This is a genomic window from Pseudomonas sp. MWU16-30322 (assembly GCF_020515535.1).
In the GTDB taxonomy this organism is placed as follows: Bacteria; Pseudomonadota; Gammaproteobacteria; order Pseudomonadales; family Pseudomonadaceae; genus Aquipseudomonas; species Aquipseudomonas fluorescens_H.
On sequence record NZ_JAIWYL010000003.1, the window covers coordinates 575,521 to 617,224 of the forward strand.

General features: G+C 61.4%; 36 protein-coding genes (1 of these 36 cut by a window edge). 13 read left to right on the forward strand and 23 right to left on the reverse strand.

The genetic code is table 11. From position 1 onward, the window contains the following. A protein-coding gene (locus LCH64_RS08385; protein WP_226499953.1) for an autotransporter outer membrane beta-barrel domain-containing protein crosses the window boundary here: on the forward strand, positions 1 to 1,689 show its 3' portion. 714 nt of this gene lie to the left of the window's left edge; only the last 1,689 of its 2,403 coding nucleotides appear in the window; its start codon lies beyond the left edge, outside the window; its stop codon occupies positions 1,687 to 1,689. Between the two features lie 169 nt (positions 1,690 to 1,858). Here LCH64_RS08385 and LCH64_RS08390 read toward each other — a convergent pair whose 3' ends face one another. The 4 genes from LCH64_RS08390 to LCH64_RS08405 form a co-directional block, all read right to left on the reverse strand. Further along, entirely contained in the window at positions 1,859 to 3,529 is a 1,671-nt protein-coding gene (locus LCH64_RS08390) for a POTRA domain-containing protein (RefSeq protein ID WP_226499954.1), read from the reverse strand. Between the two features lie 134 nt (positions 3,530 to 3,663). After that, positions 3,664 to 5,229, reverse strand: a complete 1,566-nt coding sequence (locus LCH64_RS08395; protein ID WP_226499955.1) for a collagen-like triple helix repeat-containing protein — start codon at positions 5,227 to 5,229, stop codon at positions 3,664 to 3,666. A 304-nt stretch (positions 5,230 to 5,533) separates the two neighbouring features. Then, positions 5,534 to 6,388: a MaoC family dehydratase gene (locus LCH64_RS08400; RefSeq protein ID WP_226499956.1), complete on the reverse strand. Its 855-nt coding sequence runs from the start codon at positions 6,386 to 6,388 to the stop codon at positions 5,534 to 5,536. 2 nt (positions 6,389 to 6,390) lie between these two features. After that, on the reverse strand, positions 6,391 to 7,743 hold the full coding sequence (locus LCH64_RS08405) for a 3-oxoacyl-ACP reductase (protein WP_226499957.1): 1,353 nt from the start codon (positions 7,741 to 7,743) through the stop codon (positions 6,391 to 6,393). A gap of 283 nt (positions 7,744 to 8,026) precedes the next feature. Between LCH64_RS08405 and LCH64_RS08410 the strand changes: the two genes are divergently transcribed. The 3 genes from LCH64_RS08410 to LCH64_RS08420 all read left to right on the forward strand — a co-directional run bounded on the left by LCH64_RS08410 (position 8,027) and on the right by LCH64_RS08420 (position 11,957). Next, complete coding sequence (locus LCH64_RS08410) at positions 8,027 to 9,304, forward strand: acetyl-CoA C-acetyltransferase (RefSeq protein ID WP_226499958.1); 1,278 nt, start codon at positions 8,027 to 8,029, stop codon at positions 9,302 to 9,304. A gap of 323 nt (positions 9,305 to 9,627) precedes the next feature. Next, positions 9,628 to 10,524 (forward strand): PA4780 family RIO1-like protein kinase, encoded by an 897-nt coding sequence (locus tag LCH64_RS08415; RefSeq protein ID WP_003221347.1) that lies wholly within the window; start codon positions 9,628 to 9,630, stop codon positions 10,522 to 10,524. A 230-nt stretch (positions 10,525 to 10,754) separates the two neighbouring features. Continuing rightward, entirely contained in the window at positions 10,755 to 11,957 is a 1,203-nt protein-coding gene (locus LCH64_RS08420) for an MFS transporter (protein WP_226499959.1), read from the forward strand. Here the strand turns inward: LCH64_RS08420 and cueR are convergent. The 3 genes from cueR to LCH64_RS08435 form a co-directional block, all read right to left on the reverse strand. After that, positions 11,911 to 12,324, reverse strand: coding sequence for a Cu(I)-responsive transcriptional regulator (gene cueR, locus LCH64_RS08425; protein WP_007962968.1), 414 nt, complete (start codon positions 12,322 to 12,324; stop codon positions 11,911 to 11,913). The genes LCH64_RS08420 and cueR overlap by 47 nt on opposite strands. Further along, a complete protein-coding gene (locus LCH64_RS08430; RefSeq protein ID WP_226499960.1) occupies positions 12,321 to 14,714 on the reverse strand; it encodes a heavy metal translocating P-type ATPase in 2,394 nt (797 codons plus the stop codon). The genes cueR and LCH64_RS08430 overlap by 4 nt, the downstream gene beginning before the upstream one ends. Before the next feature lie 194 nt (positions 14,715 to 14,908). Beyond that, complete coding sequence (locus tag LCH64_RS08435) at positions 14,909 to 15,292, reverse strand: hypothetical protein (protein ID WP_226499961.1); 384 nt, start codon at positions 15,290 to 15,292, stop codon at positions 14,909 to 14,911. Between the two features lie 148 nt (positions 15,293 to 15,440). Here LCH64_RS08435 and LCH64_RS08440 point away from each other — a divergent pair, with 148 nt between their 5' ends. Together LCH64_RS08440 and LCH64_RS08445 are read left to right on the forward strand one after the other, a co-directional pair. Further along, entirely contained in the window at positions 15,441 to 15,641 is a 201-nt protein-coding gene (locus LCH64_RS08440; protein ID WP_226499962.1) for a cation transporter, read from the forward strand. A gap of 235 nt (positions 15,642 to 15,876) precedes the next feature. Continuing rightward, on the forward strand, positions 15,877 to 17,079 hold the full coding sequence (locus tag LCH64_RS08445) for a multidrug effflux MFS transporter (protein WP_103484569.1): 1,203 nt from the start codon (positions 15,877 to 15,879) through the stop codon (positions 17,077 to 17,079). A 4-nt stretch (positions 17,080 to 17,083) separates the two neighbouring features. Here the strand turns inward: LCH64_RS08445 and LCH64_RS08450 are convergent, their stop codons facing one another. The 3 genes from LCH64_RS08450 to LCH64_RS08460 all read right to left on the reverse strand — a co-directional run bounded on the left by LCH64_RS08450 (position 17,084) and on the right by LCH64_RS08460 (position 18,751). Further along, positions 17,084 to 17,257: a hypothetical protein gene (locus tag LCH64_RS08450; RefSeq protein WP_003221361.1), complete on the reverse strand. Its 174-nt coding sequence runs from the start codon at positions 17,255 to 17,257 to the stop codon at positions 17,084 to 17,086. Between the two features lie 154 nt (positions 17,258 to 17,411). After that, a complete protein-coding gene (locus tag LCH64_RS08455) occupies positions 17,412 to 18,425 on the reverse strand; it encodes a zinc-binding alcohol dehydrogenase family protein (RefSeq protein ID WP_226499963.1) in 1,014 nt (337 codons plus the stop codon). 32 nt (positions 18,426 to 18,457) lie between these two features. Further along, positions 18,458 to 18,751, reverse strand: a complete 294-nt coding sequence (locus tag LCH64_RS08460; RefSeq protein ID WP_226499964.1) for a putative quinol monooxygenase — start codon at positions 18,749 to 18,751, stop codon at positions 18,458 to 18,460. Between the two features lie 118 nt (positions 18,752 to 18,869). Here LCH64_RS08460 and LCH64_RS08465 point away from each other — a divergent pair, with 118 nt between their 5' ends. The 3 genes from LCH64_RS08465 to LCH64_RS08475 all read left to right on the forward strand — a co-directional run bounded on the left by LCH64_RS08465 (position 18,870) and on the right by LCH64_RS08475 (position 22,359). Then, the gene (locus tag LCH64_RS08465) at positions 18,870 to 19,799 is read left to right on the forward strand and encodes a LysR family transcriptional regulator (RefSeq protein ID WP_007962958.1); all 930 of its coding nucleotides are present in this window, start codon (positions 18,870 to 18,872) and stop codon (positions 19,797 to 19,799) included. Positions 19,800 to 20,115: 316 nt separating this feature from the next. Then, positions 20,116 to 20,847 carry a helix-turn-helix transcriptional regulator gene (locus tag LCH64_RS08470; protein WP_226499965.1) on the forward strand — a complete coding sequence of 244 codons (732 nt, stop codon included), beginning with the start codon at positions 20,116 to 20,118 and terminating at the stop codon, positions 20,845 to 20,847. Between the two features lie 129 nt (positions 20,848 to 20,976). Then, positions 20,977 to 22,359 (forward strand): MFS transporter, encoded by a 1,383-nt coding sequence (locus LCH64_RS08475; RefSeq protein WP_226499966.1) that lies wholly within the window; start codon positions 20,977 to 20,979, stop codon positions 22,357 to 22,359. Between the two features lie 118 nt (positions 22,360 to 22,477). Here LCH64_RS08475 and LCH64_RS08480 read toward each other — a convergent pair whose 3' ends face one another. The 3 genes from LCH64_RS08480 to LCH64_RS08490 all read right to left on the reverse strand — a co-directional run bounded on the left by LCH64_RS08480 (position 22,478) and on the right by LCH64_RS08490 (position 25,696). Continuing rightward, positions 22,478 to 23,431: an adenosine deaminase gene (locus tag LCH64_RS08480; protein WP_103484564.1), complete on the reverse strand. Its 954-nt coding sequence runs from the start codon at positions 23,429 to 23,431 to the stop codon at positions 22,478 to 22,480. Positions 23,432 to 23,513: 82 nt separating this feature from the next. Further along, on the reverse strand, positions 23,514 to 24,479 hold the full coding sequence (locus tag LCH64_RS08485) for a 2-oxoglutarate and iron-dependent oxygenase domain-containing protein (RefSeq protein WP_226499967.1): 966 nt from the start codon (positions 24,477 to 24,479) through the stop codon (positions 23,514 to 23,516). A gap of 143 nt (positions 24,480 to 24,622) precedes the next feature. Further along, on the reverse strand, positions 24,623 to 25,696 hold the full coding sequence (locus tag LCH64_RS08490; RefSeq protein ID WP_226499968.1) for a BMP family ABC transporter substrate-binding protein: 1,074 nt from the start codon (positions 25,694 to 25,696) through the stop codon (positions 24,623 to 24,625). A gap of 288 nt (positions 25,697 to 25,984) precedes the next feature. Here LCH64_RS08490 and LCH64_RS08495 point away from each other — a divergent pair, with 288 nt between their 5' ends. Then, positions 25,985 to 27,076 (forward strand): calcium:proton antiporter, encoded by a 1,092-nt coding sequence (locus tag LCH64_RS08495; protein ID WP_003221376.1) that lies wholly within the window; start codon positions 25,985 to 25,987, stop codon positions 27,074 to 27,076. Positions 27,077 to 27,200: 124 nt separating this feature from the next. Here the strand turns inward: LCH64_RS08495 and LCH64_RS08500 are convergent, their stop codons facing one another. The 3 genes from LCH64_RS08500 to LCH64_RS08510 form a co-directional block, all read right to left on the reverse strand. Then, positions 27,201 to 28,559 carry an 8-oxoguanine deaminase gene (locus LCH64_RS08500; RefSeq protein WP_226499969.1) on the reverse strand — a complete coding sequence of 453 codons (1,359 nt, stop codon included), beginning with the start codon at positions 28,557 to 28,559 and terminating at the stop codon, positions 27,201 to 27,203. Positions 28,560 to 28,818: 259 nt separating this feature from the next. Continuing rightward, a complete protein-coding gene (locus tag LCH64_RS08505; protein ID WP_003221379.1) occupies positions 28,819 to 29,505 on the reverse strand; it encodes an SDR family oxidoreductase in 687 nt (228 codons plus the stop codon). Positions 29,506 to 29,530: 25 nt separating this feature from the next. Next, on the reverse strand, positions 29,531 to 29,881 hold the full coding sequence (locus LCH64_RS08510) for a MerR family transcriptional regulator (protein WP_103484559.1): 351 nt from the start codon (positions 29,879 to 29,881) through the stop codon (positions 29,531 to 29,533). Between the two features lie 82 nt (positions 29,882 to 29,963). Here LCH64_RS08510 and LCH64_RS08515 point away from each other — a divergent pair, with 82 nt between their 5' ends. Continuing rightward, positions 29,964 to 30,389 (forward strand): hypothetical protein, encoded by a 426-nt coding sequence (locus LCH64_RS08515; RefSeq protein ID WP_226499970.1) that lies wholly within the window; start codon positions 29,964 to 29,966, stop codon positions 30,387 to 30,389. Between the two features lie 78 nt (positions 30,390 to 30,467). Here the strand turns inward: LCH64_RS08515 and LCH64_RS08520 are convergent, their stop codons facing one another. The 7 genes from LCH64_RS08520 to LCH64_RS08550 all read right to left on the reverse strand — a co-directional run bounded on the left by LCH64_RS08520 (position 30,468) and on the right by LCH64_RS08550 (position 38,434). Continuing rightward, positions 30,468 to 31,394: an ABC transporter permease gene (locus tag LCH64_RS08520; RefSeq protein ID WP_226499971.1), complete on the reverse strand. Its 927-nt coding sequence runs from the start codon at positions 31,392 to 31,394 to the stop codon at positions 30,468 to 30,470. After that, positions 31,394 to 32,500: an ABC transporter permease gene (locus tag LCH64_RS08525; RefSeq protein WP_226499972.1), complete on the reverse strand. Its 1,107-nt coding sequence runs from the start codon at positions 32,498 to 32,500 to the stop codon at positions 31,394 to 31,396. The genes LCH64_RS08520 and LCH64_RS08525 overlap by 1 nt, the downstream gene beginning before the upstream one ends. A 15-nt stretch (positions 32,501 to 32,515) precedes the next feature. After that, on the reverse strand, positions 32,516 to 34,063 hold the full coding sequence (locus LCH64_RS08530) for an ABC transporter ATP-binding protein (protein ID WP_226499973.1): 1,548 nt from the start codon (positions 34,061 to 34,063) through the stop codon (positions 32,516 to 32,518). Positions 34,064 to 34,668: 605 nt separating this feature from the next. Continuing rightward, a complete protein-coding gene (locus LCH64_RS08535) occupies positions 34,669 to 35,250 on the reverse strand; it encodes a YigZ family protein (protein WP_226499974.1) in 582 nt (193 codons plus the stop codon). 7 nt (positions 35,251 to 35,257) lie between these two features. Beyond that, a complete protein-coding gene (locus LCH64_RS08540) occupies positions 35,258 to 35,908 on the reverse strand; it encodes a TetR/AcrR family transcriptional regulator (RefSeq protein ID WP_226499975.1) in 651 nt (216 codons plus the stop codon). Positions 35,909 to 35,995: 87 nt separating this feature from the next. Next, complete coding sequence (locus tag LCH64_RS08545; RefSeq protein ID WP_226499976.1) at positions 35,996 to 37,384, reverse strand: nucleobase:cation symporter-2 family protein; 1,389 nt, start codon at positions 37,382 to 37,384, stop codon at positions 35,996 to 35,998. 129 nt (positions 37,385 to 37,513) lie between these two features. After that, positions 37,514 to 38,434, reverse strand: coding sequence for a LysR family transcriptional regulator (locus LCH64_RS08550; RefSeq protein ID WP_007968115.1), 921 nt, complete (start codon positions 38,432 to 38,434; stop codon positions 37,514 to 37,516). Positions 38,435 to 38,572: 138 nt separating this feature from the next. Here LCH64_RS08550 and LCH64_RS08555 point away from each other — a divergent pair, with 138 nt between their 5' ends. Then, positions 38,573 to 39,922 (forward strand): aspartate aminotransferase family protein, encoded by a 1,350-nt coding sequence (locus LCH64_RS08555; protein ID WP_003221395.1) that lies wholly within the window; start codon positions 38,573 to 38,575, stop codon positions 39,920 to 39,922. Positions 39,923 to 39,998: 76 nt separating this feature from the next. Beyond that, positions 39,999 to 41,492: a CoA-acylating methylmalonate-semialdehyde dehydrogenase gene (locus LCH64_RS08560; protein WP_003221397.1), complete on the forward strand. Its 1,494-nt coding sequence runs from the start codon at positions 39,999 to 40,001 to the stop codon at positions 41,490 to 41,492. The last annotated feature ends 212 nt before the right edge of the window (positions 41,493 to 41,704 follow it).

The following is a 41,704-nucleotide window of genomic DNA, read 5'->3' on the forward strand; positions in this document are numbered from 1 at the left end:
ATCTCCGGCGAGGATATCGGTGTGCATGTCAGCGACCAGGCCAGTGGCGCCCTGCCTTTCGGCATCTATCAAATGAACGGGTTGATCGAGGGGGGCAAGGCGGCGATCCAGGTCGATGACGGCGCGAGCTATTTCTTTTTCTATGGCGGCGCCGTGAAGGGTGATCTGCTCGGGTTGTCCGGGGTCAAGGTTGACGGCGATGCGACTTTCGACGGCTCAACCATCCGCTCCGGCTACGTCACCATCGAAGAGGGCACGCTGACCCTGATGAAGCCTCACACCACCTTCATCGGCGATTTCGATATGGAAGAGTCCAACTCGGTGCTGGAGATGTACCTGGGCAACGACACCAATCCGGCGCTGCCGGTGCTGAAAGTCACCGGCACCACCGATATCGCGCCCGGCGCGCAATTGCGCCTGCTGGCTCGCTCCAGTGATTTTCGCGTAACCCCCGGCGGTACCCGCTACACCCTGATCAGCTCGGGCAATCTGGTCGGTGGCAACAACCTGAGCGTGACATCGAGCTCCGCGCTGCTGGACGTCAAGAGCTTTGGCGTGGTCGGCAACGACATCACCAGTGTGGTGACGACCAAGTCGAGCGAGGAACTGGCCGAGAACACCCTGGCGGTCGGCGGCAGTGGTAATGCGGCGACGAAGGTGGGGCATGTGTCGGCGCTGCTGGCACGCCTCGACGAGCAGGATCCGGTATTCCAGGCCTTCGCCAATGCCGGCACCGATGTCGAGCTGGCGCGACTGGGTGAATCCCTCAACCCGGATGTCAGCCGCGGTGTACTTCACGCGGCCACCAACAGCCAGACGCTGGTCTCGAGCGTGATCAGTGATCGCTCCAGTCGCGCGCGCTCAGCCACCGGAACCCCAGAAAAAGGCGTGTGGTTGCAAGCCCTGAGCAGCGATGCCAATCAGGACGAGCGTCGCGGTGTCGCCGGTTATGACGCCGACAGCCACGGGATCGCGGTCGGTGCCGATGGCCAGTTGAATGCCGACACCACGCTGGGTCTGGCCTACAGCTACCTCGATACCGATGTGAAGTCCGATCTGGGCAACAAGACCCAAGTCACTGGTCATGCGCTGACGTTGTACAGCAACTGGGTGCATGACAACTGGTTCGTCGACTCGTCGCTGATGTACGGCTGGAACGACAACGAATCCAAACGTTACATCGCCGGCACTCGGGCCAAGGCGGATTACGACAGTGACGTATTTGGCGTGAGCGCATTGGCCGGTTACAGCCTGCGGCTGATGCCTGATGTGGTGCTGGAACCCCAGGTCGGCGCACGCTATGCCAATGTGGGCATGGATGCGTATCGGGAGAAGGGCAGCTCGGCGTCGCTGAATGTCGGCAGCCAGCGTTACGAAGTCGGTGAGATGGGCGTCGGTGCACGTCTGGCTGCAGCGTTCGACGTTGGCAGCGGTAGCCTGGAGCCGGAAGCCAAGCTAATGGCCTGGCATGACTTCATCGGTGACAAGGTCAGCACCACTTCGGCCTTCGTGCTGGGTGGTGAGTCGTCCGTCAGCCGCGGTACCACACCGGTGCGTGACAGTTATGAACTGGGCCTGGGCGCCAACTACCGGATGGGCGCGTGGAGCGTCGGCGGTTCTTACAACTATCTGACTTCGAGCGGTTTCGACTCCGACAGCTTTACTGCGAAGGTGCGTTACGCGTTCTGATCCACTTCGCGTAAAACCTGTGGGAGCGAGCCTGCTCGCGAAGGCGTAGTGTCAGTCGGCAAAAATGCTGGCTGATCCACCGCTTTCGCGAGCAAGCCCGCTCCCACAGGGATGTGCGCTGCAATGTGAGAGCAAGCGGTCTGTCCGCTCAGTTGATTGATCTGACTTCCTACAGCTGATAGCTGAAACTGATGCTGTACCTCATCCGCCGGTTGTGGGTGTCCAGCGCTTCATCGGACATTGCCTTGGCCGCCTCCAGCGCAATGTTGTAGTACTTGGCATCGCCGAACCGCAGGCCGACGGCCGCCGAGGACAGGTCACTGCTTTGCACCGCCAGGCTGTTGAACCAGGTTTTCGAACGGTCCAGCACCACGTACGGCTGCAGGATGCGCACCCAGTTGCCGTCGCGGTTGAAGCTGTAGTTGACCTCGTAAGCCGCCCCCCAGCCCTTGTCCCCCGACGCCTGATCGTCCGGGTAGCCACGGCCGAAATTCTGCCCGCCGAACACCGCACGCTCACTGTCGGGCAAGGTATCGTCGCTCCAGTACAAGGCTGCCGACAGCACGCCTTGCCAGTTGTCGAAGAACTTGTCGCTCTGCACGCCGGAGAGGCGCAGACGCAGGAAATTCAGGCCCAGCGCCGGGTTGTTGCTGTGAGCGCCCATGCTGTCCAGTCCCTGATAAACGCCGCCGCTGAGAATCCGCAGTTGGCGGGCATCGGTCTTGCGCCAGTCGCTTTCGAAAGCGAGGGCGCGTACGTCAGTCCGTTCCTCGATGCTCAATGGGTAGCCGACCACGTTGTAACGGGTGGTGCTATCGACCGCATACAGCCGCGCGCCGGCATTGAGCAGTTCGTTTGACGCTGCGATGAACGGGTGGCTGACACCAATGGAGTAACGGTCGTCTTCCTTGTGCGGCTTGAGTTCGAAGCCGTCGCTGGTGATCAGGCTGGTGCCCGGATCGGCACGGTAGCGCGAGGCAAACAGACTCAATTGGGTGCCTTCGCTGTTGAGGAACTGGTTGTAGTCCAGCCGGTAGTAATGCTCGTGATCATCCCCCGGCGGAAACAGACCGCTGAGGGTCAATTGTTCGCCCATGGATGTCTGGGAGTTGCTGCTGACTCCCAGCAACGCTTGCGTGCCGTTGCGATTGTCTTCGGTGGTGCTCAGGGTGCTGGTGAACGGTTTGCGACTGGCCTGGGCCACCAGGGTCGTGGCACCGTCGGTGGTGCCGGGCGGAGGCACCTGGGCCTGCACCGTCACTCCGGGAATGCGGGTCATCAGCGTGGTATAGCGCTCGAAGGTCTTGCGGGTCAGCGGCCGTTCAGCCTGGATTTTCGCTGCCAGTTTATCGAGCAGGCCTTTGACCCGGCCGACGTCGCCCTGCATCTGGATATCCCTGACGTAGCCTTCCACCAACACCACCCGCGCTACCCCGTCGTCGAACTTTTGTTGAGGCAAGAACGCGTAGGACAGTAGATAACCGTCCTGTTGGTAGCGGCGGGTGATGTTGCGGGTGGCTTCGATCAGGTCGGCAAGGCTGGTCTGGTGACCGATCAGGGGTTTGTAGATCTCGGCCAGTTCGCCGAGTGGATAGATCGTCCCGCCTTCAATCTGCACCGTCTTCAGGGTGATTCTGGTTTCCATCATCAGCGGCTGGGCACTGGCCGCGCCGGGTTCCGGCACTTGCACCGGGGTGGTGGCCGGGCGATAGGCATCGGCCGGCAGATTCGGCACGGGCAGATTGCGAATGGTTTCGTTGCTGTTGAGAAAGCTGGGCAGGGTGTCGGCGAAAGCGGCGGAACTGAGACTGAGGAACAGCAGGGATGCCATTACGCGCATAGGACACTCCGTGGTCAGGTCGCAGCACAGGGCTGTTTTTTTCCTAAGAAAAAAGCGGAAGATTCGTGGGAATCTTCCGCCCTCAACCAAGCGTAGGCGCTGTAGGTGAGGCCGTCGAATCGGCCAGGTGCAATTTAGCGTTTGTTGCCTCCAAGAGCGCCGGTCAGGCCACCGAGTACACCGCCCAGTCCGCCGGTTGCGGTGCCTCCAGTGGTGGTGCCGCCGCTGACCAGTCCGCCGACCGCACCAACGGTAGCGCCGACGTTACTGACCAGGCCTCCGACGGCCGTGGTGACCGGGTTGTTGGTGGCGGCGATGGTGGCGCCCACATTGCTGACTGCTCCGCCGACCTGGCCGGTGAGACCCGCGACCGGAGCGCCCAGACCGGTTGCCGCGCCGACGTTCTGGGTCAGACCGCTGACCGCACTGGTCACCGGATTGAGTGCTGCACCAACGCTATTGCCCAGACCCGCCAGTGGTGCAGTAGTGCTCGTGATCGGTGTGCCTGAACCACCGAGTACGGTGTTGAGCGAAGCGATGGTGTTGCCCAGCCCGCCAGCGGTGACACCACCGGCACTGACCACGCCGTTGGTATTACCGGCATTCAGGCCGGAACCGACGTTGAGCACGGCGCCGCCAACCGTTTGCAGCAGGCCGTTGTTACCCAGGCCTCCACCGAGACCGCCGCCCAATCCACCACCGGACGTGGTGCCGTTGTCCACCAGCCCGCCGGCTTTGCCAACTGCGGTGCCGACGTTGGTCAGCGCGCCGCCAACGGTGTTGGTCAAGGCGTTGCCGCCGCCAGCACCGGTTACCTGACCGCCCACGCCTTTGACGGCGCCACCGACCTGGCCGAGTACGCCATTGAGCGGAGCGCCAAGCCCGGTCGCATCGCCGACTTTGTCAGTAGTACTTTCAACCATCGCAATCACTGGCACCAGACCGTTGCCGACGCTTTTAGTCACCGAGCCTAGTGGGCCGGTGGTGGTGGCCAGACTCAGGGTGTCACCGAGCATAGTGACTTTTTCACCGACGCCATCGAGCACCGGAGCGACTTTGGTGACCACGCCGCCGACGACCGGAACACTGCCGGTGGCGGTCGCCAGTTTGCTGCTCAGATCCGAGACGCCAGTACCGACATCTGACACCACGCCGCCGACCGAGGCTGCGGTCACGCCCAGACCGTTGTCGACCGTGCCCAGTTTGCCGATGCCGTTGGCCACGCCATCACCCAGGGTGGTGACCACATTACCTGTGGTTTTGACTGCGCTTTGCACAACGCCGCCCACGACTGGAACGGTGCTCAAGGAGTCGCCGACCTGGCCGACACCACTGCCGACGCCGGCGACGGTGTTGCCGACATCCTGTACCAGAGTGGTGGTCACCAACGGGGTCGTCGTCGGAGTAGTTGGAGTAGTTGGAGTCGTTGGGGTTGTAGGTGTTGTAGGGGTTGTAGGTGTTGTCGGGGTGGTCGTGCCACCGGTTCCACCCGTACCCGCAGTATCACCTGTACCACCGCTGCCGCTTGTACCACCGCTTCCGCTGGTGCCGCCGGTACCGGCGCCTGCTGCTGCGCCATCGGAGGATGAACTGCCGGAGCTGCTGTGATGGCCGCCACCGCCGCTGCTGCAGCCAGCGAGGCCAAGGGAAAGGATCAATGCCAGAGCTGTTGCTGTTTTGCACAACACTTGAGTTTTCATGATTGAGATTCCTTGCACCTGTAACAACATTTCGTCGTTTTCGATGGCCCGCCGATCTGTCGCCGGCGATGCCTCGTCCGTGGTGTCAATCTCAATCGCGCCGCAGGTTTCGACCATTCTCAAGTTGGTATTAACGCCTTTATATATAAGGCGTAGCGCAGTGCCTAAGCACTAATACCCAGGATATAGAGGCGTAAAAAAAGGCCTTGAAAATCAAGGCCTGGAGTTTTTCAGAGGACGGTGCCAAGCGCGGAAAAACTTAAGTGATATACACACAATTTACAGGCTTGCCCCGGGGTGAGGATCAGGCAATTGGTTGCCACTGACCGACCATGTGCTCCAGGTCGCCTGCACCGATCAAACGCAGTTCACCGCTGGAGCCTGCTGCACTCGCCAGCAAAGTCACCTCACTGGGTAAACGCACCGGTTTGTGAAAAAACACGCTGACCTCAAGGTTGGCCTTGGGCAGGTGATCACTCAGCGCTGCGAGCGTACGGGCCTTGTTCCACAAACCGTGAGCGATGGCCGTGGGGAAGCCGAAGAGCTTGGCACTGGCGGCGCTCAGGTGAATCGGGTTGTAGTCGCCCGAGACTTTGGCGTATTGCCGACCGATATCGGCCGGTGCTTTCCACTGCGCAACCTGCGTCAGGATCTGCGTGGGTTCCCAGCGTTGCTCGACGGGTTCGCCGTCGAGTTTCACGCCGCGACAGAGCATCTGGCTTTCCGCTTCCCACAGCGGCCCGAGTTGATCATCGAGAGTGGTCAGCACATCGAAGGTCGCGCCTTTGGGATGCGGCTGCAGGTTGTGCACCCGCACACTGACTTGCGCGCGACTGATCCCGCCCATCGGCCGCAACACGCGAATGCGGTTGCTCAGGTGAATCAGCCCCAGCAGCGGGAATGGAAACTCCTTCGCTGTGAGCAATTGCATCTGCAGGGCGAACGCGAGGATGTGTGGATAAGTCGGCGGCAGCAGTCCGTCATCGGTAAATCCACAGACCTTGCGATAGTCCGCCAGCCGCTTGCCGTCGATGTCGATCCAACAGCGCAAACCGCTGTCGGGCAGGGTGGTGCCGGTGATCTTGCGTCGTGTAGCGGCCCGCGCATACAGGCCGGGCAGATTCGGTTCGCGATCCAGCGTGTGCCATTCGATGCTCATGCCTAGGCCCCCAGAACACTTTGTCCACAGACCCGCAGCGCCTGCCCGGTGAACGCGCCGGTGCCCGGTTGTGCCAGCCACGCGACGGCTTCGGCGACGTCCTGCGGCAAACCGCCCTGGCCCAGCGAACTCATGCGCCGCCCGGCTTCGCGCAAGGCGAACGGAATGTGCGCGGTCATCTGGGTTTCAATGAAGCCCGGGGCCACGGCGTTGATGCTGATGCCGCGTTCGTGCAGCGTTGGCGCCCAGGCCTGCGCCAGACCGATGAGGCCGGCCTTGCTCGCTGCGTAGTTGGTCTGTCCGCGATTGCCGGCGATGCCGCTGATCGAGGCCAGCAGAATCACTCGCGCATTGTCGTGCAGGGTGCCGCTGTCGAGCAGGGCCTTGGTCAGTACTTGCGGGGCGTTGAGGTTGACCGCGAGCACCGCGTCCCAGAATTCCGGGGTCATGTTGGCCAGGGTCTTGTCGCGCGTGATCCCGGCGTTGTGCACCAGAATGTCGAGGCCGTCCGGCAGTTGTTCGATCAGTTGCGCGGCGGCATCTTCGGCGCAGATATCAAGGGTGATCGCCCGGCCGCCAAGACGTGCGGCGAGGGCTTCCAGATCAGACTTGGCCGGGGGGACGTCGAGCAGAATCACCTCGGCGCCATCGCGGGCGAGGGTTTCGGCGATTGATGCGCCGATCCCGCGTGCCGCGCCGGTGACCAGTGCCCTGCGTCCGGCCAATGGCCGGGTCCAATCGGTGACCGGCGTGGCGCATGGGCTCAGGCGAATCACCTGCCCGGAGACAAAGGCACTTTTCGGCGAGAGGAAAAACCGCAGCGGGCCTTCCAGTTGATCTTCGGCACCCTCACCGACATAGATCAGTTGCAGCGTGCCGCCGCTGCGCAGCTCCTTGGCCAGCGAGCGCGAAAAACCTTCGAGCGCCCGTTGCGCACTGGAGGCGAAGGGCTCGCGCAGGGTTTCCGGGGCGCGGCCGAGAATCACCAGATGTGCGCTGCTGTCGAGATTTTTCATCAGCGGCTGGAAGAACTCGCGCAGCTGTTTGAGCTGGTCGGTGTGCTGCAGATCGCTGGCGTCGAATACCACGGCCTTGAGTTTCGGCCCGTGCCCGGGAATCCACGCGGTGGCCAGCGACGGTTCGCTGCCGTAGCTGTAGATCGCATCGGTCAGGCGGTTGGCAAACGCATTGACCCGCTCGGCCAGCGGCCCGCCGCCGATCAGCAGCGCACCGTCCACCGGCCGCAGGCGTCCGGCCTGCCAGCGTTCCAGCCGCACCGGCGACGGCAGGCCCAAAGCCCCGACCAGACGGTGGCCGATGGATGAGTTGGCGAAGTCGATATAGCGGTCAGACATGGAACGCTCTCCAAATGTTGGGGTTCAAAGTGTGGACTACCAACGGCAATCAATCGTTCGATCCACACAATAAGGCCTACGCTAGAACAGCAGAGTAGTTGGCCGCTGATGGTTGTGTGGCCAAACACAAATTCAGAAACAACGTTGAACCCTGTAGGAGTGAGCCTGCTCGCGATAGCGATTTGTCAGATACAGATGTTTTGACTGACACGATGCGATCGCGAGCAGGCTCACTCCTACAAAGGATTCAGGTGAATTCGACCATTTGGAAAAGGAGCTTTTCATGAGTCAGCTGCGCCGCGTCGCCATCATCGGTGGTAACCGTATCCCTTTCGCCCGCTCCAACGGGCCGTACGCCACTGCCAGCAATCAGGTGATGCTCACCGCCGCGCTTGAAGGCCTGATCGAACGCTATAACCTGCACGGCCTGCGGATTGGCGAAGTGGTGGCGGGTGCGGTGCTTAAATTGTCACGGGATATGAATCTGACCCGCGAATGCGTGCTCGGCTCGCGGCTGTCACCGGCCACTCCGGCCTATGACATCCAGCAAGCCTGCGGCACCGGGCTGGAAGCTGCGCTGCTGGTGGCCAACAAAATCGCCCTCGGCCAGATTGACTGCGGCATTGCCGGTGGCGTCGACACCACCTCGGACGCGCCGATCAGCGTCAGCGAAGACCTGCGCAAAATCCTCCTGCAGGCCAACCGTGCCAAGACCACCGGCGACAAGCTGAAAACCTTTCTGCAACTGCGACCACGGCACCTGATCCCGGAGTTCCCGCGTAATGGCGAGCCACGCACCGGCCTGTCGATGGGCCAGCACTGCGAACTGATGGCGCAGACCTGGAACATTCCCCGTGAAGAACAGGATCAACTGGCCCTCGAAAGCCATCACAAACTCGCCGCGTCCTACAGCGAAGGCTGGCACAACGATCTGATGACGCCGTTTCTCGGCCTGACCCGCGACAACAATCTGCGCCCCGACCTGACCCTGGAAAAACTCGCCACGCTCAAACCCGCTTTCGAAAAAAGCGCCAAGGGCACGCTGACGGCAGGCAACTCCACGCCACTCACCGACGGCGCCTCAGTGGTGCTGCTGGGCAGCGAGGAATGGGCGAAAGAACGTGGTTTGCCGATCCTCGCGTATCTGCGCGATGGCGAAGCGGCGGCGGTGGATTTCGTCAACGGCGCCGAAGGTCTGTTGATGGCGCCGGTGTATGCAGTGCCGCGCTTGCTGGCGCGTAATGGGCTGACCTTGCAGGATTTCGATTACTACGAAATTCATGAAGCATTCGCTGCGCAGGTGCTGTGTACGCTCAAGGCCTGGGAAGACCCCGAATACTGCAAGACGCGCCTGGGGCTGGACGCGCCGCTAGGCTCGATCGACCGCAGTCGATTGAATGTGAAAGGCAGCTCGCTGGCGGCCGGGCATCCGTTTGCCGCGACCGGTGGGCGAATTGTCGCGAGCCTGGCGAAACTGCTGGATGCGGCAGGCAAGGGCAGGGGGCTGGTTTCGATCTGTGCCGCTGGTGGCCAAGGTGTCACCGCAATTATCGAACGTTGAGCGCAATCCCCCTGTGGGAGCGGGCTTGCTCGCGAAGGGGTCGTGTCAGGCGCCGTCATTGTGTCTGACAGACCGCTTTCGCGAGCAAGCCCGCTCCCACAGGGGAAATGAATGCCAATGTCAGATTCTGTCGCAAATGCCCTCGACGCCGATTACCAACATTTCAAACCGGCTCAGCTATGATCGGCAATGCTCGATTATTTCGGCACAGTGTGTGCATCCATAGGGTTCACAGGTCGGCACCCCCTCCCCGTAGCGCGAGGATTGCCGTATAACGAGTGACATTCGCGTGTTTGGTAATAAAGGACCCACAATAAAAGCTGATGAAGACTCCAAAACGCATTGAACCCCTGATCGAAGACGGTCTGGTCGACGAAGTGCTGCGCCCACTCATGAGTGGTAAAGAAGCAGCTGTTTATGTGGTGCGCTGCGGTAACCAGTTACGTTGCGCGAAGGTCTACAAGGAGGCGAACAAACGCAGTTTCCGCCAGGCAGCCGAGTATCAGGAAGGTCGCAAGGTGCGTAACAGCCGGCAGGCCCGGGCGATGGCCAAGGGCTCGAAATTCGGTCGCAAAGAGACCGAAGACGCCTGGCAGAACGCCGAAGTCGCGGCGCTGTTCCGTCTGGCCGGTGCCGGTGTGCGAGTGCCCAAGCCATACGACTTTCTGGATGGCGTGCTGCTGATGGAACTGGTGGCCGACGAGTATGGCGATGCCGCGCCGCGTCTGAACGACGTGGTGCTGGAGCCGGATCAGGCCCGCGAGTATCACGCGTTCCTGATCTCGCAGATCGTGCTGATGTTGTGTACCGGTCTGGTGCACGGTGACCTCTCGGAGTTCAACGTGCTGCTGACCCCGACCGGCCCGGTGATCATCGACCTGCCGCAGGCGGTGGATGCCGCCGGTAACAACCACGCGTTCAGCATGCTCGAACGGGATGTGGGCAACATGGCGTCGTACTTCGGGCGCTTTGCCCCGGAGCTGAAGCAGACCCGCTACGCGAAGGAAATGTGGGCGTTGTACGAAGCCGGCACCTTGCACCCCAACAGCGTGCTGACCGGTGAGTTCGACGATCCGGAAGATCTGGCCGACGTTGGCGGTGTGTTGCGCGAGATCGAAGCGGCGCGTCTCGACGAAGAGCGCAAGCAGGCGATCCGTGCGGCGGATGACGAGCCCAAGGGCAAGTCCGACGAACCACCGCCGCCACCGTGGATGCAGTAAGCGCTTGAACAGAAACCCGGCTTCGGCCGGGTTTTTTGTACCTGCCTCATTGCCAAATCCGCCGCTGATCCCCTGTGGGAGCGGGCTTGCTCGCGAAGGCGGTGTGTCAGCCAACAAGGATGGCGGCTGATAAGGCCCCTTCGCGAGCAAGCCCGCTCCTACAGGGTTTTGTGGTGTTCCTGGAATGTGTGTGGGAATCTTGTCCGCCCTCGCACACTCAAGGATTGAATGTGAACGCCCGCCTCATCATCACTGCCCGGCTGATCTCCGACTTCGGCGCCTTCCTCAACATGGTCGCGCTGGCGACCTATGTCTACCTGCTGAGCAACAGCGCCATGAGCGTCGGGATCTTTCTCGCCAGCCGGGTTGGCGGGGGGATTTTTGCCAGTCTGATCGGTACGCGCTTCTATCGGCGCTGGAGTGGCCGGGTGCCGCTGATCGCCTTCGATCTGCTGCGCGCGGCGCTGCTTGGCCTGCTGTTGATCCTGCCAGTGAGCCAGCAGGCGTTGCTGTTGCCGGTGATCGCCTTCGGCCTGGGTTTTGGCAATTCGATGTTCGCCATCGGCCTCAACAGCCAGTTGCCGAGGCTGATCGACCGGGCGCAGCTACTGAAAACCAATGCCTGGATCACCTCGGCGTCATCCGCAGCGATGGTCGGCGGCAGTCTGGTCTCCGGCTTGCTAGTGGCGGCATTTGGTTTCGCAACGGTGTTTGCGCTCAACGCGCTGACCTATGTGCTGGCGGCGCTGTTGATTGCGCCGTTGCGCTTCGCCGTTGCAGAAGTCAGCGAGCAATCAACCAGCGAACGCGGCGAATGGTCAGCTCTGAAACAAGGCCTGCGCAGCGCTCCGGTGATCGCCGCGATGCTTGCCGTGACCATGGCCGACACCTTGGGCAGTGCCGCGCACAACGTCGGGTTCCCGATCATCTCCAGACTGCTGACCCCTGATTCGGCCAGCACCACGCTGGGTCTGATGTTGGCGGTATGGGCCAGCGGCAAACTGCTCGGCGCACGGATTGCCAGTCGCCTCAAAGGCACGGGTAACCGTGATTTGGAGCGACGGTATTTCTTCGGCGTGGCGTTGATGTCCTGCGGTTTTATCCTGATGTTCCAGCAGCACAGCCTTTACGGCCTGCTGCTGTTTTCGCTGCCGGCGGGGCTGGGGGACGGTTTCTCCGAAGTCAGCCTGATGTCGCGTCTGCAGCGTGAACCGGAGCATTTGCGCCTGCCGATTTTCAGTTTCCTGACCTTGCTGCAAATGACCGGGTTCGGCGTCGGCATGCTGGTTGCCGCGCCGTTTTACGGCTGGTGGACGCCGTGTGCCGTGGTCATGCTGTTCCACGGCATCCCGCTCGGTACGCTGTTGACCGTGAAGCTCCTGGCGCTCAGGCGCGGGCGGGTTGCGCGCAGCAGCCCGACGCCAGTTCCTTGAGGATCGGGCAGTCGGGGCGATGGTCGCCATTGCAGTGCTCGACCAGGTCCTGCAGGGTGTCGCGCAACTCGCCGAGCTCGCGGATCTTCTGGTTCAGCTCGTCGATGTGCTGACGCGCCAGGGCCTTCACATCGGCACTGGCGCGTTGGCGGTCCTGCCACAGGGTCAGCAGCTTGCCGACTTCCTCCAGAGAAAATCCCAGATCCCGCGAGCGCTTGATGAACGCCAGCGTGTGCAGGTCATCATCGCTGTAGACCCGGTAGCCGCTGTCGGTGCGATGGGCTGCCTTGAGCAGGCCGATCGACTCGTAATAGCGGATCATCTTTGCGCTCAGGCCACTGTGCCGGGCCGCTTGGCCGATGTTCATCGCTGTTCCTCCAGATCCTTCGGTTTCCAGGTTTTCAACAGTAGCGCATTGCTCACCACGCTGACGCTCGACAATGCCATCGCCGCGCCGGCCAGCACCGGGTTGAGGAAGCCGAACGCCGCCAGCGGAATGCCGATCAGGTTGTAGACGAAGGCCCAGAACAGGTTCTGGCGGATCTTCGCGTAGGTCTTGCGGCTGATCTCCAGCGCCGCCGGCACCAGCCGTGGATCGCCGCGCATCAAGGTGATGCCGGCGGCGTGCATCGCTACGTCGGTGCCGCCGCCCATGGCGATGCCAATGTCGGCCGCCGCCAGTGCAGGGGCGTCGTTGATGCCGTCGCCGACCATCGCCACCACCCCGGTTTTCTTCAGTTCGGCGACGGTCGCGGCTTTGTCGGCGGGGAGCACTTCGGCGTGCACGTTTTCAATGCCCAGCGCCTCGGCCACCACACGCGCGCTGCCACGGTTGTCGCCAGTCAGCAGATGACTGTGGATCCCTCGGGCGGCCAATTGCTGTACCGCTTGCAGTGCGCCGGGCTTGAGCGTGTCACCGAAGGCGAACAACCCAAGCACCCGCGCTTCTGGGCTTTGTTCGATCAGCCACGACAAGGTCCGGCCTTGGTTTTCCCAGGCCTTGGCGGACTCGGCGAGGTGGCCGGCGCTCAAGCCGCTTTCTTCCAGCAAGCGCCGATTGCCCAGCGCCAGGCGCCGACCGGCAAGCGTGCCGGCGATGCCGCGCCCGGTCAGGGATTGGCTGTCGCTGACATCCGGCACCTGCAAGCCGCGCTCGGCGGCAGCGTCCAGCACGGCTTTGGCCAGCGGGTGCTCACTGCCGCGTTGCAGGGCACCGGCCAGTGTCAGCAGGGTATTTTCATCGCCATCCAGCGCACTGAAATGGGCGATGCGCGGGGTGCCGGAAGTCAGCGTGCCGGTCTTGTCGAAGACCACGTTGTCGACTTCATGGGCACGTTCCAGCGCTTCGGCGTCTTTGATCAGAATGCCGTGACGCGCAGCCACACCCGTGCCGGCCATGATCGCCGTCGGCGTGGCGAGGCCGAGGGCGCACGGACAGGCAATCACCAGCACAGCGACCGCGTTGATCAATGCGGTTTCCATGGGCGCGCCGTACAGCCACCAGCCGACCAGTGTCGCCAAAGCGATCAGCAGCACGGTGGGCACGAACACCTGGCTGACTTTATCCACCAGTTTCTGGATCGGCGCTTTCGCCGCCTGAGCGTCCTCGACCAGACGGATGATCCGCGCCAGCACACTTTCCGCACCGAGGGCGGTGGTGCGTACCAACAGGCGACCTTCACCGTTGATCGCACCGCCGGTGACTTTGTCGCCCGGTTGTTTTGGCACTGGCAGGCTTTCGCCGCTGATCAGCGCTTCGTCTGCGTGGCTCTGCCCTTCGAGCACTTCGCCGTCGACCGGGAAACGTTCGCCGGGTTTGACCAGCACCTGATCATTCAGGCGCAGAGCGCTGATCGCCACGTCTTGCTCGCGACCGTCAATGACCTGAATCGCCCGCTCCGGACGCAAGGCTTCGAGGGCGCGGATGGCGCTGGCGGTCTGGCGCTTGGCGCGGCTTTCCAGGTATTTGCCGAGGAGCACCAGGGCGATCACCACCGCCGAGGCTTCGAAATACAGATGCGGCATGCGCCCGGCGGCGGTGGCCCATTCGTACAGGCTCAAGCCATAACCGGCGCTGGTGCCGAGGGCGACCAGCAAGTCCATGTTACCGGCCCCGGCGCGCACGGCTTTCCACGCGGCCACGTAAAACCGCGCACCGAAAATGAATTGCACCGGGGTGGCGAGGGCGAATTGCGCCCAGGCCGGGAGCATCCAGTGGATGCCGAACGGTTGTAGCAACATCGGCAGCACCAGCGGCAAGGCCAGGGCGATGGCGCAGATCAGCGCCCAGCGTTCATGTTGCAGGCGCTGTTGCTGGTTATCGGTAGTGGGGTGATCGGCTTGCCAGACGCTGGCCGAGTAGCCGGCCTTGCTCACCGCGTCGAGCAGCGATTGCGGGTCGACCTGACCGAGCAATTCGAGGTGTGCGCGTTCGTTGGCGAGGTTGACGCTGACGCTCTTCACCCCGGGGACTTTGTTCAGGGCGCGTTCGACGCGACCGACGCACGAGGCGCAGGTCATGCCGTCGATGCTCAATTCCATGGTCTGCTGCGGCACGCTGTAACCGGCGCGCTGCACCGCCTCCATCAACGCCGGCAAGCTGCCACCCGGCGCCTGGACGCGAGCCTGTTCGGTGGCGAGATTGACGCTGACGCCACTGGCGCCGCTGACTTTGCGCAACGCCCGCTCGACACGCCCGGCGCAACTGGCGCAGGTCATGCCGGCAATCGGCAGGTCGAAGGTGATGGAATCGGACATCGGTCTTACTCCCTGTAGAAGATGCCTACAAGGATCAACCTTGCCATGCGGGCAAGGTCAAGCGCCAATATTTGACTCAGCACAAAACCAATGTGGGAGCGGGCTTGCTCGCGAAAGCGTTGTGTCAGTCAACATCATCGCTGAATGACACACCGCATTCGCGAGCAAGCCCGCTCCCACATTTGGCGTTTCGCTTAGTATTCGAGGGCGGCAGGTCGCAGGTACAAGCCTTTGGCATTTGCCGCGATCCGGTACTTCACCACATCGCCGGCCTTGAGCGAGATCTCCTGCGGGGGCGGCGCGAGCATGCCTGCCTGGCAACCCGGCACCTGACCAGGCAACTGTTTCAGACGAATGGAAATCGTGCCGTGGGGCAGATTGAAGGAAGTGGTCTGTTCCTGCAGCAGGCGCCCAGCGAGTTCATCATTGACGTACACGCCAATCTCGCAGGGAGTCGGCACTTCCAGACGCTCGCGCGAGATGATCAGAACGGCGTAATCCTCACCGGTCGCGTTGGCCTGGGGCAGGGCGGCAAAGAGGCTGAGCAAGCCAAACAGGCTGAAAGCTGACCAGCGCATGGCTGAATCTCCTGAGTTTGAGTCATTGGTGTGCGCAGCTTGGCTGAGCGCAGCGCCGATTGCCAGCCCGGCATTTTTTTCCAGAACTTGACCTTGCCATGGTGGCAAGCTCGACACTGCCGGCAACTTCACTCAAGGGAGTCCATCCATGCAAGTGTTCAGCGTTCAAGGCATGTCCTGCGGCCATTGTGTCAATGCCATCACCCACGCCGTGCAGGCGAAAGATCCGGCGGCCAGCGTGCGGGTCGATCTGGCGGCCAAAGAAGTCGGCGTCGAGAGTTCGCTCAGCGCGAAGCAGGTGATCGAGGTTATCAGCGAAGAGGGTTACCCGGTAAAACTCGCCGGTTAACGACAAATCCCCTGTGGCGAGGGAGCTTGCTCCCGCCGGGTCGCGAAGCGGCCCTTTTTTTCCAATTGAAAAACACTGGGCCTGCTGCGCAGTCCAGCGGGAGCAAGCGCCCTCGCCACAGGTTTCAGGTGTAGGTCATCTGATTTCTAATAGTTAGCGAGCTATCGGAATGTTCAAGGCGCCCCTGCGCGGCTAGACTGTCGGGCTGCCGACTTTTATCCAACCTGGATGCCTGATGAACTTCCGTACCATTCTGATTCTCGGTGCCTTGAGCGCCTTCGGTCCGCTGGCGATCGACTTCTATTTGCCGGCGTTTCCGTCGATGGCGCTGGCCTTTGGCACTGATGAAAAGCATGTGCAACTGACCTTGGCGGCCTATTTCGCCGGCCTGTCGATCGGTCAATTGCTATACGGCCCGGTGGCCGACCGTTTTGGGCGGCGTCTGCCACTGCTCGTCGGGGTTGGCCTGTTCACCCTGGCCTCGCTGGCCTGTGCCTATGCACCGAATCTGGAGTGGCTGATCGGCGCGCGTTTCGTTCAGGCGCTGGGCGGCTGCGCGGGAATGGTGATTTCACGAGCGGTGGTCAGCGACAAGTGCGATGCGGTCGGTTCGGCGAAAGTCTTTTCGCAGTTGATGCTGGTGATGGGCCTTGCGCCGATCCTCGCGCCGCTGCTCGGTGGTCTGCTGGTCAACACCACGGGCTGGCAGTCGATCTTCCTCGTGCTGACCGGCTTCAGCGCACTGGCCGGCCTCGCCGTGGCACTGGGTCTGCCGGAAAGTCTGCCGGACTACGTGCCGCGCCAGCCGTTGTCCGGTGCGTTGCGCCAATACGGCCGGTTGTTCGGCGACCGGGTGTTTCTCGGCCACGCCCTGACCGGCGGCATCGCAGTTGCCGGGATGTTTTCCTACATCGCCGGTTCGCCGTTCGTCTTCATCAAACTCTATGGCGTACCGGCCGAGCATTTCGGCTGGCTGTTCGGCACCAACGCAGCGGGTTTCATTCTGGTGGCCCAGGTCAACGCGCGGCTGTTGGCCAAGCGCGGTCCGGCCTTCCTGCTGTCGCGGGCGGTGTGGGTGTACCTGTTGGCCGGTGTCTCTTTGCTCGCAGTCAGCTCGTTGCACACCGAAGCCTTGTGGCCGCTGTTGATTCCGTTGTTCGTGTGTATTGCCAGCCTCGGCTGCATCCTGCCAAACGCAGCGGCGTGTGCGATGAACGGTCAGGGCGCGCGCGCCGGCAGTGCCTCGGCACTGATGGGTTGCCTGCAGTTCAGCGTGGCTTCCGGCGCGGCTTCGCTGGTGGGCGTTCTGCACGACGGCAGCGCCATACCGATGGCCATGGTCATCAGCCTGTGTGGATTACTGGTGGTGAGTGTCGCGATGTACACCCGGCATTTGCAGAATGCCCGGGCGTTGGCGCAAGCACAGGCCGAAGCCTGATACGTCAGCCAGCAGCGCGTTGCTGTCCGGAGTCGGGAATCTGATGGGGCGCGTGCAGGCGCGCTTCAAGGGTGCGGGTGAAGGCGAGGGCCTCGGCTTCACTGCGAAATGTCACGGCGTGCTGGTCCAGACGAACCTGCCATTGGGACTTTGCCACTTCTTTTATCAGGATCTTCATTACTGACCTCCCTTGCGTAAAAGATGTATCGCAGAGGCTTCGAGTGTAGACCTGAATACGATCGCATTTGTGACAACGGAGAAGCATCTGACTGACGGCAAAAATCAGCGCCAGCCCTTGGATGGTCTGGCGCTGATTGCGGGCCTTCGGATTCTTAGAAACTTTCTAAAACAATTTTCCCCTTGGCTTTGCCACTTTCCAGCAACTCATGCGCGCGACGCAGGTTCGCCGCGTTGATCGTGCCGAAATGCTCGCCCACCGTAGTCTTCAACGTTCCCGCATCAATCAGATCGGCCACGCGGTTGAGCAGTTTGTGTTGTTCGATCATGTCCGGGGTTTCGAACAGCGAGCGGGTGTACATGAACTCCCAGTGCAGCGACAGGCTCTTGCGCTTGAGCTTGCTCACGTCCAGCGACTTCGGATCGTCGATCAACGCCAGTTTGCCTTGCGGTGCCAGCGCCTCGACCAGTTGATCCAGGTGCAGATCAGTCTGGGTCAGGCTGGCGACATGGGTCACGTGATCGATGCCGGCGCGTTTCAGTTCTTCGCTCAGCGGCTGGCTGTGGTCGATCACCAGGTCGGCGCCCAGCTCCGTCACCCAGTCGCGAGTCTGTGCACGGGATGCGGTGCCGATGACCTTCAGGCCGGTCAACTGGCTGGCCAGTTGGGTGAGGATCGAACCGACGCCGCCAGCGGCGCCGACGATCAGCAGGCTTTGACCTTCATCGGTCTTGCCCTCACGGATCTGCAGGCGTTCGAACAGCAGCTCCCACGCGGTGATCGCGGTCAGCGGCAGCGCAGCAGCTTCGGCGAAGCCGAGGGATTTCGGCATGTGGCCAACAATGCGCTCATCGACCACGTGCAGCTCGCTGTTGCCACCGGCACGGGCGATGGAGCCGGCGTAAAACACTTTGTCGCCGGCCTTGAACAGCGTCACTTCACTGCCGACGGCCTTGACCACACCGGCGACGTCCCAGCCCAGCACTTTTGCTGCGCCGTTTTCCGGCGCCACGTTCTGCCGCACCTTGGTGTCGACCGGGTTGACCGAGATGGCTTTGACTTCCACCAGCAGGTCGCGCGGCCCGGCGACCGGCTCCGGCAGTTCGATGTCTTGCAGGGATTTTTCGTCGCTGATCGGCAGGGAGGCGTAATAGGCGATGGCTTTCATGACTTGCTCCGTAACGGTAATAGAAGAAGGGCTCAGGCGATGGTGCCCAGACGTTTCAATTGGAAGTGTTCGATGCACTGGCCGGCGGCGGCCTGGAAGTTCTGAAAATGGGGGCTGGCGTTATGCGCCTGGAGGATTTCCTCGCTGGCCCAATGTTCGATCACATAAAAAGTCAGCGGATCGGCCAGGTCGCGGTGCAGGTCGTACTGGCTGCAACCCTCCTCGGCGCGGCTCGGTTCAACCAGTGCGCGCAGGGCGTTTTCGAGGGTGTCCTGCTGACCGGGTTTGGCGATCAGGGTGGCGATGGCGGTGAATGCTTGGGACATGTTTGGCTCCAGTCGCGGGATAAATTCGCTTGAGCAGATCATTGGCTATTTCTCGGCGCGATAAAACCGGCTAAAAGAGCAGTCTCTTTCAATATTTTTTTGATAATCGAGGCTGAGAATGCTGCGTTTCGACGATTTGCAGTTGTTCGTTCGCGCCGCGGATCTGGGCAGCCTGTCTGCGGCGGCGCGGGTGATGGACATGTCCGCCGCGGTGGCCAGCGCCGCGCTCAAACGTATCGAACAGCAACTGGGTGTGCGTCTGCTGGCGCGTTCGACCCGCAGCCTGCGCCTGACTGCCGAGGGCGAAGGCTTTCTCGAATATGCCCGGGCCGCGTTGAGTTCGCTGGACGAAGGCCGGCGTTTTCTCTCCAGCGCGCAGGATCAGGTCAGCGGCATCCTGCAGTTGTCGGCCCCTTCGGATTTCGGCCGCAACCTGTTGTTGCCATGGCTCGACGAGTTTCAGCGCGAGCATCCGAAACTGACCGTGCGCCTGCTGCTCGGTGACCGGATCGCCGACCTGTTCCGCCAGCCGGTGGACATCGCCCTGCGCTATGGCGAGCCGGAGGACTCGAGTCTGGTCGCCTTACCCATCGCCCCGGACAATCGCCGCGTGCTTTGCGCGTCGCCGGCATACCTGGCGCGCCACGGTGAGCCGCGTCAGCTCGAACAACTGGCGCAGCACAATTGCCTGCTGTACATGCTCGGCAGTCGCGTGCACGACCATTGGAGTTTTCATGATGGCAAACGTGAAGTCGGGCTGACGGTCAGTGGCGATCGCTTCAGCGATGACGCCGACGTCGTGCGGTTGTGGGCGGTGGCGGGGGCAGGAATCGCCTACAAGTCGTGGCTCGATGTCGGCGCGGATGTCCTCGCCGGACGCCTCAAAGTGTTGCTGCCGGAACTGCTTTGCGAGCGTGCTCCGCTGAATCTGTTGTGCGCCCATCGCGCACAATTGAGTAAGCCGGTGAACCTTTTGAGGGAAATGCTCGCCAGCCGATGCGCCGAATTGAGTAGTCAATTTCCCCATTTCCCGAAAGTTGATCATTAGTCGCAGGCAATTAGCGAAATTTCTCTCAGGAACTATCACCATTCGTGTCAGCCACGGCGCAGGAAGCGGCGTGCATCCCGCTTATACTAGCCACCGCCTCAAACCTGCACCGATAACCGGCCAGGACAGAATCCGGCCGGTTTTTGCAGGGCCGGGCGAGCGCTGCACAAACGCCGCGGACACGCCATTGACGGGGGCAGCAGCACTGGCCTGGCGTGCTCCGGTTCATGGCGTTTTACCCGTCTTGGCCGACGACCCATTAGTGGTCAAGATGTCTTCGAGCAGTAGACGATACGATTCAACAGGGAGTGAGTACATGGAACATGCACCTTGCATCAGCCAGATCGCCACGCTGCTGGCCGACCCCAAGCGCAGTGCGATGATGTGGGCGTTGATGGATGGCTCGGCCCGCCAGACCGAAGAGCTGGCGCTGCTGGCAGGGTTGTCGCCATCCTCGGCCAGTGCGCATCTGGGGCGTTTGTCCGGCGGGGGCCTGTTGAAGGTCGAGGTTCGCGGGCGCAAGCGCTTTTTCCGCCTGGCTGCCCCGGAAATCGCAGCGGCCATCGAAGCCCTGGCCAGCGCCACGATCGCCAGCGCACCGCGGGACATTCCTCACGTATTCAAACGCTCGACGCCGAGCGCCAATCCCCAGACCGCGCCGTCTTCGCTGCTGCGTGCGCGCTTTTGCGATGACCATTTGGGGGGCACGCTGGCCGCCGATCTGTATCAGCGTCTGCTCGATGCCGGCTGGCTCGAACAGATCGAGCAGCGGGTCGTGGTGACGCTCAAAGGCTCGACACAACTGGCCAACCGCGGGGTGTTCATTCAGGCCCTCGCCCATCGCAAGGCCCAAGTGGCGTGCGCCTGTCCGGACTGGAGCGAACGTCGCCCGCACCTGGGCGGCTCACTCGGCGCGGCAGTGCTGCAACTGTTCATGCAGTCCGGCTGGCTGGCGCTGCCCAAGGACTCCCGCGCGTTGCAGGTGACTCCGGCCGGGCAACGGGAAATCCACCGTTTCGCCAGGGAAACCGAGCTGGAATTGGCGTAGTAGAGCGTTCGCCGGCCGACACTTCGACGCTGGCGTCGCCGGTGACTGCGAACAGGTCGTATCCAGAAAAAGCGCTGAGGCGTAATCCCGCACACTCGATCCGCACACATTGTGGAGGGGGGATGGGACATGGATACGCGAAACTTCAGCGCGGCAGAACGCCTGGAACGGCTACCGCTCAGCGGTTATCACCGGGTCATTTTCATCATCATCGCCCTGGCGTTCTTTTTCGATTCCATGGACCTGGCCATGATGACGTTCCTGCTCGGCTCGATCAAAACCGAGTTTGGCTTGAGCAGCGCACAAGCCGGTCTGCTCGCCAGTTCGAGTTTTTTCGGCATGGTGCTGGGGGCGTCGCTGTCGGGCATGCTCGCCGACCGCTTCGGGCGCAAACCGGTGTTTCAGTGGAGCATCGTGCTGTGGGGCGTGGCCAGTTACCTGTGTTCGACCGCGCAAACGGTGGAGAGCCTGACGCTGTTCCGCATCCTGCTCGGAATCGGCATGGGCATGGAGTTTCCGATTGCGCAGTCGATGCTTTCGGAGCTGATCCCGGCGCAACGGCGCGGACGCTACATTGCATTGATGGACGGTTTCTGGCCGCTGGGTTTCGTTGCTGCCGGGGTGCTGTCGTACTTCTTGCTGTCGTTGATTGGCTGGCGCGACATCTTTCTGGTGTTGGCGGTGCCGGCGGTATTCGTGCTGGCGATCCGTTTCTTCATTCCCGAATCACCGCGCTGGCTGGAACAGGCCGGACGCCACGAAGCCGCGGATAAGGTCCTCGGCGCCATCGAGGCGCGCGTGCGTACATCGCTCGGTGTCGCGACGCTGCCTGAGCCGGTGCGCCTGCCAAGGACAGTGACGCCGCCGGGCAACTTCTTCTCGGCACTCAAGCAGATCTGGTCGCCACAATACCGCCAGCGCACCACGATGATCTGGAGCCTGTGGTTTTTCGCCTTGCTCGGGTTTTACGGGCTGACATCGTGGCTCAGTGCGTTGTTGCAACAGTCGGGTTTTGCCGTGACCCAGTCGGTGTATTACACCGTGTTGATATCGCTGGGCGGGATTCCCGGGTTTCTGATAGCGGCGTGGCTGGTGGAACGCTGGGGGCGCAAGCCGGTGTGCATCGTGACGTTGCTCGGCGGCGGTGTGATGGCGTTTCTCTACGGGCAGAGCGCGGTATTCGGCGGCAACGTCGCGCTGCTGATCAGCTCCGGGCTACTGATGCAGTTTTTCCTGTTCGGCATGTGGGCAGTGCTCTACACCTACACGCCGGAGTTGTACCCGACCTCGGCGCGCGCCACCGGCTCGGGCTTTGCCTCGGCGATTGGTCGCGTCGGCTCGTTGCTCGGGCCGTTTGTGACCGGGTTGGTGTTCCCGATTACCGGGCAGGGTGGGGTGTTTGCGCTGGGGGCGCTGTGCTTTGCGATTGCGGCGGGGGTGGTGTGGCTGTTCGGGATGGAGACGCGGGGCAGGACATTGGAAGAGCTGACTGAAACCCAATCCATCGGCTAACACCGATCCAATGTAGGAGTGAGCCTGCTCGCGATAGCGGTCTGTCAGGTAACACATCGGTGTCTGACACTCCGCTATCGCGAGCAGGCTCACTCCTACAAAGGTTTTGCGGTGTTGCTTACGGTTTTACCAGGCGCGCATCCAGGCTGTTCTGCGCCAGGCGCTTGGCCTGATCCTGGGTCATGCCCAGGTGTTCATGCAGCGCATGGAAGTTCTCGGTGACATAACCGCCGAAGTACGCCGGGTCATCCGAGTTGACGGTGACCTTCACCCCACGCTCGAGCATGTCGAGGATGTTGTGCTGCGACATGTGATCGAACACGCAGAGCTTGGTGTTCGACAGTGGGCACACGGTCAGCGGGATCTGCTCGTCGATGATCCGCTGCATCAGGCGCTCGTCTTCGATGGCGCGTACGCCATGGTCGATGCGCTGGATTTTCAGCAGGTCGATAGCCTCCCAGATGTACTCCGGCGGGCCTTCTTCACCGGCATGGGCGACGGTCAGGAAGCCTTCGTCACGGGCGCGGTCGAAGACACGCTGGAACTTGCTTGGCGGGTGACCCATCTCGGAACTGTCGAGGCCGACGGCGACAAACGCATCACGGAACGGCAGCGCCTGATCGAGGGTTTTCTGTGCTTCGTCTTCGCTCAGGTGGCGCAGGAAGCTCAGGATCAAACCGCTGGTGATGCCCAGTTGCTGCTCGCCATCCTTGAGTGCCGCGGCGATGCCGTTGAGCACCACTTCGAACGGGATGCCACGGTCGGTGTGGGTCTGCGGGTCGAAGAACGGTTCAGTGTGAATCACGTTCTGCGCTTTGCAGCGCAGCAGGTAGGCCCAGGTCAGGTCGTAGAAGTCCTGCGAGGTGCGCAGCACGTCGGCGCCCTGATAATACAGGTCGAGAAATTCCTGCAGGTTGTTGAAGGCGTAAGCCTTGCGCAGGGTTTCGACATCGCTCCACGGCAGGGCGATCTTGTTGCGTTCGGCCAGGGCGAACAGCAACTCAGGCTCCAGCGAGCCTTCCAGATGCAGGTGCAGTTCGGCCTTGGGCAGGGCGTTGAGCCAATCGTACATATTCTTTTCTCATCAGGTGCAGATGGCGGCCATTCTACAGATGCGCGCCGAAACAATTGGCAAAACCTGACCAAGCGATCCATCACACTGCTTGCGGCTCGCGACGATAGGCGTAGGTATCGGCGAAGCGCGACAGCAGGAATTCGGCGCAGGTGGTGGTCGGATATTTCGCCGGATGCTGTGCGTCCTGGCAACCGGGCAGGCATTCGATACGGGTGTCCGGGTGCGGCTCGGCGAAGAACGGCATCGAATAGCGATCCACCCCCAGCGGGCTGATCACCCGGTGCGGCGTCGAGCGATAACGGTCATTGCTCCAGCGCGCCATCATGTCGCCGAGGTTGACCACGAAGGTGCCGTCTATGGGCGGCGCGTCGATCCATTCGCCTCGCACGTTCTTGACCTGCAGGCCGCCAGCGCTGTCCTGATAGAGCAGGGTGATGCAGCCATAATCGGTGTGCGCTCCGGCGCCTTGCTGCTCGGCGCTGCTGGCAGTGTGGCGCGGCGGGTAGTGGATCATCCGCAGCACACTGACCGGTTGATGGAAGCGTGTGTCGAAGAAGTCGCGTTCGATGCCTAGCGCGATGGTCATTGCGCGCAGCAGGGTTTGCGCGAGCGCCTGCATGTCGAGGTAGTGCTGCTCCATCAGCGCTTCCCAACCGGCGATTGGCGGATGACGATTGGGCCCGCGCAAGGGTATTTCCGCGAGCACGTCGGGATGGTTCGCCGGCAGGTGCAGGCCCATGTCGAAGGTTTCTTTGAGGTCGCTGGGTTTGTCCGGGTCGAGCTGTTCGGTGGCGATCGCACCGTAGCCGCGATGATGGCGGGTCCGGGTGATGTCGATCTGCAGTTTTTCTTCTGCCGGTAGCGCAAAAAAGCGCTGGGCGTGGTCGAGCAGCGAGTCGATGCGCTGCGCGGTAATCGGGTGGCCCTTGATGTAGAAGAAGCCCCATTCGCGGCAGGCGTGGTCGATCTTCGCGGCGACGGCGGGCCAGGCGTTTTGGTCGTTGGTGTAGAGCGGTGAGATGTCGATGATCGGAAGACTGTTCATACACAATCCTAAAGAACGCTGAAGAACCATTGTAGGAGTGAGCCTGCTCGCGATAGCGGTGTGTCATTCAGCATCATCGGTGACTGACACACCGCTTTCGCGAGCAAGCCCGCTCCCACAGGGGAATGGAGGTGGGGCCGGGATTACTTCGGCATCTCGGCCTTCATCCCTTCCACGTAATAGTTCATCGACGCCAATTCCGCATTGCTCGCGCTCACTCCGGCCGGGATTTTCTCGACCCCGGCCTGATCCTTGATCGGCCCGGTGAACGGTTGCAGCGTACCGCTCTTGATGTCGGCAATGATCTGCTCGGCCTCGGCTTTCACCGGCGCCGGTACCAGGTTGCTGATCGGCAGTTCAACCGTGCCTTCCTTCAACCCGCCCCAGTAATCCTGGGATTTCCAGCTGTGGTCGATCACGCTTTGCGTGGCTTGAATGTAGTGCGGCGCCCAGTCGTTGACGATAGAGGTCAGCACCGCTTTCGGGCCGAAGTGCGCCATGTCCGAGGCGTAACCCACGGCGTACACGCCACGCCGTTCGGCGGCCTGGATCGGCGCCGGGCTGTCGGTGTGCTGGAACACCACGTCCACACCCTGATCGATCAGCGCGTTGGCGGCATCGGCTTCCTTGCCCGGGTCGAACCACGAGTTGACCCACACCACCTTGATCTCGGTGCCAGGGTTGTACTTGTTCAGCGCCAACTGGATCGCGTTGATGTCGCGGATCACTTCCGGAATCGGGAACGAAGCGACGTAGCCGATCTTCTTGCTCTTGGTCATCTTCGCCGCGAGAAAACCGCCGACGTAACGACCCTCGTAGGTGCGCGCCAGATAGGTGCCGAGGTTCTTGTCCTGCTTGTAGCCGGTGGCGTGTTCGAAGGTCACTTTGGGGAACTGTTTGGCGACTTTCAGCGTCGGGTTCATGTAGCCGAAAGAGGTGGTGAAGATCAGGTCGTAGTTGTCCTTGGCCATGTTGCGGATCACCCGCTCGGCGTCGGCGCCCTCGGCCACGTTCTCGACGTAATTGGTGGTGATCTGCGCGCCGAATTTCTCCGCCAGCGCCTTGCGCCCCTGTTCATGCTGATACGTCCAGCCGTGGTCGCCGATCGGGCCGATGTAGACGAAACCGACCTTCAGCGGATCGGCAGCGCTGGCGCTCAGGCTGATCCCCAGGCCGATGGCGGCGCACAGCAGTTTGTGCAGCGGACGTATTTGCATGAATTGGAGCTCCATTTTGTTGTGTGTGGACAGGGGCAATGCAAATTGCTGACCAACAGGACAACAAACAATCCGAAACCGAGGCGCGGCCTTCGCGAGCAAGCCCGCTCCCACAGGGGAATGCATTCCAAATGTGGGAGCGGGCTTGCTCGCGAAGAGGCCGGCAGGAACGATAAAAGTGCATGGCTGAAACCAGCTGCCATCGGCTGGTGCGCTAAGGTGTAACGAAACGTTAGCGCCGCGCCGCAGTCAGTAGCTCATTCGAACCTCTCGGCAAAAAGGCCCGCCATGCTCACGATCTTCAAGCAAGAAAGCTTTCTATTGCTGGCAGTGATTGCCGCGTGCATCGCCTATCCGCTGGAACACTGGATGCTGCACAGCGGGCAGATCGTCGCGCTGATTTCTGGCCTGGTGCTGATCGCCTTCATCGTCGCGGCGTCGATGCGCGTCGCCCATCATGCTGAACTGCTCGCGGAAAAAGTCGGCGACCCCTACGGCACGATGATCCTGACCCTCGCTGCGGTGCTGGTTGAAGTAGTGATCCTGGCGATCATGATGAGCAACGAGGCGTCCGCCACACTGGTGCGTGACACCATCTATTCGGCGGTGATGCTCGACATCAACGGCATCCTCGGCCTCGCCGCGTTGATGGGCGGGCTCAAGCATGGCGAGCAGTCGTACAACGATGATTCGGCGCGCAGCTACAGCGTGATGATCCTCACCGCGATGGGCGTATCGATGGTGGTGCCGGAGTTTATTCCGGCGGCCAACTGGAAGATTTATTCAGCGTTCACCATTGGTGCGATGGTGGTGCTTTACGCGTTGTTCCTGCGCATGCAGGTCGGGCCGCACAGTTACTTTTTCAGCTACAGCTACCCGGACAAGCGCCGCAAGAAAGAGCCGGTAGAGGATGAGCCGAAACCGCTGAGCCTGACCTGGTCGATCGGCATTCTGGTGTTCGGGGTGGTGGTGATCGGCGCACTGGCCGAAGTGATGTCAAAGACCCTCGATCTGGGCCTGGAAGGTACCGGTGCACCGCCGGTGATCACGGCGATTCTGGTGGCGGCGATTTCCGCGGCGCCGGAGATTCTGACGGCGTTGCGTGCCGCGTTGGCTAACCGCATGCAGTCGGTGGTGAACATCGCGATGGGCGCGTCACTGTCGACGGTGATCCTCACCGTGCCGGTGATGGAAGCGATGGCGCTGTACACCGGTCAGCCGTTTCAGATGGCGATGACGCCGGTGCAGACGGTGATGATCTTCATTACGCTGATCGTCAGTGCGATCAACCTGAATGACGGCGAGACCAATGCCATCGAAGGCATGACTCACTTTGTGTTGTTTGCGACGTTTATCATGCTCTCCCTGCTCGGCCTTTAAGGCTGACAGAGACCAATGTGGGAGCGAGCCTGCTCGCGAAAGCGGTGTGTCATTCAACAAACATGTTGTCTGACACTCCCTCTTCGCGAGCAGGCTCGCTCCCACAGTTTTGAACGGCGGTGAATCAGGTGCCGGCGATCAACTGGCGAGCCGCCTGGCTGTGATCGGCGATCAGGCCCTTCAGATCCAGCCCTTCAACCTGGCCATCAACGACGCGCCACTTGCCACCAATCATCACCCGATCCGCACGATCGGCACCGCACAACAGCAGCGCCGAAATCGGATCATGGCTGCCCGAGAAACGCAGCTCATCCAGCTTGAACAACGCCAGATCCGCCTGCTTGCCCACCGCCAGCTCACCAATGTCGGTACGCCCCAACAGGCTCGCCGAGCCCTTGGTCGCCCAGCCGAGCACGCGCTCCGGGGTGATTTTTTCCGCGCCATAACGCAGACGCTGGATGTACAGCGCCTGCCGCGCTTCGAGGATCATGTTCGACGCGTCGTTGGAGGCCGAACCGTCCACGCCCAGACCGAACAACGCGCCGGCATCGGTCAAGTCGATGCTCGGGCAGATACCGGAGGCCAGACGCATGTTCGAACTCGGGCAATGGCAGATACCGGTGCCGGCCTGACCGAGGCGAGCGATTTCGTCCGGGTTGAAGTGGATGCCGTGAGCCAGCCAGGTGCGCGGGCCGAGCCAGCCGACGCTGTCCAGATAATCCACGGTACGCAGGCCGAAGCGCTGCAGGCAGAAATCCTCTTCGTCGAGGGTTTCGGCCAGATGGGTGTGCAGGCGCACGTCGAGTCTGTTCGCCAGTTCGGCGCTGGCCGACATGATTTCCGGGGTCACCGAAAACGGCGAGCACGGTGCCAGGGCGATCTGGATTTGCGCACCGTCACCGCGCTCGTGGTACTCGTGAATCAGGCGCTGACTGTCGTCGAGAATCACCTGACCTTCCTGCACCGTCTGTTGCGGCGGCAGACCGCCGTCCTTCTCGCCGAGGCTCATCGAACCGCGAGTGAGCATGGCGCGCATGCCCAGTTCCCGTACGGTGTCGACTTGCACGTCGATGGCGTTTTCCAGACCGTCCGGGAACAGGTAATGGTGGTCGGCGGCGGTGGTGCAACCCGACAGCAGCAATTCAGCCAAAGCCACTTTCGTCGCGAGGGCGAGTTTTTCCGGGGTCAGCCGTGCCCACACCGGGTACAGGGTTTTCAGCCACGGGAACAACGGCTGATTGACCACCGGCGCCCAGGCGCGAGTCAGGGTTTGATAGAAATGGTGATGGGTGTTGATCAGGCCGGGCAGTATCACATGCTCGCGGGCATCGAACACTTCATTGCATGGCGCGGACGGTTGCTGACCGGCAGCGAGCACTTCGACGATCACGCCGTCTTGCAGCACCAGACCGCCACGGGCATCGAGCGCGTTGGCCGTGAAAATGGCGAGGGGATTTTTTAACCAGGTACGGGTCGCAGGCATTGTGGCCGGCTCCTCTGAAAGTTGGGTTCAGGGTTGCCAGCTCAGTGTTGCCCTGTCTGCTGATCCAGGGTCGCCGCGAAGGACGAGGTGCGGAGTTTCAAACAAATCGCCGGATCGGGCAAGCCCAACCCGACAGGACACCCCCATCCCCTTGTAGGAGTGAGCCTGCTCGCGATAGCGGTCTTTCATTCAATATCATCGGTGACGGACACACTGCGATCGCGAGCAGGCTCACTCCTACAGGGAAGATCTGTGGTGCTTACCAGGGAATGGTTTCACCCTTGTAGTTGATGAAGTGATGCCCGCCCTTGCCGGTATACGCATTCACCTGATCAATCAGCCCGCGAGTGCTGGTCTCCACATCCAGGTCAGCGCCTTCGCCGCCCATATCCGTCTTCACCCAGCCCGGGTGCAACGACAGCACGGTAAGCTTCTGCTCGCCCAACTGGGTGACGAAACTGTTGGTCATCGAATTCAGCGCGGCCTTGCTCGCCTTGTACAGCGCCAGCTCCGGCGCGTCCGGTACGGTGACGCTGCCCAGGCCGGAACTCATGAACGCCAGCACGCCGCTGCCGTCGCGGATCTGTCCGACGAAGCGCTGCGCGAGGTTGATCGGCGCCACGGCGTTGGTGAAAAACAGCTGGCCAACTTCGGCCAGTGTCGCGCCGCCCGGGGTTTGCACCTCCGGACCTTTGACCCCGGCGTTGACGAACAGCAGGTCGAAGGTCTCGCCCTTGAGCTGTTGGCTCAGGGCGATCACTGCTTGCTGGTCGTCCATGTCGAGTTTCTCGATCCGCACGTTACCCAGCGCTTGCAGCGCCTCTGCCTTTTGCGGATTGCGCACGGTGGCGGTCACTTGCCAGCCGTCGGCCAGTAGGGTTTTCACCAGCCCGAGGCCCAAGCCACGGGAGGCGCCGATGATCAGTGCGTTTTTTGCCTGGGACATGACGGGATTCCTTGAAAGTTACGGTTCATGGATTCAATGGACACGCCTGACCGAGCCGTTGTTGCAACTCTCGTCGCAACACATCGAGTTCGCTCATGCGGGTTTCGATCAATTGCAGTTTGTCGCGCAGCAGTTGCGCCACGGCGTTTTCCGGGTCGGGCGCGTTCCACAACGCGGCGACGCTGTTGCCGATTTCGCCGAGGGTAAAACCCAGGCGCTGCGCGGTTTTGATGTAGAGCACCAGTTGCAGCATTTCCGGCGGGTAGTCGCGGTAACCGTTGGCACTGCGTTGCGCCGCGATCAGCCCGCGCTGCTCGTAGAAACGCAAGGTATCGCGGCTGACGGCACTGGCCTGGGCTAATTCACCGATGCGCATGCGGGGTCTCAAAAGAGGTATTGACCCTGGAGCATACTCCAGGCTTTACCGTGGTTGCTCCTCAAATTTTGGAGCAAGGACGATGTGGACTTCGAGCCAGTATCGAAACGTGGTGCGCGGCAGCGCCTGGTATGACCTGATCGTCACGGCCGCGTTTGCCACGCCGTGGAGTTTTGCTGCGTTGCATGGGGCGTTGACGGCGTTGAGCCAGGCGCTGGATTTGCCCGGTGAACTGCCACAGTTCGCGCCGGCGCATATGCTGATGGCGAATCTGTTGGGCTCGTTGGTGTGCGTGTGGGCGGTGCTGCGGATTCGTGATCCGCAGGCGCTTTATGGGCGCTATGATGCGGTGGCGCGGTTGCTGTTTGCGGTATGGCAGGGGTATGCCTTGGCCCATGGCGCGAGTTCGTTGCTGGTGGTTTTTCTGGTTTTTGAACTGGCGTGGGGCGTGGCTCAGGTGTTGCCCGTTCGGACGCCTTCGCGAGCAAGCCCGCTCCCACAGGGTTAGTGTCGTTCGCGAAATGTGTGATCGCCGCAGAACCTGTGGGAGCGGGCTTGCTCGCGAAGAGGCCCTTGCAAACAACCATTAATGCCCGGCCTGCCAAGGCTGCCCTAGCGAAACCGGCGCATACAACCGAGTCCGCACCGCATCCCGCGACAACAGCACCAACACCACAATCGTCGCCACATACGGCAGCATCGCCAGCAGACTCGACGGAATCGCCAGGCCCAACCCCTGCGCCACCAGGTGCAGGATGCTGGCGAGGCCGAACAGGTACGCCCCGAGCAACAAGCGCCACACCCGCCAACTGGCAAACACCACCAGCGCCAGCGCAATCCAGCCGCGCCCGGCGGTCATGTTTTCCGCCCACATCGGCGTGTACGCCAGCGACAGATACGCCCCCGCCAACCCGGCCATCGCTCCGCCAAACAGTACCGCCAGTGTGCGCACTGTCAGCACCGGCAACCCCATGGCACTGGCCGCATCCGGGTTCTCGCCAACGGCCTGAATGATCAAGCCGACACGACTTTTGATGATCACCCACGCCACCAGCGCAAACAGCGCGAACGACAGATACACCAGCAAATCCTGGGCAAACAGCATCCGGCCGATCAGCGGAATTTCGCTCAAGTATGGAATCGCCAAGGGCTCGAATCCGGCCAGCGGCTTGCCGACCCACGTCGCGCCGACAAAGGTCGACAGGCCCACACCGAAGATCGTCAGCGCCAGACCGGTCGCCACCTGATTGGCGTTGAACACCAGCGCCACCAGGGCAAACAGCGATGACAAGAGCATCCCCGCGAGCATCGCCAGCAACACGCCGAGCCACAGGTTGCCGCTGTTGAGGGCGACGATAAAACCGATCACCGCGCCAAACAGCATCATCCCTTCCTGCCCGAGGTTGAGCACGCCGCTCTTCTCGCAGATCAACTCACCCAGCGCCACCAACAACAGCGGCGTGCCGCAGCGCACCATGGCGTAGAAAATATTGCTCAGCAGATCGATATCCATCACAGCGCTCCGGCGGTTATGGCGGTGGTCGACGCGCGCCGTGCCCAGCGCAGTTTCAGGCGTGGCCGATAGAGAATCAGCACGTCGCAGGCCAGCAGGAAAAACAGCATCATTCCCTGGAATAGTTGGGTGATCGCTTGCGGCAGATTCAGGGTCATCTGCGCGCTCTCACCGCCGATGTACAGCAGCGCCATCAGCAGGCTCGAGAACAGAATGCCAATCGGATTCAGCCGGCCGAGAAACGCTACGGTGATCGCCGCATAGCCGTACCCCGGCGAGACTTGCGGCACCAATTGCCCGATCGGCCCGGTGACTTCGCAGACCCCGGCCAGCCCGGCCAAACCACCGCTGATCAACAGCGCGAGCCAGATCAGACGTTTCTCGCGAAAACCGACAAAACTCGCCGCACGCTTGTCCAGACCGAGCACCTTGATCTGGAAACCGACAAAGCTTTTCTGCAACAACACCCACACCGCAACCAGCGCGAGCAGGGCGAAATACACCCCGGCATGTACCCGGCCATCCTCCATCAGCAGCGGCAGGCGACTGGCGTCGCCGAACATCGCCGACTCGGGAAAGTTGTAGCCGGCCGGATCCTTCAGCGGCCCGTGCACGCAGAACAGCAACAGGTTCAGCGCAATGTAATTGAGCATGATGCTGGTGAGGATTTCGTTGGCGTTGAAGCGCGTGCGCAGCCATGCCGTCAGCCCGGCCCAAGCGGCGCCGGCGCAGGTGCCGGTGAGCAGGATCAGCACCAGTGCCCAACGGCTTTGCAGGTCGATGATGTTCACCGCCAAGGCGCTGCCGGCGAGTGCGCCGAGGAGCAATTGACCTTCGGCGCCGATGTTCCAGATCCGCGCTTGATAAGCCACCGCCAGACCGAGTGCGCAGAGCAGAATCGGCAGCGCCTTGACCAGCAGTTCGGAGACGCCATACAGATCGCTGACCGGTGCGATTAACAACGTATGCAAAGTTTGCAGCGGGTCATGCCCCAGGGCGATGAACAGCAGCGAGCCGCAGCCGAGGGTCAGCAGCGCCGCCAGCAGCGGCGAGCACCACAGCATCAGGCGCGATTGCTGGCCACGGGGTTCGAGGGAAAGCAGCATGTTGGGAAAACTCCGTCAGGCCGTGGCCGATGAATGCGCGTGGTTGATGTGCCCGGCCATCCAGCCGCCGACATCGCTCAGCAGGGTGTCGGTGGTGTTCTGCAGCGGCGACAGACGCCCCGCGCACAGGGCGCCGAGGCGGTCGCTGATCTGGAACAGTTCGTCGAGGTCTTCGGAAATCACCAGGATCGCCGCGCCGGCATCGCGCAGGGCAATCAGTGCGCGGTGGATGATCGCCGCTGCGCCGACGTCCACGCCCCAGGTCGGGTGCGCGGCGATCAGCAGTTTCGGTTGCTGAAGGATTTCCCGGCCAAGAATGAATTTCTGCAGATTGCCGCCGGACAGGCTGCGTGCGGCAGCTTGCGTGCCCGGGGTTTTCACCCCGAAACGCTGAATGATCTGCTGTGCAAGGGCTTCGACTTTGCCGCGCTCGATCAAGCCGTTGCGCACCAGCCCCTGTTGAAAGGCCGTGAGCAAGGCGTTGTCGGCAAGGCTCAGTTCCGGCACCGCGCCGTGGCCCAGGCGTTCTGCCGGAACAAATGCCAGACCGAGTTGGCGCCGCGCATCCGGGCGCAAATCGGCGACCGCTTGCCCGGCGAAACAAATGGTTGTCGCGCTGTCGCGGGGCAGGGTTTGTTCACCGCTGAGCAGGGCGAGCAGCTCATCCTGGCCATTGCCCGCGACCCCGGCGATACCGACGATTTCGCCGCTGCGCACTTGCAGGTTGATGTCGCTCAACGAGCAGCCGAAGGGATCCGGGTTGTGCCAGCTCAAACCGTTGACCCGTAGAAAGTCCGCGCCACCACTGACCTTCGGGTACTCGCCGATCAATGCCGCCGCTGCGCCAACCATCATCTGCGCCAACTGCTGATCCGAGCATTCGGCCGGCACACAATGCCCGGCGACGCGCCCGCCGCGTAGAACCGTGGCGCTATGGCACAGGGCGCGCACTTCCGCGAGCTTGTGGCTGATGAATAGAATGCTGCAGCCCTCGGCGGCGAGGCGGCGCAGGGTGATGAACAGTTCGTCGGCCTCTTGCGGCGTCAGCACCGACGTCGGCTCGTCGAGGATCAGCAGGCGAATGTCCTGCATCAGGCAACGAATGATCTCCACCCGTTGCCGCTCGCCAATCGACAGGCTGTGGACAAGTCGCTCCGGCTCCAGCGCCATGCCGTAGCGGTGCGACACTTCGCGAATCTTCGGCTCAAGCTGTTTCGGCGTGCCGGCCTTGGCGCCCATGGCCAGAGCGATGTTCTGCGCGACGCTGAGGGTTTCGAACAGCGAGAAATGCTGGAACACCATGCCGACCCCCAACTGTCGGGCCTGCGCCGGGTTGCGGATATTTACGCGCTGCCCCTGCCAGAGCATCTCTCCCGCATCGGCCTGGGTGACGCCGTAGATGATCTTCATCAAGGTACTTTTGCCCGCGCCGTTCTCACCGAGCAGCGCGTGGATTTCCCCAGGCGCGATGCACAGGTCGATGGCGTCATTGGCCAGGCAACCGGGGTAGCGTTTGCTGATCTGGCGCAGTTGCAGGCGCGGCGTTGAATCTGGGCTTGGCATGACAGGCTCGACTGGCTTGGAGTTGTGCCTGTGGATAAAGCAATTTCCTGGCCATTGAGTCAGGAACCTTCGCATCCCTTGAGTGCGAACGGCTGGAGTAGGGCCTCGGCGGAAAAGTCGGTGAATTCTTCGGCACCAATTGGGAGCAAAGGTGTTGATCAGGCTCCAGTTTTGCTCGCGGATATTTGGTTAAAAAACGAGCAAACTGTCGGGAGCTATGCAGAACCTGCGACTGCGCGAGTCATGAACGGGTTATCCACAGGTTGCTCCACAGTATTTGTGCGCAATCAGAAAACCTTGGCATAAGCGCGGGAGTGCTATCTCCCAATGGCGATAAACAGCTCTAACTGATTGTTTTTACGCGTAATTAAACTTTCTTCATGTGAATTGCGCGAAAAGTGAACAAATCCCGCAAAGCCACGTGACAGAAGGGTTACAGCGGAATGTACTCAGGTTATCCACAGTCGGGTGCACAGCAGATGTGGGCAAGTTATTGGAATAAAGGAATCCGTCGATGCCCTAAAAGATCGCAGCCTTCGGCAGCTCCTACAGGGAGAACACATTCCCAATGTAGGAGCTGCGGCACGCTGCGATCTTTTGCCCTTCTAACGCTGCAGCACAATCCGCCCACGGCTCAAATCCGCCAACTGCGTTTGCAGCAACTCGATCTGCGCCTCGCCCAGCGCCAACTGCAACTCAACGCCATTGGCGGTGAAGTGTTCTTCCACTACCAAGCCACCCAGATCCGCCACCCGCAGCTTCACCAATGCCAATTCGGCAAAGCCGCAGGAGCAACTCAATGGCACACGGCTGATCAACTCGACTTTCGCCGCCGCTTGCAGGCACTTGTTCGCGCCGCCGCCATAGGCCCGGGCCAAACCGCCGGTACCCAGTTGGATGCCGCCATACCAGCGGATCACCAGCACTGCGACCTGATCGCAATCCTGCGCTTCGATGGCCGCCAGAATCGGTCGTCCGGCGGTGCCGCCGGGTTCGCCATCATCGTTGCTGCGGTATTGCGCACCGAGTTTCCACGCCCAGCAGTTATGTGAGGCGTTCAAGTCGCTGTGTTGTTCGAAGAACGCCTGCGCGTCGGCGGGGCTGCCGATCGGCGCCGCGAAGGTGATGAAGCGGCTCTTGCGAATCTCTTCGCGGTACTCGCAAAAACCGCTGAGGGTGAAAGGCATAAACGTCTTAAATAGTCGGGGTGAGGCCGCAGCCTTTGAGAATGATGCGGATCAGGTTGTTGCCGGCGTCTTCCATGTCCTGCTTGGTCAGCTTGCTGCGACCGCTGACGCGGCAGATCTGCGTGGCGAAGTCGGCGTAATGCTGGGTGCTGCCCCACAGCAGGAAGATCAGGTGCACCGGATCCACCGGGTCCATCTTGCCCGCATTGATCCATGCCTGGAACACGGCCGCGCGGCCCTGGAACCAGGCGCGGTAATCCTGGTTGAAATACTCGGTCAGGCATTCGCCGCCACTGATCACTTCCATCGCGAAGATCCGCGAGGCCTGTGGCTGACGGCGAGAGAATTCCATTTTGGCGCGAATGTAGCGGGTCAGCGCTTCGGCCGGATCGTCCTCGGCCGTCAGGGTGTTGAAGGTGCTGTCCCACAGTTCGATGATGTTGCTCAGCACCGCCACGTACAACCCCAACTTGTTGGTGAAGTAGTAATGCAGGTTCGCCTTGGGCAACCCGGCATTCTGCGCAATGGTGTTCATGCTGGTGCCTTTGAAACCGTGACGGGCAAACTCGTCTTCGGCGGCTTTGAGAATGGTCTCTTCGTTTTTCTGACGAATGCGGCTGGCGGGTTTGCCGCCATGAGCGGGGACTTCAAAGGTCATAGGCACTTCCGGTTTGTCTGTGGGTGCTACCAGTTGCGTTGATAACGCACCCACAGGCATCCGACAAGTCCTGATGCAATAAAACCGTTACGCCTGTTCGATCTTGTTCAGCGCTGCGGCGGATTCGACGCTGGAGGTTTTCGCCTCCGGCAGCAACAGGCACAGGAGGATCGCGGTCAGGCCACCGCTGGTGATCGCCGAATCGAACAGGTTTTGCACCAGTTTCGGCAACAGGTGCAGCAGGTTCGGTTGCGCGGCAATGCCCAGGCCGACGCCGAGTGAGGTGGCGATGATCAGCATGCTGCGTCGGTCCAGCGGCGACTGCGCGAGAATCCGAACCCCAGCCGCCGCTACGCTGCCGAACATCACCAGGGTGGCGCCGCCGAGCACCGGTTTCGGGATCTGCTGCAGCACCGCGCCGATCATGGGGAACAGGCCGAGACAAAACAGAATCGCGCCGATGTACAGCCCGACGTAGCGGCTGGCGACGCCGGTCAACTGGATCACGCCGTTGTTCTGCGCAAACGTGGTGTTGGGGAAAGCGCTGAAGGTGGCGGCGATCATGCAGCTCACGCCGTCACCGAGCACGCCGCCACGCAAACGACTTATATAAGAGGGGCCGCTGATCGGCTGGCGGGCGAGCATGCAGTTGGCCGTGAGGTCGCCGACGGTTTCGATGGTGCTGATCAGATAAATCAGCGCGACGGGCAGGAAAGCCGTCCAGTCAAAGCTGAAACCGAACTTGAACGGTGTGGGAAGACTGACCAAGGGCAAGTCAGGCAATGCCTGCGGAACCAGTTTGCCACTGAACCACGCGGCCAGACTGCCGAGCAGCAATCCGATAATGATTGCCGACAGCCGTACCCACGGCGTGTTCGAGCGATTGAGCAGGATGATCGTCAGCAACACGAACACCCCCAGCGCCAGATTGCCCAGCGCGCCGAAGTCCGGCGCATTGAAACCACCGCCCAGATCGGTGATGCCGACCTTGATCAGACTGATGCCGATAAGAGTGATGACAATTCCGGTCACCAGCGGCGTGACGACCCGGCGCAACTGACCGATGAAACGGCTGAGAATGATCTGCACCACGGCACCGAAAAAGCACACGCCGAAGATCATCGCCAGAATGTCTTCCGGGCTGCCGCCACGCTGTTTGACCAGAAACCCGGCCGACAGCACCGCGCCGAGAAAGGCAAAACTGGTGCCCTGCAAGCAGATCATCCCGGCGCCGATGCCGAACGGCCTCCGCGCCTGAATAAAGGTGCCGACCCCGGACACCATCAGCGCCATGCTGATCAGGTACGGCAGATGCGCGGTCAGGCCGAGGGCCGAGCCGATTACCAACGGCGGGGTGATGATGCCGACGAAACTGGCGAGCACGTGTTGCAGGGCGGCGAGGATCGCGGCGGGTGGTTTGGGACGATCATCGAGGCCGTAGATCAGGTCGCTGGACGTTTCAGAATCTGGCTGCATGGCGAGGGCTTCTTGTTCAGGGATCGAGTTCAGCCTTCACTGCAAAAACCTGTCCAATTGCTCAGCTTTCAGGGGTTGCGATCGCCAAATGTAGGAGCTGCCGAAGGCTGCGATCTTTTGATCTTGCTTTCAACGCGTCGCAGCGAGGCTTTCGAGAAAGCTCTCCAGCACCAAATGGGGGCGCCGCCCCTTGCGCGTGACCGATGCCAGACTCAAATCATAAAACCGCGTTGTCGATTTCAGCGCACGCAAGCGCCCCTGCTGCACCCACAGACTGGCGTAGTGATCCGGCAGATAACCGATGTAACGCCCAGTCAGAATCAAAAACGCCATGCCCTCACGGTCGGACGCACTGGCGGTGCAATTGAGCGCCTGGTAATGCGCCTGAATCTCCGCCGGCAAACGAAACGTCGGCGCAATCGCATCCTGACTATTAAGACGTTCGTCATCCAGTTGCTTGTCATCGACATAGAACAGCGGGTGGCCGACCGCGCAATAAAGCAGCGAGCGCTCGCTGTACAACGGCTGATATTCCAGCCCCGACAGTGCGCTGGCCTGCGGCACCACGCCGACATGCAGGCGACCGTCGAGTACGCCTTGTTCGACTTCGTTGGGCGCGATCATGCGGATCTGGATCTGCACGTCCGGCCCGCGCTCCTTCAATTGGGCGAGGGCATGGGTGATGCGCATGTGGGGCAGGGTGACGAGGTTGTCGGTCAGGCCGATGATCAGTTCGCCGCGCAGGTGCTGGTGCAGGCCGTTGACCTCGGTGCGGAAACTTTCCAGCGCACTTAATAGTTGCAGCGCCGATTGGTAAACCTCGCGGCCCTCTTCGGTCAGCGAAAACCCGGCGCGGCCACGCTGGCACAAGCGCAGGCCAAGGCGCTGTTCGAGATCGCTCATTTGCTGGCTGATTGCCGAGCGACCGATGCCGAGCACGGTTTCCGCCGCCGAGAAGCCGCCGCATTCCACCACGCTACGAAAAATTCGCAGCAGACGTATATCAAAGTCACTGACCTGGGCCAGCGGATCGGGGCGGCGACTGCTCATGCTGTTGTTCTCATTGTTTAGCAGGCTTCTAACTGAAGGTTAGAAAAGTTGGATTTCACCGACTTTATCCGCGTGGCAATTTAGCTGCAACAACGCTTTTTATCTCCCTGATGCTTATGCCCTGCGAGGTTTTGCCCGATGAACATGCCTGAAAACGCGCCGTCGCCACTGGCCAGCCAACTGAAGCTGGACGCGCACTGGATGCCGTACACCGCCAACCGCAACTTCCAGCGCGATCCGCGTCTGATCGTCGGTGCCGAGGGCAGTTGGCTGTTCGATGACAAGGGCCGCAAGATCTACGATTCGCTGTCTGGTCTGTGGACCTGCGGCGCCGGGCACACCCGCAAGGAAATCCAGGAAGCGGTTTCCAAGCAACTGGGCACCCTCGATTACTCGCCAGGCTTCCAGTACGGCCATCCGTTGTCGTTCCAGTTGGCCGAGAAAATCACTGACCTGACTCCGGGCAACCTGAACCATGTGTTCTTCACCGACTCCGGCTCCGAATGCGCCGACACCGCGGTGAAAATGGTCCGTGCCTACTGGCGCCTGAAAGGTCAGTCGACCAAGACCAAAATGATCGGCCGTGCCCGTGGCTATCACGGCGTGAACATCGCCGGCACCAGCCTTGGCGGCGTCAACGGCAACCGTAAGCTGTTCGGTCAGGCGATGATGGACGTCGATCACCTGCCGCACACGCTGCTGGCCAGCAACGCATTCTCCCGTGGCATGCCGGAGCAGGGCGGTATCGCCCTCGCCGATGAACTGCTGAAGTTGATCGAACTGCACGACGCGTCGAACATCGCGGCGGTTTTCGTTGAGCCGATGGCCGGTTCCGCTGGTGTGCTGGTTCCGCCTCAGGGTTACCTGAAGCGTCTGCGCGAGATCTGTGATCAGCACAACATCCTGCTGGTGTTCGACGAAGTGATTACCGGTTTCGGCCGCACCGGTTCGATGTTCGGCGCCGAGAGCTTTGGCGTGACCCCGGATCTGATGTGCATCGCCAAGCAAGTCACCAACGGCGCGATTCCGATGGGCGCGGTTATTGCCAGCTCCGAGATCTACCAGACCTTCATGAATCAGCCGACTCCGGAATACGCGGTGGAATTCCCCCACGGCTACACCTACTCGGCCCACCCGGTGGCGTGCGCCGCTGGCCTGGCGGCACTCGACCTGCTGCAAAAGGAAAACCTGGTGCAGAGCGTGGCCGAGGTTGCCCCGCATTTCGAAAATGCGCTGCACGGCTTGAAAGGTTCGAAAAACGTCATCGACATCCGTAACTACGGCCTGGCCGGTGCGATCCAGATCGCGGCCCGTGACGGCGACGCCATCGTGCGTCCATTCGAAGCCGGCATGGCCCTGTGGAAAGCCGGGTTCTATGTGCGCTTCGGCGGCGACACCCTGCAGTTCGGCCCAACCTTCAACAGCAAGCCGCAAGACCTCGATCGTCTGTTCGACGCGGTTGGCGAAGTGCTGAACAAGCTCGACTGATTTTTCCCTCTATATATACCTGCGAATAACAGGCGCCCCATGCGGGCGTCTGTACACAAGAATTCAGGAGTTTTCGATGAGCGTTATCCCGCATTTGATCAATGGCGAACTGGTGACCGAGAACGGTCGCGCGGTTGATGTGTTCAACCCGTCCACCGGTCAGGCGATCCACAAGCTGCCGCTGGCCACCCGCGAAACCATTCAACACGCGATCGACGCTGCCAAGGCTGCGTTCCCGGCATGGCGCAACACCCCTCCGGCCAAACGTGCTCAAGTGATGTTCCGTTTCAAGCAACTGCTGGAGCAGAACGAAGCGCGCATCTCGCAATTGATCAGCGAAGAACACGGCAAGACCCTCGAAGACGCTGCCGGTGAACTGAAGCGCGGTATCGAGAACGTCGAGTTCGCCTGCGCTGCCCCGGAAATTCTCAAGGGCGAGTACAGCCGCAACGTCGGCCCGAACATCGATGCCTGGTCGGACTTCCAGCCACTGGGCGTGGTTGCCGGTATCACGCCGTTCAACTTCCCGGCGATGGTGCCACTGTGGATGTACCCGCTGGCGATCGTCTGCGGTAACTGCTTCATCCTCAAGCCGTCCGAGCGTGACCCAAGCTCGACGCTGCTGATCGCTCAATTGCTGATCGAAGCCGGTCTGCCGAAAGGCGTGCTGAGCGTGGTGCATGGCGACAAGACTGCAGTGGACGCGCTGATCGAAGCGCCGGAAGTCAAAGCATTGAGCTTCGTCGGCTCGACGCCGATTGCCGAGTACATCTACGCCGAAGGCACCAAGCGCGGCAAACGCGTTCAGGCACTGGGCGGGGCGAAGAACCATGCGGTACTGATGCCGGATGCGGATCTGGACAACGCGGTCAGCGCGCTGATGGGCGCAGCGTATGGTTCTTGCGGTGAGCGCTGCATGGCGATTTCGGTCGCGGTGTGTGTCGGTGATCAGGTGGCGGATGCGCTGGTGGCGAAACTGGTCCCTCAGATCAAGGCGCTGAAAATCGGTGCCGGCACTTCGTGCGGTCTGGACATGGGCCCACTGGTAACCGGTCAAGCGCGGGACAAGGTCAGCGGTTATGTCGATGACGGCGTGGCAGCGGGCGCAACCCTGGTGGTCGATGGTCGTGGCTTGAGCATTCCGGGTCATGAAGAGGGCTTCTTCCTCGGCGGCTGCCTGTTCGACAACGTCACCCCTGAAATGCGCATCTATAAGGAAGAGATCTTCGGGCCGGTGTTGTGCGTGGTCCGGGTCAACAGCCTGGAAGAAGCGATGAAGCTGATCAACGATCACGAATACGGCAACGGCACCTGCATCTTTACCCGTGACGGTGAAGCAGCGCGTCTGTTCTGCGACGAGATCGAAGTCGGCATGGTCGGCGTTAACGTACCGCTGCCGGTACCGGTTGCCTACCACAGCTTCGGCGGCTGGAAGCGTTCGCTGTTCGGCGACTTGCATGCCTATGGCCCGGATGGTGTGCGCTTTTACACGCGTCGCAAGGCCATCACTCAGCGCTGGCCGCAACGTGCGAGCCATGAAGCTTCGCAATTCGCGTTCCCTAGCTTGTAAGTAGCAGGGCATGACGAAGGCCGACCTCTAGAGGTCGGCCTTCGTGTTTTCGGGGCTTTTTGACCGATATGACAGAAATGTGAAAAAAGCTGTTGACGGCAGATTCTGGAGGTCTATAATTCGCCCCACTTCCGGCGCAGTCGAAACGGAAAACTCCTTGAGATTCAATGAGTTACGCAGTTTTCGACAGCGGGTTGCTTCAGTTCATCGAG

Bases quoted from the DNA above. Each gene is read 5' to 3' on its own strand.
- LCH64_RS08460 (WP_226499964.1), bottom strand. From the start codon at position 18,751: ATGTCCCAAGCATTCACCGCCATCGCCACCCTGATCGCCAAACCCGGT.
- LCH64_RS08450 (WP_003221361.1), bottom strand. From the start codon at position 17,257: ATGAAGATCCTGATAAAAGAAGTGGCAAAGTCCCAATGGCAGGTTCGT.
- LCH64_RS08395 (WP_226499955.1), bottom strand. From the start codon at position 5,229: ATGAAAACTCAAGTGTTGTGCAAAACAGCAACAGCTCTGGCATTGATC.
- LCH64_RS08410 (WP_226499958.1), top strand. From the start codon at position 8,027: ATGAGTCAGCTGCGCCGCGTCGCCATCATCGGTGGTAACCGTATCCCT.
- LCH64_RS08455 (WP_226499963.1), bottom strand. From the start codon at position 18,425: ATGAAAGCCATCGCCTATTACGCCTCCCTGCCGATCAGCGACGAAAAA.
- LCH64_RS08490 (WP_226499968.1), bottom strand. From the start codon at position 25,696: ATGCAAATACGTCCGCTGCACAAACTGCTGTGCGCCGCCATCGGCCTG.
- LCH64_RS08530 (WP_226499973.1), bottom strand. From the start codon at position 34,063: ATGCCAAGCCCAGATTCAACGCCGCGCCTGCAACTGCGCCAGATCAGC.
- LCH64_RS08505 (WP_003221379.1), bottom strand. From the start codon at position 29,505: ATGTCCCAGGCAAAAAACGCACTGATCATCGGCGCCTCCCGTGGCTTG.
- LCH64_RS08435 (WP_226499961.1), bottom strand. From the start codon at position 15,292: ATGCGCTGGTCAGCTTTCAGCCTGTTTGGCTTGCTCAGCCTCTTTGCC.
- LCH64_RS08500 (WP_226499969.1), bottom strand. From the start codon at position 28,559: ATGCCTGCGACCCGTACCTGGTTAAAAAATCCCCTCGCCATTTTCACG.
- LCH64_RS08515 (WP_226499970.1), top strand. From the start codon at position 29,964: ATGTGGACTTCGAGCCAGTATCGAAACGTGGTGCGCGGCAGCGCCTGG.
- LCH64_RS08400 (WP_226499956.1), bottom strand. From the start codon at position 6,388: ATGAGCATCGAATGGCACACGCTGGATCGCGAACCGAATCTGCCCGGC.
- LCH64_RS08495 (WP_003221376.1), top strand. From the start codon at position 25,985: ATGCTCACGATCTTCAAGCAAGAAAGCTTTCTATTGCTGGCAGTGATT.
- LCH64_RS08440 (WP_226499962.1), top strand. From the start codon at position 15,441: ATGCAAGTGTTCAGCGTTCAAGGCATGTCCTGCGGCCATTGTGTCAAT.
- LCH64_RS08465 (WP_007962958.1), top strand. From the start codon at position 18,870: ATGCTGCGTTTCGACGATTTGCAGTTGTTCGTTCGCGCCGCGGATCTG.
- LCH64_RS08535 (WP_226499974.1), bottom strand. From the start codon at position 35,250: ATGCCTTTCACCCTCAGCGGTTTTTGCGAGTACCGCGAAGAGATTCGC.
- LCH64_RS08475 (WP_226499966.1), top strand. From the start codon at position 20,977: ATGGATACGCGAAACTTCAGCGCGGCAGAACGCCTGGAACGGCTACCG.
- LCH64_RS08405 (WP_226499957.1), bottom strand. From the start codon at position 7,743: ATGTCTGACCGCTATATCGACTTCGCCAACTCATCCATCGGCCACCGT.
- LCH64_RS08520 (WP_226499971.1), bottom strand. From the start codon at position 31,394: ATGGATATCGATCTGCTGAGCAATATTTTCTACGCCATGGTGCGCTGC.
- LCH64_RS08470 (WP_226499965.1), top strand. From the start codon at position 20,116: ATGGAACATGCACCTTGCATCAGCCAGATCGCCACGCTGCTGGCCGAC.
- LCH64_RS08445 (WP_103484569.1), top strand. From the start codon at position 15,877: ATGAACTTCCGTACCATTCTGATTCTCGGTGCCTTGAGCGCCTTCGGT.
- LCH64_RS08525 (WP_226499972.1), bottom strand. From the start codon at position 32,500: ATGCTGCTTTCCCTCGAACCCCGTGGCCAGCAATCGCGCCTGATGCTG.
- LCH64_RS08545 (WP_226499976.1), bottom strand. From the start codon at position 37,384: ATGCAGCCAGATTCTGAAACGTCCAGCGACCTGATCTACGGCCTCGAT.
- cueR (WP_007962968.1), bottom strand. From the start codon at position 12,324: ATGAACATCGGCCAAGCGGCCCGGCACAGTGGCCTGAGCGCAAAGATG.
- LCH64_RS08390 (WP_226499954.1), bottom strand. From the start codon at position 3,529: ATGCGCGTAATGGCATCCCTGCTGTTCCTCAGTCTCAGTTCCGCCGCT.
- LCH64_RS08415 (WP_003221347.1), top strand. From the start codon at position 9,628: ATGAAGACTCCAAAACGCATTGAACCCCTGATCGAAGACGGTCTGGTC.
- LCH64_RS08540 (WP_226499975.1), bottom strand. From the start codon at position 35,908: ATGACCTTTGAAGTCCCCGCTCATGGCGGCAAACCCGCCAGCCGCATT.
- LCH64_RS08555 (WP_003221395.1), top strand. From the start codon at position 38,573: ATGAACATGCCTGAAAACGCGCCGTCGCCACTGGCCAGCCAACTGAAG.
- LCH64_RS08560 (WP_003221397.1), top strand. From the start codon at position 39,999: ATGAGCGTTATCCCGCATTTGATCAATGGCGAACTGGTGACCGAGAAC.
- LCH64_RS08430 (WP_226499960.1), bottom strand. From the start codon at position 14,714: ATGTCCGATTCCATCACCTTCGACCTGCCGATTGCCGGCATGACCTGC.
- LCH64_RS08510 (WP_103484559.1), bottom strand. From the start codon at position 29,881: ATGCGCATCGGTGAATTAGCCCAGGCCAGTGCCGTCAGCCGCGATACC.
- LCH64_RS08480 (WP_103484564.1), bottom strand. From the start codon at position 23,431: ATGTACGATTGGCTCAACGCCCTGCCCAAGGCCGAACTGCACCTGCAT.
- LCH64_RS08550 (WP_007968115.1), bottom strand. From the start codon at position 38,434: ATGAGCAGTCGCCGCCCCGATCCGCTGGCCCAGGTCAGTGACTTTGAT.
- LCH64_RS08485 (WP_226499967.1), bottom strand. From the start codon at position 24,479: ATGAACAGTCTTCCGATCATCGACATCTCACCGCTCTACACCAACGAC.